Annotated in this window: 46 protein-coding genes, 1 tRNA gene and 1 pseudogene; 23 read left to right on the top strand and 25 right to left on the bottom strand. The window is 64.7% G+C overall.

Going from position 1 to position 52,218, the window contains the following annotated elements:
* Both ACTS1Z_RS03310 and ACTS1Z_RS03305 read left to right on the top strand, forming a co-directional pair.
* Positions 1 to 1,104 (top strand): serine hydrolase domain-containing protein (locus tag ACTS1Z_RS03310; RefSeq protein ID WP_442623008.1); only part of this gene is annotated, 1,104 nt, incomplete at its 5' end.
* A 64-nt stretch (positions 1,105 to 1,168) separates the two neighbouring features.
* Positions 1,169 to 1,795, top strand: a complete 627-nt coding sequence (locus tag ACTS1Z_RS03305; RefSeq protein WP_442623007.1) for a trimeric intracellular cation channel family protein — start codon at positions 1,169 to 1,171, stop codon at positions 1,793 to 1,795.
* Between the two features lie 48 nt (positions 1,796 to 1,843).
* Here ACTS1Z_RS03305 and ACTS1Z_RS03300 read toward each other — a convergent pair whose 3' ends face one another.
* The 4 genes from ACTS1Z_RS03300 to ACTS1Z_RS03285 form a co-directional block, all read right to left on the bottom strand.
* On the bottom strand, positions 1,844 to 3,250 hold the full coding sequence (locus ACTS1Z_RS03300; protein WP_442623006.1) for a sodium-dependent transporter: 1,407 nt from the start codon (positions 3,248 to 3,250) through the stop codon (positions 1,844 to 1,846).
* Between the two features lie 165 nt (positions 3,251 to 3,415).
* Positions 3,416 to 5,302, bottom strand: a complete 1,887-nt coding sequence (gene sppA, locus ACTS1Z_RS03295) for a signal peptide peptidase SppA (RefSeq protein ID WP_442623005.1) — start codon at positions 5,300 to 5,302, stop codon at positions 3,416 to 3,418.
* 104 nt (positions 5,303 to 5,406) lie between these two features.
* Positions 5,407 to 6,048 (bottom strand): NrsF family protein, encoded by a 642-nt coding sequence (locus ACTS1Z_RS03290; protein WP_442623004.1) that lies wholly within the window; start codon positions 6,046 to 6,048, stop codon positions 5,407 to 5,409.
* A gap of 6 nt (positions 6,049 to 6,054) precedes the next feature.
* Positions 6,055 to 6,546, bottom strand: coding sequence for a sigma-70 family RNA polymerase sigma factor (locus tag ACTS1Z_RS03285; RefSeq protein WP_442623003.1), 492 nt, complete (start codon positions 6,544 to 6,546; stop codon positions 6,055 to 6,057).
* A gap of 549 nt (positions 6,547 to 7,095) precedes the next feature.
* Here ACTS1Z_RS03285 and ACTS1Z_RS03280 point away from each other — a divergent pair.
* Entirely contained in the window at positions 7,096 to 7,383 is a 288-nt protein-coding gene (locus ACTS1Z_RS03280) for a co-chaperone GroES (RefSeq protein WP_442623002.1), read from the top strand.
* A gap of 52 nt (positions 7,384 to 7,435) precedes the next feature.
* Entirely contained in the window at positions 7,436 to 9,082 is a 1,647-nt protein-coding gene (gene groL, locus ACTS1Z_RS03275) for a chaperonin GroEL (protein WP_442623001.1), read from the top strand.
* Between the two features lie 126 nt (positions 9,083 to 9,208).
* Here groL and ACTS1Z_RS03270 read toward each other — a convergent pair whose 3' ends face one another.
* Positions 9,209 to 9,967 (bottom strand): SDR family NAD(P)-dependent oxidoreductase, encoded by a 759-nt coding sequence (locus tag ACTS1Z_RS03270; protein ID WP_442623000.1) that lies wholly within the window; start codon positions 9,965 to 9,967, stop codon positions 9,209 to 9,211.
* A gap of 107 nt (positions 9,968 to 10,074) precedes the next feature.
* Here ACTS1Z_RS03270 and ACTS1Z_RS03265 point away from each other — a divergent pair, with 107 nt between their 5' ends.
* On the top strand, positions 10,075 to 10,995 hold the full coding sequence (locus ACTS1Z_RS03265) for a LysR family transcriptional regulator (RefSeq protein ID WP_442623011.1): 921 nt from the start codon (positions 10,075 to 10,077) through the stop codon (positions 10,993 to 10,995).
* 42 nt (positions 10,996 to 11,037) lie between these two features.
* On the opposite strand, the gene ACTS1Z_RS03260 is transcribed toward ACTS1Z_RS03265, so the two are convergent.
* Positions 11,038 to 13,233, bottom strand: a complete 2,196-nt coding sequence (locus ACTS1Z_RS03260; RefSeq protein ID WP_442622999.1) for a DUF305 domain-containing protein — start codon at positions 13,231 to 13,233, stop codon at positions 11,038 to 11,040.
* 166 nt (positions 13,234 to 13,399) lie between these two features.
* On the opposite strand from ACTS1Z_RS03260, the gene ACTS1Z_RS03255 reads away from it, so the two are divergent.
* Positions 13,400 to 14,482: an MBL fold metallo-hydrolase gene (locus tag ACTS1Z_RS03255; protein ID WP_442622998.1), complete on the top strand. Its 1,083-nt coding sequence runs from the start codon at positions 13,400 to 13,402 to the stop codon at positions 14,480 to 14,482.
* A 31-nt stretch (positions 14,483 to 14,513) separates the two neighbouring features.
* On the opposite strand, the gene ACTS1Z_RS03250 is transcribed toward ACTS1Z_RS03255, so the two are convergent.
* On the bottom strand, positions 14,514 to 14,936 hold the full coding sequence (locus ACTS1Z_RS03250) for an MAPEG family protein (protein ID WP_442622997.1): 423 nt from the start codon (positions 14,934 to 14,936) through the stop codon (positions 14,514 to 14,516).
* Positions 14,937 to 15,066: 130 nt separating this feature from the next.
* On the opposite strand from ACTS1Z_RS03250, the gene ACTS1Z_RS03245 reads away from it, so the two are divergent.
* Positions 15,067 to 15,972 carry a LysR family transcriptional regulator gene (locus ACTS1Z_RS03245; RefSeq protein WP_442622996.1) on the top strand — a complete coding sequence of 302 codons (906 nt, stop codon included), beginning with the start codon at positions 15,067 to 15,069 and terminating at the stop codon, positions 15,970 to 15,972.
* An 11-nt stretch (positions 15,973 to 15,983) separates the two neighbouring features.
* On the opposite strand, the gene ACTS1Z_RS03240 is transcribed toward ACTS1Z_RS03245, so the two are convergent.
* From ACTS1Z_RS03240 to ACTS1Z_RS03230, 3 genes and pseudogenes are all read right to left on the bottom strand, one after another.
* On the bottom strand, positions 15,984 to 16,208 hold the full coding sequence (locus ACTS1Z_RS03240) for a hypothetical protein (protein ID WP_442622995.1): 225 nt from the start codon (positions 16,206 to 16,208) through the stop codon (positions 15,984 to 15,986).
* A 122-nt stretch (positions 16,209 to 16,330) separates the two neighbouring features.
* The gene (locus ACTS1Z_RS03235) at positions 16,331 to 16,600 is read right to left on the bottom strand and encodes a hypothetical protein (RefSeq protein ID WP_442622994.1); all 270 of its coding nucleotides are present in this window, start codon (positions 16,598 to 16,600) and stop codon (positions 16,331 to 16,333) included.
* 141 nt (positions 16,601 to 16,741) lie between these two features.
* Positions 16,742 to 17,473 (bottom strand): annotated as a pseudogene (locus ACTS1Z_RS03230) (MlaA family lipoprotein); the annotation flags it as partial.
* Positions 17,474 to 17,724: 251 nt separating this feature from the next.
* Here ACTS1Z_RS03230 and ACTS1Z_RS03225 point away from each other — a divergent pair.
* From ACTS1Z_RS03225 to ACTS1Z_RS03200, 6 genes are all read left to right on the top strand, one after another.
* Positions 17,725 to 19,497 carry an alpha/beta hydrolase family protein gene (locus tag ACTS1Z_RS03225; RefSeq protein ID WP_442622993.1) on the top strand — a complete coding sequence of 591 codons (1,773 nt, stop codon included), beginning with the start codon at positions 17,725 to 17,727 and terminating at the stop codon, positions 19,495 to 19,497.
* 97 nt (positions 19,498 to 19,594) lie between these two features.
* Positions 19,595 to 20,554, top strand: coding sequence for an ArsR/SmtB family transcription factor (locus ACTS1Z_RS03220; protein WP_442623010.1), 960 nt, complete (start codon positions 19,595 to 19,597; stop codon positions 20,552 to 20,554).
* A complete protein-coding gene (gene metF / locus ACTS1Z_RS03215) occupies positions 20,551 to 21,498 on the top strand; it encodes a methylenetetrahydrofolate reductase (protein ID WP_442622992.1) in 948 nt (315 codons plus the stop codon). Before ACTS1Z_RS03220 ends, metF begins: the two co-directional genes overlap by 4 nt.
* Positions 21,495 to 22,541, top strand: coding sequence for a homocysteine S-methyltransferase family protein (locus tag ACTS1Z_RS03210; RefSeq protein ID WP_442622991.1), 1,047 nt, complete (start codon positions 21,495 to 21,497; stop codon positions 22,539 to 22,541). The genes metF and ACTS1Z_RS03210 overlap by 4 nt, the downstream gene beginning before the upstream one ends.
* An 8-nt stretch (positions 22,542 to 22,549) precedes the next feature.
* Positions 22,550 to 25,174 carry a methionine synthase gene (metH, locus tag ACTS1Z_RS03205; protein WP_442622990.1) on the top strand — a complete coding sequence of 875 codons (2,625 nt, stop codon included), beginning with the start codon at positions 22,550 to 22,552 and terminating at the stop codon, positions 25,172 to 25,174.
* Positions 25,175 to 25,262: 88 nt separating this feature from the next.
* A complete protein-coding gene (locus tag ACTS1Z_RS03200) occupies positions 25,263 to 26,996 on the top strand; it encodes an arylsulfatase (protein WP_442622989.1) in 1,734 nt (577 codons plus the stop codon).
* Here the strand turns inward: ACTS1Z_RS03200 and ACTS1Z_RS03195 are convergent.
* Positions 26,993 to 28,645 (bottom strand): alkaline phosphatase family protein, encoded by a 1,653-nt coding sequence (locus tag ACTS1Z_RS03195; protein WP_442622988.1) that lies wholly within the window; start codon positions 28,643 to 28,645, stop codon positions 26,993 to 26,995. The genes ACTS1Z_RS03200 and ACTS1Z_RS03195 overlap by 4 nt on opposite strands.
* A gap of 68 nt (positions 28,646 to 28,713) precedes the next feature.
* Between ACTS1Z_RS03195 and ACTS1Z_RS03190 the strand changes: the two genes are divergently transcribed.
* The gene (locus ACTS1Z_RS03190) at positions 28,714 to 30,786 is read left to right on the top strand and encodes a protein-disulfide reductase DsbD family protein (protein ID WP_442622987.1); all 2,073 of its coding nucleotides are present in this window, start codon (positions 28,714 to 28,716) and stop codon (positions 30,784 to 30,786) included.
* Here the strand turns inward: ACTS1Z_RS03190 and ACTS1Z_RS03185 are convergent.
* Entirely contained in the window at positions 30,783 to 32,498 is a 1,716-nt protein-coding gene (locus ACTS1Z_RS03185) for an amidohydrolase (protein WP_442622986.1), read from the bottom strand. The genes ACTS1Z_RS03190 and ACTS1Z_RS03185 overlap by 4 nt on opposite strands.
* A 95-nt stretch (positions 32,499 to 32,593) precedes the next feature.
* A complete protein-coding gene (locus ACTS1Z_RS03180) occupies positions 32,594 to 33,460 on the bottom strand; it encodes an NAD(P)-dependent oxidoreductase (protein ID WP_442622985.1) in 867 nt (288 codons plus the stop codon).
* Between the two features lie 85 nt (positions 33,461 to 33,545).
* On the opposite strand from ACTS1Z_RS03180, the gene ACTS1Z_RS03175 reads away from it, so the two are divergent.
* Positions 33,546 to 34,787 (top strand): threonine ammonia-lyase, encoded by a 1,242-nt coding sequence (locus tag ACTS1Z_RS03175; RefSeq protein ID WP_442622984.1) that lies wholly within the window; start codon positions 33,546 to 33,548, stop codon positions 34,785 to 34,787.
* 164 nt (positions 34,788 to 34,951) lie between these two features.
* On the opposite strand, the gene ACTS1Z_RS03170 is transcribed toward ACTS1Z_RS03175, so the two are convergent.
* The gene (locus ACTS1Z_RS03170) at positions 34,952 to 35,692 is read right to left on the bottom strand and encodes a glycosyltransferase (protein WP_442622983.1); all 741 of its coding nucleotides are present in this window, start codon (positions 35,690 to 35,692) and stop codon (positions 34,952 to 34,954) included.
* Positions 35,689 to 36,273 (bottom strand): TIGR04282 family arsenosugar biosynthesis glycosyltransferase, encoded by a 585-nt coding sequence (locus tag ACTS1Z_RS03165; protein ID WP_442622982.1) that lies wholly within the window; start codon positions 36,271 to 36,273, stop codon positions 35,689 to 35,691. Before ACTS1Z_RS03165 ends, ACTS1Z_RS03170 begins: the two co-directional genes overlap by 4 nt.
* Positions 36,274 to 36,392: 119 nt before the next feature.
* On the opposite strand from ACTS1Z_RS03165, the gene ACTS1Z_RS03160 reads away from it, so the two are divergent.
* A complete protein-coding gene (locus tag ACTS1Z_RS03160) occupies positions 36,393 to 37,769 on the top strand; it encodes an L-serine ammonia-lyase (RefSeq protein ID WP_442622981.1) in 1,377 nt (458 codons plus the stop codon).
* On the opposite strand, the gene ACTS1Z_RS03155 is transcribed toward ACTS1Z_RS03160, so the two are convergent.
* From ACTS1Z_RS03155 to ACTS1Z_RS03140, 4 genes are all read right to left on the bottom strand, one after another.
* Positions 37,770 to 38,252, bottom strand: coding sequence for a TspO/MBR family protein (locus ACTS1Z_RS03155; protein ID WP_442622980.1), 483 nt, complete (start codon positions 38,250 to 38,252; stop codon positions 37,770 to 37,772).
* A gap of 48 nt (positions 38,253 to 38,300) precedes the next feature.
* Complete coding sequence (locus ACTS1Z_RS03150) at positions 38,301 to 39,962, bottom strand: AbgT family transporter (protein ID WP_442622979.1); 1,662 nt, start codon at positions 39,960 to 39,962, stop codon at positions 38,301 to 38,303.
* A gap of 126 nt (positions 39,963 to 40,088) precedes the next feature.
* Positions 40,089 to 40,163: transfer RNA gene (locus ACTS1Z_RS03145), tRNA-Glu, on the bottom strand.
* 62 nt (positions 40,164 to 40,225) lie between these two features.
* Entirely contained in the window at positions 40,226 to 40,609 is a 384-nt protein-coding gene (locus tag ACTS1Z_RS03140; RefSeq protein ID WP_442622978.1) for a VOC family protein, read from the bottom strand.
* 138 nt (positions 40,610 to 40,747) lie between these two features.
* Here ACTS1Z_RS03140 and ACTS1Z_RS03135 point away from each other — a divergent pair, with 138 nt between their 5' ends.
* From ACTS1Z_RS03135 to ACTS1Z_RS03125, 3 genes are read left to right on the top strand one after another with little or no spacing between them, the layout of a single operon-like run.
* Positions 40,748 to 41,284 (top strand): hypothetical protein, encoded by a 537-nt coding sequence (locus ACTS1Z_RS03135; RefSeq protein WP_442622977.1) that lies wholly within the window; start codon positions 40,748 to 40,750, stop codon positions 41,282 to 41,284.
* Positions 41,285 to 41,295: 11 nt separating this feature from the next.
* A complete protein-coding gene (locus ACTS1Z_RS03130) occupies positions 41,296 to 41,511 on the top strand; it encodes a helix-turn-helix domain-containing protein (RefSeq protein ID WP_442622976.1) in 216 nt (71 codons plus the stop codon).
* On the top strand, positions 41,498 to 41,695 hold the full coding sequence (locus ACTS1Z_RS03125; protein ID WP_442622975.1) for a hypothetical protein: 198 nt from the start codon (positions 41,498 to 41,500) through the stop codon (positions 41,693 to 41,695). Before ACTS1Z_RS03130 ends, ACTS1Z_RS03125 begins: the two co-directional genes overlap by 14 nt.
* A 7-nt stretch (positions 41,696 to 41,702) precedes the next feature.
* Here ACTS1Z_RS03125 and recJ read toward each other — a convergent pair whose 3' ends face one another.
* On the bottom strand, positions 41,703 to 43,466 hold the full coding sequence (gene recJ, locus ACTS1Z_RS03120; RefSeq protein WP_442623009.1) for a single-stranded-DNA-specific exonuclease RecJ: 1,764 nt from the start codon (positions 43,464 to 43,466) through the stop codon (positions 41,703 to 41,705).
* A gap of 116 nt (positions 43,467 to 43,582) precedes the next feature.
* On the opposite strand from recJ, the gene ACTS1Z_RS03115 reads away from it, so the two are divergent.
* The 3 genes from ACTS1Z_RS03115 to ACTS1Z_RS03105 are packed head-to-tail and all read left to right on the top strand — an operon-like array spanning position 43,583 to position 45,785.
* Positions 43,583 to 44,533, top strand: a complete 951-nt coding sequence (locus tag ACTS1Z_RS03115; protein WP_442622974.1) for an ABC transporter ATP-binding protein — start codon at positions 43,583 to 43,585, stop codon at positions 44,531 to 44,533.
* Complete coding sequence (locus ACTS1Z_RS03110; RefSeq protein ID WP_442622973.1) at positions 44,530 to 45,291, top strand: ABC transporter permease; 762 nt, start codon at positions 44,530 to 44,532, stop codon at positions 45,289 to 45,291. Before ACTS1Z_RS03115 ends, ACTS1Z_RS03110 begins: the two co-directional genes overlap by 4 nt.
* A 2-nt stretch (positions 45,292 to 45,293) precedes the next feature.
* Complete coding sequence (locus ACTS1Z_RS03105; RefSeq protein ID WP_442622972.1) at positions 45,294 to 45,785, top strand: flavodoxin family protein; 492 nt, start codon at positions 45,294 to 45,296, stop codon at positions 45,783 to 45,785.
* Positions 45,786 to 45,791: 6 nt separating this feature from the next.
* Here the strand turns inward: ACTS1Z_RS03105 and ACTS1Z_RS03100 are convergent, their stop codons facing one another.
* Positions 45,792 to 46,967, bottom strand: a complete 1,176-nt coding sequence (locus ACTS1Z_RS03100; protein WP_442622971.1) for a hypothetical protein — start codon at positions 46,965 to 46,967, stop codon at positions 45,792 to 45,794.
* A 168-nt stretch (positions 46,968 to 47,135) separates the two neighbouring features.
* Here ACTS1Z_RS03100 and ACTS1Z_RS03095 point away from each other — a divergent pair, with 168 nt between their 5' ends.
* Positions 47,136 to 48,236, top strand: coding sequence for a class I SAM-dependent methyltransferase (locus tag ACTS1Z_RS03095; RefSeq protein WP_442622970.1), 1,101 nt, complete (start codon positions 47,136 to 47,138; stop codon positions 48,234 to 48,236).
* Positions 48,237 to 48,323: 87 nt separating this feature from the next.
* On the opposite strand, the gene ACTS1Z_RS03090 is transcribed toward ACTS1Z_RS03095, so the two are convergent.
* The 4 genes from ACTS1Z_RS03090 to ACTS1Z_RS03075 all read right to left on the bottom strand — a co-directional run.
* Positions 48,324 to 49,667 (bottom strand): flavin monoamine oxidase family protein, encoded by a 1,344-nt coding sequence (locus tag ACTS1Z_RS03090; protein WP_442622969.1) that lies wholly within the window; start codon positions 49,665 to 49,667, stop codon positions 48,324 to 48,326.
* A gap of 13 nt (positions 49,668 to 49,680) precedes the next feature.
* Positions 49,681 to 50,658 carry a class II fructose-bisphosphatase gene (glpX, locus tag ACTS1Z_RS03085; RefSeq protein ID WP_442622968.1) on the bottom strand — a complete coding sequence of 326 codons (978 nt, stop codon included), beginning with the start codon at positions 50,656 to 50,658 and terminating at the stop codon, positions 49,681 to 49,683.
* A gap of 84 nt (positions 50,659 to 50,742) precedes the next feature.
* Positions 50,743 to 51,219: an asparaginase domain-containing protein gene (locus ACTS1Z_RS03080; protein WP_442622967.1), complete on the bottom strand. Its 477-nt coding sequence runs from the start codon at positions 51,217 to 51,219 to the stop codon at positions 50,743 to 50,745.
* A 15-nt stretch (positions 51,220 to 51,234) separates the two neighbouring features.
* The coding region (locus ACTS1Z_RS03075; protein ID WP_442622966.1) for a homoserine dehydrogenase at positions 51,235 to 52,218 on the bottom strand (984 nt) is incomplete at its 5' end.

The raw sequence follows: 52,218 nt of genomic DNA, 5'->3' as shown, positions 1-52,218 counted from the left end.
CAACCGTCGGCGGCGAACCCTGCGCCGTACGAACCTCCTGCGGCGCTCGCGCCGGCAATCGAAGCGATCGTCGCGCGGCCCAATGTCGCCGGGCTCGGCCTTGCGGTCATCGAGGACGGAGCGGTCGTCTGGACCGGATATTATGGCGAACAGGCGCCGGGCGTCCCGGTGAGCGAAGAAACGGTGTTCAACACGGCATCGGTGGCCAAAACGATGATCGCCGAAACCGTGCTGCGGCTGGTGGAGCAGGGCCGCATGTCGCTCGACGATCCGATCGCGGATCATTTTCGCCATCCCGATCTTGCCGACGACCCGCGCTATGACGAGCTGACTCCGCGCATCATCCTGTCGCATCAGACCGGGCTGCTCAACTGGCCCTATCTCTATGACGATGGCCGTCTCGCCTTTGTCAGCGATCCGGGCGCGGGCACCATAACCTATTCGGGCGCCGGCATACGTATCCTCGCGCTCTATCTCGAACGGCGTTTCGATACGCGCTATCCGGATCTTGTCCGCGAGGTACTGTTCACGCCGCTCGGCATCGAGGGGATGGATGTCGCGCGCCGCCCCTGGATGGAAGGGCGGACGATCGCGCCGCGCGACGGCGAAGGGCAGAGCTATCCGCCCTTTACCCGGCAGGCGAGCGGCGCGATGATCGAGCCCGGCGAATGGAGCGCGGCCGACAATCTATTCTCCACCGTGCCCGCCTACGCCCATTTCCTCACCCGGTTGATCGCGGGCGATAACGTCGGTCCCGATCTGACGGCGGAACGCAGGCGGCTGCATTCCGCGTCCGGCGATCCGGAACTCGGTTATGATTGCCTGATGCCGGAAGCCGAATGCCCCGATCCGCTCGGTTACGGGCTCGGCTGGACGCTGTTCGGCGAGCCCGGTCGCATGGTCCTCAACCATGGCGGCAATGATTTCGGCGAACATGCGCAGGTCTATTTTGCGCCGGAAACCGGGGACGGGCTCGTCCTGTTCATGTCCGGTGGCAATGCGTTCCGGCATGGCCTGGAAATATTGGAGATTATCGATCCGGACCTGCGGATGGCGCATCATTATCGCGCGCTCTTCGATCATCTGACCAGCCAGCAGGACTGACCTGCATTATCGTCCGTGCCGATCGGCGATGACGGCGGACGCACAAGCGGCTAAGGCCGCACGCATGACACCCATCGATTTTCCCATCGGTCCCGTGCTTTCGACGCTCGATCTCGCGGGTATCGGCCTGTTCGCGGCGACCGGCGCGGTGGCCGCGGCGCGGGCGAAACAGACGCTCGTGACCTTCGCCTTTTTTGCGCTGGCTACCGGTGTCGGCGGCGGCACGGTGCGGGATCTGCTGATCGGCGCGCCCGTCTTTTGGATAGAGGATACGCGCCCGCTCACCGCCTGCCTCGTCATCGCGCTCGTCATCTGGATCACGCCCGAGAGACTGTGGCGCGGCAGGGCGCTGGACTGGCTCGATGCGATCGGCATGGCCGCCTATGCCGTGTTCGGCGCGGCGAAGGCGTTGAGCTTCGGCGTCCCGCCGGTCGCGGCGGTAATGATGGGCATCTTCACCGCCTGTCTCGGCGGCATCATCCGCGACGTGCTCGCGGGCGAGCCATCGATCATATTGCGGCCAGAGCTGTATGTGACGGCGGCCGCGCTGGCCGCCGCGCTGTTCGTCGGGCTGAGCGCGGCGGGCGTAATGCTGCCTGTCGCGGCGGGGGTGTCGGCATTGGCAGGCTTTGCGCTCAGGGCGCTGGCGATCTGGAAAGGCCTGTCGCTGCCCGTGTATCGGGGCGGCTAGCGGGCCGGGGCGGAGCCTCGTCCGCTCGCCGGCCCGCACCATCATCCGTCAGACCAGGCCGTATACGAACACCGTCGCGATCCCGAGCGGCGCGACATAACGCAGCAGCCCACGCAGCACCGCATATCCGCGCGGCCCGATCCCGGCCAGTTCCGCCTGAACCGCGCGCTCCGGCAGCACATAACCGACATAGAGCGCGATCAGCAGGCCGCCCAGCGGCAGCAATATCGCGGACGTCGTAAAGTCCAGCAGGTCGAACAGATTGCGGTCCCACAAGCGCATATCGCCAGCGATGTTGAAGGAGAGCGCGCAGCCGATGCCGAGTAGCCAAATCGCGCCGCCCGATGCGACGGCCGCGCCCTTGCGCGTCAGCGGAGTCCGCTCCTCGATATATTCGACGACCGGCTCGAGCACCGAGATGGTCGAGGACAGTGCCGCCACGGCGAGGAACAGGAAGAAGAGGGTCGCGACGATCATGCCGCCCGGAATATCCGCAAAGGCGATCGGCAGTGTCACGAAGACCAGCCCGGGTCCGGCGGCCGGTTCCAGCCCGGCGGCGAACACGATCGGGAATATGGCGAGCCCGGCCATCAGCGCGACCAAGGTGTCGAGACCGGCGATCGCGACCGCCGACGAGCCGAGCGGCGCGTCCTTCTGCAGATGCGCGCCATAGGCCATCATGGCGGTCATGCCGATGCTCAGCGTGAAGAAGGCATGGCCGAGTGCGACGAGCACTGCGTCCCAGCTCAGGGCCGAAAAGTCGGGCGCGAACATGAAATGCGCGGCGCGGCCGAACTCGCCGCTAGCCATCGCCGCATAGATGACGAGGCCGGCCAGAATGGCGAATATGCCGGGCACCATCCAGCGGATCGCCTTTTCCAGGCCGCCGCGTACGCCAGACGCCACGATAAGGATCGTGATCGCCATCACGACGGTATGGCCGCCGACAAGCGCCGCCGGACTGGCCAGCAGCGTTTCGAACAGCGTGCCCATCGCCGCCCCGACGTCGTCGGCGCCACCGGCCGCGGACAGATCGCCGCCGACCGCATAGCCGAGATAGGCGAGCGCCCAGCCGGCGACCACGCTATAGAAGGAGAGGATGAGGAAGGCGCACAGGCCGCCCAGCCAGCCGATCACCTGCCAGTTGGGCGAATGGCCGTCGCGCTCCGCCATGATCCCGAAGCTGCGGATCGGGCTCGCGCCGCCCCGCCGCCCGGCGAGGATCTCGGCGGTCAGCACCGGCACGCCGATAAGCGCGATGCACAGAAGATAGACGAGGACGAACGCCCCGCCGCCATTCTCGCCGACGATGTAGGGGAACTTCCAGACATTGCCGAGGCCGACCGCCGAACCGACCGCGGCGAGGATGAAAGTCAGCCTCGACGACCATTGATTGCCGGAAGTGTCCGATGCCTGCGATGCGCCGATGCCGGGCGCCTTGATATTGGTTGCCATTGTCCGATCCTGATCGGGGTGCCGGAACTCCCGGCGCCCGTGTTCTCTGTCGATGAGGGTGAAAGCCGCTCATGGACGAGGATCGTGTGAACCAGCGTTGAAACTAGCGTTGAAATCGTATCCGCATCGGGCCGCGAGAAAAGGCGGGCGATGTATTGGTCGTGGCTAACCCCGCAGCCACTCCATCACCAGCGCGCGCAAGCCGGCATCTTCCGCGCCGCTCGCCCGCCCCGGCAGGACCTCCACCGGGCATTCGAGGCACCGGAGCTGCATCGCCGGGCCGTTCAGCAGGAGCTGCATCTCGGCCGTTACCGTCGCGATGATCGCGCGTGGATCGGGGGCGAGCATCGTCCAGATGTCGCGCGGGGCGTTGGCCTGTTCGGCATCGTCATCCTCGCGCGTCCAGTTACGGATGAATTCGGCGAACGGGTCGGGCGGCTGTTCGATCCACAGGATGCGGACATCGTCGGCCTCGACTTCGGCGCGGCTTGCGGCTTCGGCAATCGCCTCGTCCATCGTGCCGAACGCGTCGACCAGGCCGAGCTGGCGCGCCGTGCCGCCGGCCCAGACGCGGCCCTCGGCGATTTCGGCGACGCGCTCGACCGGCATCGACCGGTTTTCGCTGACGAGGCTCAGGAAGCGGCGGTAAATGTCTTCGGTGCCCGACTGAAAGAGCCGCGCGGCTTCGGGCGAGAGGCCGCCGAACAGATCGGGCTCGCCGGACAGCGGCGTCGTCGTCACGCCGTCCGCGCCGATATCGAGCTGGTCGAGCGTGCCTTCGAAGGTCGGGATGATACCGAACACGCCGATCGAACCGGTGATCGTGCCCGGCTCGGCCATGATGTGATCGCCGGCCATCGCGACCCAGTAACCGCCCGATGCGGCGAGATCGCCCATGGAGACGACGACCGGGATATCGCCCTCGGCCTCGGAGAAATCGAGGATGGCCCGCCGCATCCGCTCCGATGCAAGCGCCGAACCGCCCGGGGAATCGACGCGCACGACGAGCGCCGAGAAATCGTGGTTTTGCGACGCTTCGCGCAGCAGTTCGGCGATGGTCTCACCGCCGGCTGTGCCCGGGGGCGCTTCGCCGTCGACGATCGTGCCGGCGACGGTCACCACGCCGATATTGGTGCCGCCGCCGGTGCGCGGATTGGCCGCGATCCAGCTGGCGAGGCGGATGGCCTGGAAGCCCGTATCCGCGTCTTCGCCGGACACTTCCGCCACGCGGGCCTGCCAATCGACGCGCGTGCCGATTTCGTCGACCATACCGGCTTCGCGTGCGGCGGTCGCGAGGTCGTTGTTCGCGGCTTCGACCAGATCGGCCGGCGTTGCGATGATCGCGTCGAGATCCGCGCCTGGCCGGGCGCGCGCGACATCCTCGCGCCACGCTTCGAACAGGGCGTCGGCAAGCGCCTGATTGGCCTCGCGCGCTTCGGGCGATTGCTCGGATTCGCTGAAGGGTTCGACCGCGGATTTATACTCGCCGACGCGGAACACGTTCACATTCACGCCGAAGCGTTCGAGCATATCGCCATAGTAAAGGCGGGTGCCGCCCGGTCCCAGGACCAGCGCGCCGCCCATCGGATGGACCCAGATTTCGCTCGCATGCGCGGCCAGCGCATAGGCGTCGTCGCCATAGCCGGTCGCATAGGCGATCACCGGCTTGTCGGCGTCGCGGACGGTCTGGATCGCGTCTGCAACCCGGGCGATCGAGGTCTGGCCGCCGCCGAGAAAGCCGTCGAGATCGAGCGCGACGGCCGTCACGCGGTCGTCGGTCGCGGCGGTTTCGAGCGCCTGCACGATATCGCGGAGCCGGTGCTGGGTGACGGTTTCGGCGCCGGTCAGCGCATCGAACGGATTGATGTTTTCGGGCTGCTCGACGATCACGCCATCGAGATCGAGATGGAGCGCGCCCTCGCCGGGCACCGCCGGGTTGGGGCTGGATGTGAGCACGGCATAGAGAAGGCCGAAGAACAAGAGCAGCAGGAGCAGGACGAGCGCGTCCTTGATCCCCACCAAAACCTTCCAGGCACCGCGCAACAGCCGCATCACAAGCTCCTCGATCGTCAGATAGACGCTATTTAGGTGGGCGCGCGGCCAGAAACAAATGCGTATCTACGGACAGTATGCGCGCATCTGCAGGCGCAGCAGCGTTACCAGCGCACGAGACGGGGAATGACGAGGCGGCCGGCGACGGTCGTCGCGGCGATGGCGAGCGTGTACCACAGGCCGATATAGACGATATCGTTGTGCGGGCAGTGCATCGAATAGGCGAGCGCGCCGAGGCTGCCCGCGGCAAGACCCGTGACGGTCCCCGCGCGTTCGGGGGAGGTCGGTGCGCCGCGCTTGAGCCACCAGGTCAGCACGGCTCCGAGCACGAGGCCGATGCCGATCGAATAGGTCAGGCATTCGACGCCGTTCACCGGATGCAGCCGCTCGGCGATCGGCGTCTGGCCGACGAGCGCCGCGACCGCGGCCGCGATCGGGACGGTCAGCGCAGCGAGCGCCGCCCAGCGCCAGCCCGACCGGCTGGTGCCGACCGCGGGCCGGGCCATGCTCGTCGCCGCCGTCAAGCTGGCCGCGCCCAATACGACCAGGAGGCCGGTGCGGATCAGGAACATCGGATCGGTCGCCGTCGCGTCCAGAAAACGGTCGCGGAAACCGAGCGTCGAGACGACGAATACGGCGCTTACGGCGGTCAGCAGGACCACGCCGCCGATGACGCCGCCGGACTTGAGCGGCTTTACCGGCTCCAGCTCTTCGGCGAGGCTATCGAGATCAAAACCCTTCGACATTATTGCTCATTCTTCCTCGATCGCCGCGGCCATGCGTTTCATGCCGCGGTGAATATTGACTTTGACCAGCGATTCCGACTGGCCGGTTTTCTGCGAGGCTTCGGCGATGCTCAGCCCCTCTATCTTGACGAGTTTGATCGCGAGCGCCTGTTTCTCCGGGATCACGCCCAACAGCCGTTCGAGCCCGATCTTGGCCTCGACGGCCGGGTCGGAGGGATCGGCGGTCAGCTCTTCGTTCAGCTCGACTTCCTTCGCGCGATAGGCTTTGCGCAGATGGTCGATCCAGCGATAGCGCGCGATCGCGGCCAGCCAGGGCAGGAAGGCCCGGGCCGGATCCCAGGACGCGCGCTTGCGGTGGAGGGAGATCAGCGTGTCCTGCACGAGATCGTCCAGTACATGCGGCCCGATCTTGCGGGCATAATAGCGTTTGAGCCAGGTCTCGCACTCGCCGAGCAACGTGCGATAGGCCTTTTTGTCCCCCTTCTGGGCGAGCGCCATGAGGCGCGCCAAGGTCTCGTCGTCGGCAACCACGTCACTGGTTTAGCACGCAAATCCGCGCTGTGTAGCCCGGAATCGCCGGCGCCGCCGAAAAGGGCCAGAGCGAAAAGGGGTGGGGAGCCATCCGGCAGTGTGCGACCCGTGCAAGGCGGCCGCCGGATAGCTCCCCGGCCCTCGATCGCCCGCGCGCGCAGGGAGGCATCGTTTGCGCGCACGGTTCCCGGCTGCTCGCTCGGGGGCAACGTGCAAGCGGTTGGGAGTGATGCGATTCGAGGGGAAAACTGGCATTTCATCCTATCGGGACCCGGTTATTCACCTGCCGGTTCGCAGCTATTCGCGGGGCGGTTACACCGGACCGGCGGAAATTTTGCCGAATCCGCGAATTTTTCCTTGAAACGCGCGGCCAGAGGCCTAGATGAGCCTCTGTTAGCACTCACCTGTTGAGAGTGCTAAAAACTGTTTTCGCACGATTGGCGATTGGCCGGGCGTTCCGCGATGGAAAGGCCGTTCCGATCACCTTGGATTTGGGAATTGAGGAAAGGAATTACAATGGGATTTCGTCCGCTGCACGATCGCGTGCTCGTACGCCGCGTAGAGGCCGACACCAAGACGGCCGGTGGTATCATCATTCCGGATAGCGCTCAGGAAAAGCCGCAGGAAGGCGAAGTGGTCGCTGCCGGTGCAGGCCTGAAGGCCGATGACGGCAAGGTCACGCCGCTCGACGTAAAGAAAGGTGATCGCATCTTGTTTGGCAAATGGTCGGGTACTGAGGTCAAGCTCGACGGCGAAGATCTGATTATCATGAAGGAAAGCGATATTCTCGGCGTTGTCGCCTGAGGATCTCGCTCTTTTTCTTTCACGCACACGAAAAAAACAGAGGTAAGCTATCATGGCAGGTAAAGACGTAAAATTCGGCCGCGACGCGCGCGAGCGCATCATGAGCGGCGTCGACATTCTCGCCGATGCAGTCAAAGTCACGCTCGGCCCGAAAGGCCGCAATGTCGTGCTCGACAAGAGCTTCGGCGCCCCGCGCATCACCAAGGACGGCGTTACCGTCGCCAAGGACATCGAACTGAAGGACAAGTTCGAGAATATGGGTGCGCAGATGGTCAAGGAAGTGGCTTCCAAGACCAATGACATTGCCGGCGACGGCACGACAACCGCAACGGTTCTCGCTCAGGCGATCGTGCGCGAAGGCATGAAATCGGTTGCAGCTGGCATGAACCCGATGGACCTGAAGCGCGGCATCGATCTCGCCGTCGGCAAGGTCGTTGAGGACATCCAGAAGCGTTCCAAGAACGTGAAAAGCTCCGACGAAGTTGCCCAGGTCGGCGTGATTTCCGCCAATGGTGACAAGGAAGTCGGCGAGAAGATTGCCGAAGCCATGGATCGTGTCGGCAAGGAAGGCGTGATTACCGTGGAAGAGGCCAAGGGTCTCGAATTCGAGCTCGATGTCGTTGAAGGCATGCAGTTCGATCGCGGTTACCTCAGCCCGTACTTCGTCACCAACCCTGAAAAGATGAATGTCGAGCTGGAAAACCCGTACATCCTGATCCACGAGAAGAAGCTTTCGAACCTGCAGGACATGCTGCCGATCCTCGAAGCTGTGGTGCAGTCGGGTCGTCCGCTCCTCATCATTGCCGAGGACATCGAAGGCGAAGCGCTGGCGACGCTGGTCGTCAACAAGCTGCGCGGCGGCCTCAAGGTTGCCGCCGTTAAGGCGCCGGGCTTCGGCGATCGTCGCAAGGCGATGCTCGAAGACATTGCGATCCTGACCAAGGGCGAGATGATCTCCGAAGATCTCGGCATCAAGCTGGAATCGGTTACGCTCGGCATGCTCGGCGAAGCCAAGCGCGTCACCATCGACAAGGACAACACGACCATTGTCGATGGCGCTGGCCAGAAGAAGGCGATTGCCGGTCGCGTCGAAGCGATCCGTCAGCAGATCGAAACCACGACCAGCGACTATGACCGCGAGAAGCTGCAGGAGCGTCTTGCGAAGCTCGCCGGCGGCGTGGCTGTCATCAAGGTTGGCGGTGCGACCGAAGTCGAAGTGAAAGAGAAGAAGGATCGTGTCGATGATGCGCTCCACGCAACCCGCGCTGCTGTCGAAGAAGGCATTGTGCCGGGCGGCGGAACTGCGCTTCTCTACGCCACCAAGGCGCTCAAGGGTCTCGAAGGCGAGAATGCCGACCAGACCCGCGGTGTCGATATCGTCCGCAAGGCGCTTTACGCACCGGTGCGGCAGATTGCCGAGAACGCTGGCCATGACGGTGCGGTCGTTTCGGGCAAGCTGCTCGACGGCAACGACACGAAGCTCGGCTTCAACGCCCAGACCGATACGTACGAAGATCTGGTCAAGGCCGGCGTGATCGACCCGACCAAGGTCGTGCGTGCCGCGCTGCAGGACGCTGCGTCTGTCGCCGGTCTGCTCATCACCACCGAAGCGACGGTGGCCGAGCTTCCGGAAGACAAGAATGCGGCTGCGCCCGCGATGCCCGATATGGGCGGCATGGGCGGTGGCATGGGCTTCTAGAGCCTGTCCTGAGCCCGGCAAAGGGCCCAGGCGCTACCAACGCAAAAACAAGGCCCCGGCGGAGCGATCCGCCGGGGCTTTTTTGCGAGTCGGATAATCCTCGAGCGATACATTTACCCCCGGTCCTCAGAGACCCTGCCCGCCCGAGATTTCGATCCGCTCGCCGGACATCCAGCGCAGGTCTTGCGACAGGATCGCCGCGACAGCATCGCCGATTTCCTCCGGCAAGCCCGGGCGACCGAGCGCCGTCATGGACGACACGATCGCGTTGACCTCAGCGTTGTCGCGCACTGCGCCGCCTCCGAAATCGGTCTCGATCGCGCCGGGCGCGATAGTGTTGACCCGAATGCCACGTTCGCCCAATTCGTTGGCGGCATAGCGCCCGAGCACTTCGACGGCGCCTTTCATGGCTGCGTAGGCCCCGTATCCGGGAAGCGCGAACCGCGCGAGCCCGGAGGAGACGAACAGCACGCGGCTGTCTTCGTCCATCATGCCGATCGCCGCCTGCGTCAGGGCGAGCGGCGCGCGCACATGCAGCCGGTACATCGCATCGAGCGCATCCATCTCGGTTTCGGCGAGCGGCGCATGATGGGCCGCGCCTGCATTGTTGACCAACGCATCGATGCGCACGCTTCCGAGGTCGCTCAAAACGCCCCTTACCGTCTCGATGAAGGCGCCGGGATCCGTTTCCTCCGCATCATAAGGCAGCATGATCGCATGCCCGCCCGCCGCGCCGGCCTCTGCCGCGACTGCTTCCGCTTCTGCGGACGCGCTGCGATAGGTTCCGATCACGGTCCATCCGCGCCCTGCCAGGGCCAGGGTCATGGCCCGGCCGAGCCCGCGGCTCGCTCCGGTGATGAGTGCGATTTTCGTCTTGGTCGTCATGGTCAATCTCCTTTCCTCATGGGCCAGTCATGCTGGCGACGAGAAGGAGATGGCATGCCCGATAGAGTGGCAGTAGACACAAATTCTGCATATGCTAATTGCATTTTATGCATGAAGTTGATCAGATCGACCAGATGTTCACGCGTGTCGTGGAAGCGGGAAGTCTGCGCGCTGTCGCACTGGAGTTGGGAGTCGACCCATCCTCGGTGAGCAGAAAGATCTCGGCGCTCGAAGATCGCTTGCAGGTCAAGCTGCTCCGTCGTTCGACCAAGCGCAGCGAGCCGACCGAAGCGGGCGTTCGCTACTATGAGGGCGTTCGCCGCCTGCTCGACGAACGCGCCGCACTGGAGGCCGAAGTCGCGGGTTTGGTGGACGAGCCGCGCGGACGATTGCGCATCGGTGCTCCGGTCGATTTTGGTGCGCGCTTCGTCGCGCCGGTCGTTGCGCAATTCATGCGTGATGCGCCGGGCCTTGACGTGGAGCTGGTGCTTGGCAGCGGGTTCGATGACCTGACGGAAGCCGGCCTTGATGCCGTTGTCCGCATCGGGCGACTCTCCGATTCAAGTCTCATCGCCAAAAAGATCGGAATAGTGCCGCGCGTCGTCGTCGCATCGGCAGACTATGCCCGTGAATATCCGGTGCCGCGGTCCCCTGGGGATCTGTCAGCGCACCCCTTCGTCTTTTATCTTGGCGGGCAACGACGCGCTTCCATCAGTTTCTCCAAGGGACGTACACGCGTCGATGCCGAGGTGACAGGCCGCACAGCCGCAAATAGCGTTTCGGCGATCCGCCAACTGGTCCTCGGCGGCGCGGGTCTTCATTACGGCCCGCTATGGGCTTTCGACGAAGATATCGAAAGCGGTAAAATGGTCGCCGTGCTGCCCGACTGGGAATGCGTCGCCTATCCTTGCCATGTCCTTTGGCCTGCATCGGAATTTCTGCCGGTGAAGGTACGCGAATTTGCCGAAAGGTTCGCCAAGGCGGCTGCCGGAGAACGCTCGCTCCAGGACCAAGCCAAGACAGGCTGACGGCTGCCCTTAAGCCGGGCGCGCGCGTTCTTCCCTATAGGTCTAGCTCCCGCTGCGGCTCGCCTCCGCCTCCTCGATCGCGGCTTGCGGCCAGGTGACCTGCGTCTGGGTCTGCGGATTGAACAGGCCGCCCTCATAGACGGCCGCCTCCGCCGCGGCGATCTCGGCTGCCGAGAGATGTTCGCTCGGCTCCAGCGCAAACACATCGAGGCCGCGGACCATGTCGGTCGCGTAGATTCGGCCGTTATACCAATAGGCCGACCAATAGCCGCCGGTCAGGAGCTGGTCCGCATCGACCGGCCCGCGGTCGAAATAGGCGATCTCGAACGGGTTGGCGGGGTCGGTAAAATCGATCACCGATATGCCGCCCTGATACCAGGCCTGGACGAAGATATCGCGGCCCGGCACCGGAATGATCGAGCCGTTATGCGCGACGCAATTCTCGGTCTCACCCTGCGGGGCGGGCAGCTTGTAGGTGCCGCGATATTCCAGTTCCCCGTCGACGATCGCGTAAAAGGCGTTGGCGCCCCATGCGCGCGGGTCGGCGGCCTGGCAGCGCGGACGGCTGCCGCCGCCCCATTCGTCCGTGAAGAGGACCGTGGTGCCGTCATTGTTGAAGGTGGCCGAATGCCAATAGGCAAAGCCTTCATCGACCACCTCGTCGATCCGTTGCGGGTTCATGGGATCGGAAATGTCGAAGATGATCCCGTTACCCGAACAGGCTCCGGCGGCGATATTGAGCGCCGGGAACACCGTGATGTCGTGGCACTGGTCGGTCCGGCTCGTCTCCTGTGTATCATCGCCATGATCGCCGCCCTGCCACAGGCCGCCCAGGCGTCCCGTCTCCGGATCGGCGAAAACGGCCGGGCTTGAGACGATCCGCGCCGCGCCCGGATTGGCCAGCGGAATCTCGATCACGTCGATGCGGAACAGCGCCGTGCGGGCATCGCCGGGTACGTCGCCGATGCAGCCGGGCAGTTCTTCCTCGTCGCGCACCGAGGACGTGCCCGAATTATAGACGATCAGGCTCTCCTCCGTTTGCGCGACCAGCGAATGGGTGTGCGAGCCCCGGCAGGTCTGCACCTGCCCGACCTGACGCGGCCTGGCGATGTCGGAAATGTCGAAGATACGCAGCCCGCGAAAACGCTCGTCGCTGATCTGCGTGTTCACCCCCTGGCGCCCGCAATCGACGCGCGCGCGGGTATCCTGCACGCTCATCAGGAGGAGATTGCCGGCGATGGACACATCGCCCTGGCCACCGGGGCAGACGGTCGAACTCAGCAATTCGGGCACACCGTCTTCGCCGAGCCGATAGGCGTTGAACCCGTGATAATTGCCGACGATCATCAGATCGCCGGAAAAGGCGATGTCGGTGTTGACGAACGACAGCAAACTGCCGCGCTCGGCAAATTCCGGTTCCTCCTCTTCGGCCGGGTCCGCTTGGTCATTCTCCGCCTGATCGGCGCCTTCGGTCTCGTCCTCGGGAATCTCCGGCCGCAACCCAGCGGGATTCGCCGGATCGAAAAAGCCGTCGGGTTTGCGCAGAAAGGCGACATGGCGCAGGCCGCTGATCGCCTCGCCGGCATCGAACAATCCCGCCGAGAGCACCGCACGGGGATCCTCGGACAGGCTGGCGTGCAGCGCGTTCATGCGATCGATCTCGGCCTGCTGATCCGTCACGATGTCGGTCGTGAACCGATGCATGACAGGGTCGGCGGCGGTGCCGGGCAGTTCGAGCAACTCTTCGACCATGGTCAGCGCACCCTGGTGATGCAGGGTCATCAGTTCGAGGAACAGCCGGTCGAAACCGGTACCGCGCAGGGTTTCGAGCTGCGCCATCTGTTCGGGCGTCGCCATGCCGGCCATCCCCGCATGGTGCATATGGCCCATGCCCGCCATCTCCATCGGTTCGCCCCGTTCGCGCAGCCAGGTGCGCATGAAGCTGATTTCGTCCGCCTGTGATGCGTCGATGCGACCCGCCAGCGCGACGATCGCTTCGTTGTTGGTGCGATCCGCCACCAGCGCGGACATCTCGACCGCCTGACGGTGATGGACGATCATATTCTGCATGAAAGCCACGTCGGCCGGTGCGAAGTCGTTGCGCGCCAGCGTGCGCGCTTCCTCGGCCGTCAGCGTGCGGGAGGGTTCGCCGGGGGCTCCGGGTTGTACGATTGTCGGATCCTGTGCCCCGACGGCGGCGGTGCTGCAGAGCAATATCGCCAGAAGAGAGGCGCGCATGGTTCGCTCGATAATCACAACGATCTTCCTGTATCCGGATGGAAAGACCGAGAAACACACGCCAGGGCGGCGTCGTCAAGTGGTCGCGGCCGCGCGGCCGCTGGCGGACCCTTTTCTTGCACCCATGCTCTGATAGTCTGGTTTGCGGATTGCGGGGGGATCGACGGTGGCGAAGCGCGGAAAATGGTTTGCAGCGCTGCTGTTCGCTGCGGCCCTTGCCGCTGGCGGTATTTGGCTGTTTCAGGCGCAAATCGGTGCCTGGATGTTCGACCGGGGCGTCGCGGCCGCGCTGGAGCGGGACGAGATCGCCGCGTTACCCGAAGGTTTGCACGTCGCGATGTGCGGCACCGGCTCTCCGCTGCCCGACCCGAGCCGCGCCGGTCCCTGCACCGCGGTGATTGCCGGAGATCGGCTTTTCGTCGTCGATATCGGCGCGGGCGCGGTGCGCAATTTCGGCCCGATGGGCCTGCCGGTCGGCGATGTTGAGGGCGTCTTCCTCACCCATTTTCACTCCGATCATATCGACGGGCTGGGAGAGCTGCTGCTCCTGCGCTGGACGGGCGGGGGTCATACCGATCCGCTCCCGGTGATCGGGCCGACCGGCGTCGCACGAGTGCTGGACGGGCTTGCGGCCGCCTACACCATCGACAGCCGGCACCGTGTCGACCATCACGGCGAAACGGTTGTGCCGCCGTCGGGCAGCGGCGGCCAGCCGCGCGCGTTCGCGGTGCCGCAGCCCGGCGAGATGCGAACAGTCTATGACGAAGGCGGGCTGCGCGTGCAGGCGTTTCGCGTCGATCACGGCCCGGTGCGCCCGGCGGTCGGCTATCGGTTCGACTATGCGGGGCGTTCGGTCGTCATCAGCGGCGATACCGCGCGCGAAGAGACCGTCGCCGCGGCGTGCGGCGGATGCGATCTGATGGTCCATGAGGCGCTCAACGCCGGGATGGTCCGGACGATGGAGCGGGCCGTCGCGGCCTCGGGCGATGGGAGGCTCGCGCAGATACTCGAAGATATTCTCAACTATCACACGACCCCGGTCGAAGCCGAGGCGATTGCCGCGCAAGGCGAGGCGGGCATGCTCGTGCTGACCCATATCGTCCCCGCCGTTCCCAACCGGTTCGTCGAGGCGGCTTTCCTGGCCGGGACCGGCGATCGCTATTCGGGCGACATCGTCCTTGCGCGCGACGGCATGCTGTTCAGCCTGCCGGCCGATAGCGACAGGATCGACCGGGATATGCTGATGTAAGCTCCTGCCGTCCGATCGCTCTGGCTAAAGTTTAAGCCGTTCCGATCACGTACAGCAGATAGCCGGCGAGGAAGAGGCCCGCGGCGAAGGTGCCGAAGGCGCCGACGACCCGGGCTGCGACGAAAATCTTGTTGCCCTCTTCGCCATGGGAGCCGGTGAGCGAGCCGAAGGCGAAGGCGTGCGACAGCCGCGCCACGACAAAGGCACCGGCAACGATGGTCAGGACCTGGGCCGATCCGCCGACCAGCTCGGCAAGCGCCAGTACGACCAGAAAAAGCGCTGCATTCTCGGCGAGATTGCCGTGACGGCGAACCTTGCGCTCCAGATCCTTGTCGTCGCCCATGCCGACGCCCGTATTGGTCTGTACGCGATGCATGCCGACGAGGATCATGAGGATGAGCTGCAGGGCGAGGATGATGGCGGCGGTGGTGCCGGATATGACGGGGAGGGGCATAATCATCCTTTCGGGCCGAGATTGACGGGCAATCGCACGAGACTTACTGGTGTTATTTTACAACGTCGAAACGTAAAAATGCATCTTGTCGGTGCGAATATTAGCCAATGAGGCGAAGGGACGCAAATCTGTGGCGCGTATCGCGGATCCCGACTGGGAAGACATCAAGACCTTCAGGGCGGTGATGGCGGCGGGCACGGTGCGCAAGGCGGCGAGCGAACTCGGCGTCCATCACTCGACTGTCAGCCGGCGCATCGAAGCGCTCGAACGCTGCCTCAAGGTCCGGCTGTTCGACCGCCGGCCGGAGGGTTACGCGCCGACCCAGGCGGGCGAAGAGCTGGCAGGTATCGCCCGGGAGTTCGGCGATGCCGTCGATGGCATCATCCGCCGTATGGCGGGGCAGGACGATCTGCTGCCGGGCAAGCTGGCGGTGACGATGGTCGAGCCGCTGGCGACCGGCATTTTCGCGCCGCGCCTCGCCGAGTTCAACGATCGCTATCCAGGTCTCGAGCTCGATATCATCGTCAGCTATGCCGAGCTGGACGTCGCGCGGCGGGAAGCGGATGTCGCGATCCGGATGAGCAACGATCCGCCCGAGGCGCTGGTCGGCCGGCGCTTCTTCCCCTATTTCTCGACCGTCTATGCTTCGCCCGCCTATCTGGACGCGCACGATCTCGCCGCGGAACCGGAAAAGGCGCGCTGGCTCGGCTGGGGCGAGACGGACGACCGCTATCCTGAATGGACGCAGACGACCGAATTTTCGCGTGTGCCTGTATGGGGCACGTTCGATACGCCGGCGCTGCAGATCGCGGCCGCGCAGGCGGGGTTGGGGATCGCGATGCTGCCCTGCATGATGGGTGACGCCGCTGACGGGCTGGTCCGCGCGACCGAGCGCAAGCCGGTGCCCGGGCGCGACATCTGGGTGCTCACGCACAACGATCTGCGGCGCACGGCCCGGGTACGCGCGTTCATGGATTTCGCCGGGGAAGTGATCCGCGACAACAAGGCGCTGCTGACGGGCGAACGGCCGGGCTAGCGCGCCTGCCGCTATTCTTCCGTGTCCGGCGCGGCTTCCTCCGGAACGGGCTCGGCGCTCTGGATCGCCGCTTCATATTCGGCCTGGGCCGCATCGAGCGCGGCCGCGGCCTCGTCCAGTTCGCGTTCTTCGGCGCGGGTCAGCCCTTCGGCGTCCCCGTCCGCGGCCGAACAGGCGGAGAGGCCGATCATCGCCGCCCCGCATGCGCCCATGATCGCCATCGACACTCGTCTCATGGATCTTCCCCCCGGTTTGATCATGCGCACGGCCTATAGCCGCAGATCCGTTGCGTGCAAAAGAAAAGGCCGCGCTCCGATCCCGGGCGCGGCCTTCGCTTCGTATCGAATGCGGTTTCGCCTTACTGGGCGTCTTCGCCCTCGACTTCGGCTTCCATTTCGCTGGCCATTTCGTCCATTTCGGCCATCGCGTCGTCCGCGGCGGCATCGATGTCGGACGCCATTTCGTCGGCGGCCGCTTCCATGTCGGACGCCGCTTCGTCGGCAGCGGCTTCGACGTCGGCAGCGGTTTCTTCCGCGTCCGCTTCGGCAGCTTCCTGTTCGGCCGGCGTGCAGGCGGCGAGGCCAAGCGCAACGGCGAAGGCCAACGGCAATGCAAAAGTCTTCTTCATGGGTCTACTCTCCCAGTTGGTTACGTATTGAATGCGATTGTGACTGAGCCCCCGAGGGTTTCGCCCCCGAAACCGGTCGCGGATTTTTACCGTTCCTCGCCCGCTAAAGCAATATTGGGCGATAAAAACCCGGTTATACGCTTATTCCTGCGGTTCCGGGACCGGCTCTTCCATCTCCTCGAGCTCTTCCATCTCCTCGATCGCCGCTTCGAAGGCCGCGTCCTCGCTTTCGCTCAGATCGTCGCCGTCGCCCGCAAGGCCGGCCGTGTCGTAGTTCAGGATCGCGGCTTCGCGTTGCTGGAAGAAGGCGGCGCGCGAGGCCGCATAGGGGTCCGCGCTGCTGTCGAGAAAATCGTCGACGCCCGCATCGATAAGATCCGATCGCGTGCTGATGATGCCCATCCCGCGGATCGCCCATTGTTCGGTATTGGTGAGGTTGAGCGCGCGGTCGAAGAAGATGGTCACGGGGTTGACGACGAAATCGACGATCGTGCCGAACGTGTCGCGCTGGGTGGACGGCCCGAGGAACGGGTTCATCACATAGCCGCCATCGCCGACGCCCCACACCGCGAGGGTCTGCCCGAAATCCTCGTCCGCCGGTGCGATGCCGAGATCAGTCGCATGATCGGCGAGACCGCCGACCCCGATGGTCGAGTTGATGATGAACCGCCCCAGATTGCGGATCGCCCGGTCCGGCCGGCCCTGGAGCAGGTTGTTGATGAACGACCAGGGCTCGGTCAGATTGCGGAAGACGTTGGAGATGCCGCGCCGCGCGGGCTGGGGCGTAATAAAGCGATAGACTTCGGTGACCGGGCGGATCGCGACGGTGTCGATCCCCTGATTGACGGCCCACATATCGCGGTTGAAGCCTTCGTGCGGGTCGCGGTCGGCCTTGCGCTATGTGCGGCGGCGCTATGGCTCTGTCATCTAACGGTTTAGTCGCGCTTTCGCTGATCTTCGCTGCAGTTTCGCCCCTATCAGTTGCGATGGCGCAGGAGACTCAGTCAGCGGAAGCGGAAGTTGGTTCCGCGATTCCGGAGGAAATCCCAACCAGCGCATTCGGTGCCCGCTCGGAACTAAGCGGTGCGCAACTATCCCCCGATGGCAGCAAATTTGCCCTGGTCGTGACCCGGGATGACGCGACCTATATCAGCGTAATCGATTCCGACACGCACGAGCTTGCCGGGGGCCTGAATCTCGGCAGCACGGCGGACTTCAATTGGTTCCGCTGGGCCGGTAACGATCATATTCTCTTTTCAATGACGAGCAGCGATTTCTTCGGCTTTTTCAGCTATTCGCGGCTCTACGCGCTTAACGTCGAATCCGATGTCATGCACCCGCTTGTCGGCGAGGATATGGAGCCGGACGGGGACAACATCGTACATATTGATCCCCATGGCCGCTATGTCCTCGTCAGTTTCGCTACACGTTGGGGCCGGGCTCCGGCAGTATGGCGGTTTGACCTTAACGGCGAAGGACAGCCTGAGCCTGTGCTCATTCAGGAGGCGCAGCGTTCGATTGACCAATATATTGCCGACGATAGCGGCGATCTTCGCATTGCTTTGAGCGTCTCGCGTGGAGGCCAGGTTCGCATCCGCTATCGCAGCGACGGTACGGGGGAATTTGAAACCGTCGCCCGGGCGCGGCTTGACGATCCCGATGCGCTGGATCTGTGGGACTTTATGGGCTTGCGGGCGGGTAGCAACCAAGGCTTCTCGATCGGCGTTCCTGAGGACGGAGAACGCCGGGTTTTGATGGAGTTCGACTTCACCACCGGAGAGGCTGGCGAGATCGTCTTTCAATCGTCCGAGGAAGATGTCGCTACGGTCCTGTTCGATCGCCAGCGGAACCCGATCGCAATCGGCTATGAAGGCGAGACTTTCCGGCGCGAATGGCTCGATCCCGAAATCGAGCAATGGCACCGCCAACTGAGTGATGCGCTGCCGCGGAGCCGGGTATGGATTCTCGATATTTCCGACGATCGCAACCGCATGCTCGTGCTGCAGGAAGGCCCAGCCGATCCCGGGGCGCTTTATGTGTTTACGCCAAGCGAGAGGCGCCTCGATCTGTTTGCCGAGTATCGCCCGGGAGTGCCGCGTACATTATTGGCTGAGCCGCGTGCGGTCCGATACGATGCTCGCGACGGCACATCAATTCACGGCTATCTGACCCTGCCTGTCGGTCGCCCGGCTGAAGATTTGCCGCTGATCGTCCATCCGCATGGCGGCCCCTATGGTTTGCGCGACAGGGACGAATATAATGATATGGTCCAGCTTCTCGCCAATCGCGGCTATGCCGTGATCCAGCCCAATTTTCGCGGATCGGGCGGCTATGGTGAAAGCTTCGAGCTGCTCGGCCACGGACAGATTGGCCGCGCGATGCAAGACGATCTCGACGATGCCGTCTCGCATCTTGTCGAAGAAGGGATCGTCGATCCCGACCGCGTCTGCATCATCGGATCCAGCTATGGCGGGTTTGCGGCGGTTTGGGGTGCGATCCGCAATCCCGAAATTTATCGCTGCGCGGTCAGCTTTGCCGGTGTGATGCATTATGAGCGCCAGTTACAGCACGACCGCAACTTCCTGTTCCGCCGCAATCGCGGACGACATTGGGACCGGATCGATGGGGACCAGACCGATTTCGACCTGGATGACATTTCTCCCGCCGTGCAGGTCGCCCGGCTCACCCGTCCCGTGCTGCTGGTTCACGGCGAGGTCGATAACCGGGTTCCGTTCAGCCAGTATGAATTGATGGTCGACCGGGCGGATGATGCGGATATCGAGCTCGAGACCCTGACCTTCCCGGAATCAGGACATGGATTTAACAGCGCTGCCGATGAAACCGCCTATTATGATGCGGTGGTCGATTTCCTCGCGCGCCACAATCCGGCCGACTGACCAGCAATTCCCAGTTTCCCGCGCTGGGACCGGCATGTTCAAGGGGTTTTGAACATTAAATTTGACCACATATAAAGATATCTTTATGTCTTTATGGATGCGGGCTGAATTGGAAATCTTCCGGGCATTGGCCGACCCTACGCGGTTGCGGATCGTCGCATTGCTGCGCGCGATGGAATTGTCCGTGGGCGAACTGGCGCAGGTGCTCGGCCAGAGTCAACCGCGCGTCTCGCGTCATGTCAAAATCCTCGTCGATGCCGGGCTCGCCGAGCGGCGCAAGGAAGGCAGCTGGGTCTTTCTCGGGCTCGGCGATCCGGCGCGCGTGCGGCCGCTGCTCAGCGCTATCGACGGTTGGTCCGAAGAGGGCGAGGATCACTGGATGCGCGCCGATATCGCGCGGCTCGAAGCGGTGCGCGCCGATCGCCAGGCCGCAGCGCAAGCCTATTTCGCCGCCCATGCCGATGAATGGGACGCGATCCGCTCGCTCCATGTCGCCGAAAGCGAGGTCGAGGCCGCCATGACCCGCGCGCTCTCCAAGGACGAGATCGGCCGGCTTGTCGATATCGGCACGGGGACGGGCCGGATGCTCGAACTGTTCGCCGGCCGCGCCGAAAGCGCCATCGGGATCGACCGTAGCCCCGAAATGCTGCGGCTCGCGCGCGCCAAGCTTGCCGAGGCCGATCTCGACACGGTCGAAATCCGCCAGGGCGATATGTATGCGCTCGCGCTGCCCGGCGGCGGAGCCGATACGGTGATCCTGCACCAGGTGCTGCACTATGCGCAGCAGCCGGCGGCCGCGATCGCCGAGGCCGCGCGGTTGCTCGACGCGGACGGTCGACTGCTGATCGTCGATTTCGCCGCGCATGAACGCGAGGATCTGCGCAGCGAGGCCGCCCATGCGCGGCTCGGTTTTTCCGACGCGCAGATCGCCCGATGGTTTGCCGATGCGGGGATCGACGGCGGCCTGTTCGAGGAACTCGGGGGCGGCGAACTGACGGTGAAATTATGGCTGGGGCGGCGCAAGGCCGGCCGGCGGCTGAAAGTGGTGGCGGCATGATCCTGACGGTCGATCAATTGCACGAAGCGCGCCGCGCGACCGACGATCCGCTTTTCGCGGACCTGGCCGGCGACGCGCAGGTCTCGTTCGAATTCTTCCCGCCCAAGACGGAGAAGATGGAAAAGACGCTGTGGGAATCGGTGAAGATGCTGGAGCCGCTGGGCCCGCGCTTCGTTTCGGTCACCTATGGCGCGGGCGGTTCGACGCGCGAGCGCACCCATGCGACGGTCCGCCGGATCGTACAGGAGACGCCGATCCAGGCGGCCGCGCACCTGACCTGCGTCGATGCGAGCAAGGCCGAGATCGAGGAAGTCATCAGCGACTATTGGGACGCGGGCGTGCGCCATATCGTCGCGCTACGCGGCGATCCGCCGCGCAAGGGCGATACGTTCGAACCGTTCGAGCCGCATCCGGAGGGCTATAGGAGCGCGGCCGAACTGGTCGCCGGGATCAAGGCGTTCAAGCCGTTCGAAGTATCGGTCGCGGCGTATCCCGAAGTCCATCCGGAGGCCGATTGCCCGCAGGCCGATCTCGATAATCTGAAGCGCAAGCTGGATGCCGGGGCGAACCGCGCGATCACGCAATTCTTCTTCTCTGCGGAAAATTTCTTCCGCTTCCGCGACGAAGCGGCCGCTGCCGGGATCGATGCCGAGATCGTGCCCGGCATATTGCCTGTGTCCAACGTCGCGACGACGAAGCGGATCGCGGGGATGTGCGGCGCCTCGATCCCGCCCTGGATGGATCGGCTCTTCGACGGCCTCGACGAGCTGCCCGCCGCGCGGCAACTGATCGCCGCGACCGTCGCCGCCGAGCTGTGCCGCAAACTCTATGCGGGCGGCGTCCGCGAATTCCATTTCTACACGCTCAACCGGGCGGAGCTGAGCTATGCGATCTGCCATCTGCTCGGCATCCGGCCCGAAGCCGAGAAGGACGACGGCGCATGACCGATATTGCCGAGCGCATCCGCGAGATCGCGGCCGACCGCATTCTCGTATTCGACGGGGCCTGGGGCACGGCCATCCAGAATTACGGGCTCGACGAAGCCGGCTATCGCGGCGACCGCACGTTCGAGATGGACCAGAAGGGCAATAACGACCTGCTCTGCCTGACTCAGCCGGAGATTATCGAGGAGATCAGCGCCGCCTATCTGGAGGCAGGCGCCGATATCATCTCGACCAACACGTTCAGCGGCACGACGATCAGCCAGGCCGATTATGGCGACGAGGCGCTGGTGCATGAACTGAACGTTGCGGCCGCGAAGCTCGCCCGGCATGCGGCGGACACTATCGCGACCGAAGAGAAGCCGCGCTTTGTCGCGGGCTCGATCGGGCCGACGAACAAGACGCTGTCCATTTCGCCGGACGTCGAGGACCCCGGTTTCCGTGAGGTCGATTTCGACCAGATGAAGGCGGTCTATGCCGATCAGATCGACGGGCTGATCGAGGGCGGCGTGGACATGCTGCTCGTCGAGACGATCTTCGACACGCTCAATGCAAAGGCGGCGATCATGGCCGCGCAGGAATCGGGCGAGCGGCACGGCAGGACGCTACCGCTGATCCTCTCGATGACGATCACCGACATGTCGGGCCGCAACCTCTCCGGCCATTCGATCGAGGCTTTCTGGGCGTCGGTCCGCCATGCCGAGCCGCTCGCCGTGGGGCTCAACTGCTCGTTCGGCGCGGATCGTCTGCGCCCGCATATCCAGGCGATTTCCGAGATCGCGGACACGCTCGTGATCGGCTATCCCAATGCGGGCCTGCCCAACGAACTCGGCGAATATGACGAAGACGCCGCCCATACGCGCGACAAGATCAGCCAATGGGTCGATCAGGGATTGGTCAATATCGTCGGCGGTTGCTGCGGCACCACGCCCGACCATATCCGCGCCATCGCCGAAATGGTCGACGGCAAGCCGCCGCGCGCGATCCCCGAACGCATGACGCAGACCTTCCTCGCCGGTCTAGAACCGATGACGCTCGCCGCCTGAAAGCCGACATGACCGACAGATCCGCAACCTTCGTCAATATCGGCGAGCGCACGAACGTCACCGGCTCGGCCCGGTTCAAGAAGCTCATCCTCGCCGATGACTATGAGACGGCGGTCGAGGTCGCACGCCAGCAGGTGGAGAATGGCGCGCAGATCATCGATGTGAATATGGACGAAGGTCTGCTCGACGCCGAAAAGGCGATGACGACCTTCCTCAAGCTGATCGCCGCCGAGCCCGATATCGCGCGTGTGCCGATCATGATCGATTCCTCCAAATGGTCGGTCATAGAAGCGGGCCTCAAATGCGTGTCGGGCAAGCCGATCGTGAACTCGATCTCGATGAAGGAAGGCGAAGCGGAGTTTCTCGAACATGCCGCCAAATGCCGGGCCTATGGCGCGGCCGTCGTCGTCATGGCGTTCGACGAGACGGGGCAGGCGGATACGAAGGAGCGCAAGGTCGAAATCTGCCAGCGTGCCTATAAACTGCTCACGGAAAACGGTTTTCCGCCCGAGGATATCATTTTCGATCCCAATATCTTCGCCGTCGCGACCGGGATCGACGAGCATCGGCGCTATGGGCTCGACTTCATCGAGGCCGCGCGCGAAATCCGCGACACCTGCCCGGGCGTCCATATCTCGGGCGGGCTCTCCAACCTCTCCTTCAGCTTCCGCGGCAACGAACCCGTGCGCCGCGCGATGCACAGCGTGTTCCTCTATCATGCGATCCCTGCCGGTATGGATATGGGCATCGTCAATGCCGGCCAGCTCGACGTGTACGACCAGATCGATCCGGAACTGCGCGAGGCGTGCGAAAATGTGATCCTCGACCGGCATGACGATGCGACCGAGAATCTGATCGCGCTCGCCGAAAAATACCGCGGCACGGACAAGAGGGCCGAGAAAGAAGCCGAGGAATGGCGGAGCTGGGAGGTCGTCAAGCGGCTCGAATATGCGCTCGTCAAAGGCATCGACGCGCATGTCGTGGACGATACCGAGGAAGCGCGGCAAGCGATCTTCGAGCGTGGCGGCAAGCCGATCGAGGTGATCGAGGGGCCGCTGATGGACGGGATGAACGTCGTCGGCGATCTCTTCGGCAGCGGGAAAATGTTCCTGCCCCAGGTCGTGAAATCGGCGCGCGTGATGAAGAAGGCCGTCGCGCATCTCCTGCCCTTTATCGAGGCCGAAAAGGACGAGAATGCCAAGGGCAAAGGCACGATCATCATGGCGACCGTGAAGGGCGATGTGCACGATATCGGCAAGAATATCGTCGGCGTCGTCCTACAGTGCAACGGCTTCGAAGTCGTCGATCTCGGCGTGATGGTGCCGTGGAACGATATTCTCGATGCCGCGAACGAGAATGACGCCGATATGATCGGCCTGTCCGGCCTGATCACCCCCTCGCTCGACGAGATGGTGACGGTGGCCGAGGAGATGGACCGGGCGAATATGCAGGTGCCGTTGCTGATCGGCGGCGCGACGACGAGCCGCGTGCACACGGCGCTCCGCATCGAACCCGCCTATGCCGGGCCGACGATCCATGTGCTCGACGCAAGCCGCGCGGTCGGCGTCGCCTCGACGCTCGTGTCGCAGACCCAGCGCGACCCGTTCGTCGAGCAGGTCGCCAATGACTATGACGAGATCCGCACGGCGCGCGAGGGCAGGGGCGCGAGCAAGCTGGTTTCGCTGGAGGATGCGCGCGGCAATGCGTTTGAAACCGATCTGTCGTTGAAAGCACCGGCGCCCGCGAAGCCCGGATTGCATGTGTTCGACGACTGGCCGCTCGACGATCTTCGCGACTATATCGACTGGACGCCCTTCTTCCGCGCCTGGGAGCTTGCCGGTTCCTATCCGGCGATCCTCGACGACGAAGTGGTCGGCGAAAGCGCGCGCGATCTGTTCCGCGATGGGCAGGCGATGCTCGATACGATAATCGCGGAAGGCTGGCTCAAGCCGCGCGCAGTGGCAGGCTTGTGGGAATGCCGCCGCGACGGGGACGATATCGTCGTGATCGACGAGGGCCGCGAGCATCGACTGCCCATGCTGCGCCAACAGGTGCTCAAACGCTCGGGCCGCCCCAATATGTGCCTGGCCGATTTCATCGATCCGGCCGGCGACTGGATTGGCGGCTTCGCGGTCTGTGCCGGCCACGGCATCGACGCGCATATCGAACGCTTCAAGGCGGAGACCGACGATTATTCGGATATCCTGCTCAAGGCGCTCGCGGACCGGCTGGCCGAGGCCTTTGCCGAGCGGATGCATGCGCATGTCCGCAAGGAGCTATGGGGGTATGCGGCGGACGAGGATTTCACGAACGAAGAGCTGATCCGCGAAAAATATACGGGCATCCGCCCGGCGCCCGGCTATCCGGCATGCCCGGACCACAGTCTCAAACCGCTGTTGTTCGAGCTGCTCGGCGGCGGATCGGGGCATAACGGCCCGGCCGGGATCGAGCTGACCGAGAGCTTCGCCATGTGGCCGACCGCGGCCGTCTCGGGTTTCTATTTCGGCCATCCGCAGTCGCAATATTTCGGCGTCGCCAAGATCGGGCAGGATCAGCTCGAGGAATATGCGGAGCGCCGCGCCGTCGATCTCGATACGGCGACGCGCTGGCTGCGCCCCAACCTCGAAGTCTGAGCGTCGCGGCAGCAGCCGCGCTCAAATTGACAAGCCCGGATCGATCCCCGACACTTTTTCCATGGGGGGTAAAGGTCTGGCGCGCCTAATGGCGATTATCGCGATGCTGTTCGCGGCACCGGCGCATGCGCAACCTGCCGAACGGCCTGCACAGCGCCCCAATATCGTGCTGATCGTCGCCGACGATGTCGCCTTCACCGATCTCGGCGCCTATGGCAGCGAAATTCGCACGCCGAACATCGATGCGCTGGCCCGGCGCGGGACGATCTTCTCGAACTTCCATGCGACCCCGATGTGCGCGCCCTCGCGCGCCATGCTGATGACCGGGGTCAGCAGCCACCGCGCGGGCATCGGCAACCTGCCCGAAACGACGCCGGAAGAGCATCGCGGCGCGCCGGCCTATCGCGGGCTGCTGGCCGAAGGACTGCCGACCATCGCGACCCGGCTGCGCGCACGCGGCTATCGCACATATATGACCGGCAAATGGCATCTCGGCCATACGCGGGAGACGCTACCCAGCGCGCGCGGCTTCGATCGGACTTTCATCCTCGACTCCACCGGCGCGGACAATTGGGAGCACCGGCCCTATCTCCCCTATTATGATCGCGCCGAATGGTTCGCTGATGGCGAGCCCGTCGATACGCTGCCCGACGATTTCTATTCCTCCGAATTCCTCGTCGACCGGATGATCGATTTCGTCGGCACGGCGGAGGGCGACGACCCTTTCTTCGCCTATATCGGCTTTCTCGCGATCCATATCCCGGTCCAGGCGCCGCGCGAGTACACGATGCGCTATGCGGACATGTACCGCGACGGCTGGCGGGCGCATCGCGAGCGCCGCCATGCTGCCGCTATCGAAGCGGGCTTGATTCCCGTCAATGCGCCACTGGGCACGATCCATCCCGACCTGCGCGATTGGGACGATCTGAGCGCCGAGGAACAGGCCTGGTATGCGCGGGCGATGGCGGTAAACGCCGGGATGCTCGAAGCGATGGACGATCATCTCGGCCGGCTGATCGCGCATCTGCGCGAGATCGGCGAATATGAGAATACGATCTTCATCGTCACGTCCGACAATGGCCCGGAAGGGAACTCGCCGGGCGGCAATGCGATCATGCAGGCCTGGATGTGGATGGTCGGCTATTCGACCGATATCGACACGATGGGGGAGCGCGGGAGCTTCGGCTATATCGGCCCCGAATGGGCGAGCGCCAACGCGTCTCCGCACAGCCTGTTCAAATTTTACGCGAACGAGGGCGGCACGCGCGTGCCGCTGATCGTCGCGGGGCCAGGCGTGGCGGAGGGCGCGATGGCCGATCAGCTCAGCCTGATCAGCGATATCCCGGCGACGATCGCGGCGCTCGCCGATGCCGATGGCGGGGGGATGACGGGCCGTAGCCTGATGCCGGCACTGACGGGCGAGGAGTCGGCAATCTACGGACCCGATGACAGTTTCGGCATCGAGACGGCCGGGCGCATGGCGTTTTACCGGGGCCGCTACAAGATCGTGCGCAACGGCCCGCCTCTGGGCGACAATGTCTGGCGGCTCTACGATCTCGAGGCCGATCCCGGAGAAACGCGCGATCTGTCGGCAAGCGAGCCGGAGCTATTTGCCGAAATGCAGGCAGGCTATGCGCGCTGGGCGGAGGAGAATGGCGTGCTGGACATGCCCGAGGGCTACGACCCTATCCAGACATTAATGGAGCATAGCCGCGGCCCGCTGCTCCACCGCTACTGGTGGGTGCTCCTGCTGCTGGGCGGGATTATTCTGGCGCCGATCGGGCTGTTGATCTGGCGTCGCCGCAGTCGGCGCACCGCCTAGGGGCAATTGCTCTCGGCGACGCCCGGCATCAGGTCGAGGCACCGTCCGTCGATTTCCACGTCCGAAATATCGAGGCCGATCAGCGAGGCCAGCGTCGGCATGATATCGACTGTCATCACCCCCAGCGGCTGTTCGAACTGCTCGACGCCCGGCCACCAGAAGAGGATCGGCACGCGCCGGTCATAGTCCCAGACGCTGCCATGCGTCGCGACATAGGCGCCGGGAAAGGGCTGGGGGATCGGCGTAACGCGCGGCTGCAGCACCACGATGAAATCGCCCGAACGGTCGGGATGGAAATTGGCGCGGACGCGGTCGAGTACCGTCCAGTGCTCGGGCGGCGCATCGGTGACCGACTGCGCCATGATCTCGTCGCGCGCGAAGACGCGATAGACCTGCGGATGGGCGGAGATCAGTGCGATCGCCCGGTCGATGACTTCGGCGCGGCGGTCTTCGGGCACCGAACGGTCGACATAGAAATCGCCGAACGGGCTGTCGGCGCGCAGGACCGGCGCTTCGAGGCCGGTTTCCGCCGCGAGCCGCTCGTCGAGCGTGTCGAAGCCGGGCAGCAGGCGCGCGGCGCGCGGGGCCGCTTGCCCGGTCTGGCGCTCGGGCAGATCGAGCCCGCCATGGTCGGCGGTCAGCATCACGACGTAATCGATGTTCCGCGCATCGAGCCGGGCGAAGAAGTCGCCGAGCATCGTATCGAGCGCGCTGAGCTGCACGCACATCTCGACGCCATGGGTGCCATAGGCATGGCCGATATAATCGGTCGAAGAGAGGCCGATGGCGAGCAGGTCGGTGTGGCCGCGCTGGCCGAGTTCCAGTTCCGAAACGAGATCGGCGGCGAGCACGAGTGTCAGCAGATCGCCTTCGGGCGAAGCGAGAATCGCGCGGCCGTCGGTGGTTGGCTCGCGCGAAAACACATGCGTGCCGACCGTGTTTTCGCCGCCGATCGGGATCGCGCGATTATAGGCGGCGCAATGCTGCGGGACGGGCAGCGGCTCGCGGCTCGACACTGCCGCCTGCATCGCCGTCTCGTTGACCCGCATGAGCGCTTCGGGCGTCTCGCGGTCCGCGAAGGTCGTGAAGCCTGCGTCGCCGGGCCAGTACATATGATCGGCTTCGGCGCCGCCCAGCATCACGGCCGCCCGGTCCTTGCCCGCGACCGACACGACGCGGCTGGCATCGTTCACCTGTTGCAGCAAGTCGCCGAGCGTCGGGACGAGCAGGTGCGCGGTGGAGACCGTGTATTCGTCCGAAGACGATCCTTCGACATTCGGGTCTTCCGAGCAGTAGATGCGCGTGTCCGCGCGCGCGACGCTCATGTCGAACCAGCGATTGGCGACGACGCCCGCGCGCCCCGGATGCGCGCCGGTCAGGATCGTCGCATGGCCGGGGCAGGTTTCGGTCGCGGCATGCGCCTGATAGCCGGACGGGAAGACGACGCCGTCGAGCAGCCGCGCGAATCCGCCGTCGAAATGCTCCCGGTGCTGGGCGAAGATATCGGCGCTGAGCTGGTCTACCGCGATTGCGACGATCAGTTGCGGTGAACCCGATTCGCCGCTCCCGGGGCTCTCCCCGTCCTGCGCAAAGGCCGCGAAAGGCAGGGACAGGGCTGTAACCAGCGTGGCAATGCGAGCGAATTTCATCGGACGACCTCTTGATAGTGCATGGCACGTTTAGCGTTGCTATAGCGCGCTCGCGAAGGAGCAAACAGGTGCGATTTTCCGCTTTGCAGAGCATATACGGCCTTGTTGCCGCATTTTTCTGCCTGCTGCCCGCGGCCGCGCCTGCGCAGGTGCCGCGCGAGAACGCGATACAGGCCGATCTGCTGGCTGAAACCGATGCGCCCGCACCCGGCCAGATCTTCACCATCGCCATCCGCATGCGGCCCGACGAAGGCTGGCACGGCTATTGGCTGAATCCGGGCGAGGCGGGGCTCCCGAACCGCTTCGAATGGACCTTGCCCGAAGGCGTGAGCATCGGCGAACTGCGCTATCCGGTGCCCGAGCGGCTCTCGATTAGCGGCATCATGAATTACATCTATTATGGCGAATATGCGATGCTGGCCGAAGTGACGCTGGACGAGAGCGTTGCGCCGGGCACCGCGCTGCCGCTGCGCGCCGAGGGCCAGTGGCTGGCCTGCACCGACGAGATTTGTGTGCCCGAGGACGGACCGCTGGCGATCGATCTCGTTGCCGGTTCGGGCGGGGTGACCGATGCCGGCATGTTCGACGGCTATCGCGCGACCATGCCGCGGCCGCTGGGCAGCGAAGCGGTGTTCGAGCTGGCCGGCGACACGCTGCGCATCGGCATTCCCTTTCCGGCATCTGCGTCCGTCTCCGCACCCTATTTCTTCTCCGAGACCGACCGGGTTCTCGATTACAGCGCCGAACAGAGCATATCGCGCAACGGCGACATGCTGATCGTCGAGGTTGCGGCCGCAAGCGATGCCGGCGCGGCGGATCGGATCGCGGGATTGATCAAGATCGGCGAAAATGACGGCCTGATGCTCGCGGCCGTGCCCGGTGCCGTGCCGCCGGCTGGCGAGCCGATATCGGGCGAGCCCTCTGTCGCGTCGACCATGAGCGCCGATATCGGGACGGTCCTGCTGGCACTTGGCGGTGCGATCTTGGGCGGCCTGCTGCTCAATATCATGCCCTGCGTCTTCCCGATCCTTAGTCTCAAGGCGCTGAGTCTCGCCAAGGCGGGCGGGGAGGAGCGCGCTGTCCGGCGGGATGCGCTGGCCTATGCGGCCGGCGTCATCATCGTCTGCCTCGCGCTCGGCGCGGTGCTGCTCGGGCTGCGCGCGGGCGGCGCGGCGGCGGGCTGGGCGTTCCAGCTGCAAGACCCGCGCATGATCCTGTTCCTGTTCCTGCTGGTCACCGCGATCGCGCTCAATCTCGCCGGGCTGTTCGAAGTACCAGGCTTTGCGGGCGGCGGACGGTTTGCAGACAAGGGCGGCGCGACCGGTTCCTTCTTCACTGGCGCGCTCGCGGCTTTCGTGGCGACGCCCTGCACGGGTCCCTTCATGGCCGCCGCCTTGGGCGCGGCGTTGATCGTGCCGACCGCCGTCGCGCTGGCGATATTCGCGGGGTTGGGTCTCGGCCTCGCCCTGCCGTTCCTGGTCCTTGCCTATGTGCCTGCCTTGCGGGCGAAGCTGCCCAAGCCCGGCCCGTGGATGGAGCGGTTCCGCCATATCATGGCGGTGCCGATGTTCCTGACCGCGCTGGCGCTCGGCTGGATTCTCGGCCGTCAGACCGGCGTCGACGGGATGACACTGGGTATCGCGGCAGCGCTTGGCGTCGCGCTGATGCTCTGGTGGATCGGCCGGCGACAGGCGGCCGGCAAGCGGGCCTGGCTGCCCGTCATGCCCGCATTGGCCGTCACCCTCGCCGCGCTGGTTCTCATCCCGACATCGACGCCCGCAGAGGCCGGTGCCTATGAAGGCGGGGCGCTCGCCGCCGAGAGCTTCAGCGAGGACAGGCTGGCCGAACTGCGGTCCGAAGGCCGACCGGTCTTCGTCTATTTCACGGCCGACTGGTGCATCACCTGCAAGGCCAATGAGGCTGGCGCCATGAATCGCCAGGCCGTGGCCGATCATTTTGCGGCGGAGAATATCGCCGTACTCGTCGGCGACTGGACGAGCGGCGATCCCGTTATCGGCCGCTTTATCGAGAGCCATGGCCGCTCGGGCGTGCCGCTCTATCTCTTCTATAGTGCCGAAGGCGAGCCGGAGATCCTGCCGCAGATACTGACCGTCGGCATGCTGACGGAGTTATCGGCCTAGCGTCCGATATCCTCATCCTCGCTGATCATCGGGCCGACAGGCGCGTCCATGGGTGGCGCATCGGCCGCGCCGCGCACCCAGGTCCGCTCGCCGCCGATCCATGTCTCCGCGACTTGCGTGGCCCGGATTTCCGCGGGCGTCGCATCGAAAATATCGCGATCGAGGATCAGGAAGTCGGCAAAGAGGCCTTCGCCGAGCCGCCCGACATGGTCCTCGGCGAACCCGGCAAACGCGGCATCCGTCGTGAAGGCGGCGAAGGCCTGTTGCAGCGAGACGCGCTCATGCGCCTGCCATCCGCCAGGCGGCTGGCCGCTCGCATCCTCGCGGCTGATCGCGACGGCAAGGCCCGGAAAGGGGTTGGGGCTCTCGACCGGGAAATCGCTGCCGAACGCCAGCCGCGATCCGACGCGGAGCATCGAATTCCAGGCATAGGCGCCGGTCAGGCGATTGGGCCCGAGCCGCGCTTCGGCCATCAGCCGGTCGGACGTCTGGTGTACGGGTTGCATCGAGGCGATGATGCCGTGCCTGCCGAAGCGGGGCAGGTCGGCCGGGTCGACGACCTGCGCATGTTCGATCCGCCAGCGCCGGTCGTCGGTATAGCGCGTCGCCAGTTCCTCGACCGCGGCCAGCGCCTCGCGGTTCGCGCCGTCGCCGATCGCGTGGATTGCAGCCTGGAACCTGTCCAGTGAGAGCCGACTCAGCCGGTTGCGGAGCGCTATCCCGTCGATCAGCGCGAGTCCGGTTTCGCCCGGCGCGTCGGCATAGGGCGCGTTGAGCAGCGCGCCGCGCGAGCCGAGCGCGCCGTCGCCATAAATCTTCAAGCCCACCATGCGCAGCCGCCCGTCATAAAGCCAGGGCGTCTTCGCGTCCCCGGCAATGTCCAGCAGCGTCTCCAGCGCATTGGCGTAGGAGATCACGCGGATCTGCAGCCGGTCCCGGTCGCCGGCGCGGCGCAGCACATCCCAGTCGTCGGCGCTGGTGCCCATGTCGTGCATCGTGGTGATGCCGTAGCTGAGCAGCAGCTCCTGCGCCTCGCGCAGCGCCATGTCGCGCACCGGCGGTTCGGGTGTGGGTATTGCGTCCTCGACCAGCGCCATGGCGGCGTCGATAAAGACGCCGTTCGGCTGGCCGCCGTCGCGCTCGATCCGCCCGCCCGCGGGCGATTGCGACGATGCCGTGATACCCGCTTGTGCCATGGCCATGCTGTTCGCGACCCCGGCATGCCCGTCGACGCGTACCAGCCAGACCGGGCGATCGGCGACGGCGGCATCGAGATCGGCGGCGGTCGGGAAACGGCCAAGGCCCCAGCGTTCCTGGTTCCAGCCGCTCCCGACCACCCAGCGTAGCGTCGGGTTTTCGGCGCTGTACTGGGCCAGCCGCGCCATCGCCTCTTCGAGGCTCGTCGTATCGGAAAGGTCGAGCTGGATCGCGCTAAAGCCGAGCCCCATCAGGTGCCCATGCGCGTCGATCAGGCCGGGAATGACGGTGCGGCCCTGCGCGTCGTGCCGGAAATCGACTTCGCGCGGGCGGTCGTCGTTGCGGCGCAGGAGCTGCGTGACCCGCCCCGTGTCGACGTCGAACAGCAGGCCGGTGAAGCGGACCAAATTGCCGTCTTCGTCGAGCGTATAGCCATTGGCGTTGTCGATCAGCGCATCGGCCTGGGCCGGGGCGGGCAGGATGAGGGCGGCTAACGCCGCGAAAAAAGCCGCCATCCATCCCGTCAGCCCTGAGCTTGTCGAAGGGCGCTTGTCAGCCGGAGAAACGGGCTTCGACAGGCTCAGCCCTGACGGTATTGTGGCTCCGCTATTCACTCTTCCAGTCTCCTTACCAGCGAACTCGTATCCTGCCGCGCGCCGCCCATCGCCTGCACCTCGGCATAATAGTCATCGACGAGCTTCGCGAGTTCCAGCGTCGCGCCCTTCGCCTCACCCTCTTCGAGCGCAAGGCCCAGGTCCTTGCGCATCCAGTCGACGGCAAAGCCGAAATCGAATTCACCCTTGGCCATGGTCTTCCAGCGATTGTCCATCTGCCAGCTCTGCGCCGCGCCGCCCGAGATCGCGTCGAATACGCGGTCGAGATCGAGCTCCGAGCGTTTGGCGAGGTGGAGCGCTTCTGAAAGCCCCTGCAGCACGCCGGCGATCGCGAGCTGGTTGCACATCTTGGTCTGCTGGCCCGCGCCCGCCTCGCCGCAATGGACGATGCGCGCCGCATAGGCCTGCATGATCGGCTCGGCGAGCGTCATCGCACGGCGGCTGCCGCCGCACATGATCGCGAGCGCGCCGTTTTCGGCTCCGGCCTGACCGCCCGATACCGGCGCGTCGACGCAATGAATGCCCTGCGGCTCCCCGGTTTCCGCCAATTCCCGCGCGAGCTTCGCCGACACGGTCGTATGGTCGATCCACAGCGTGCCTTCGTGCATCGCGCCGAACGCGCCGTCCGGGCCGAGCGTCACCGCTTCGACATCGGCGTCCGCGCCGACACAGGCGATGACGGCATCGACGCCGTCGGCCGCTTTCGCCGGGCTGTCCGCGCTGCTGCCGCCATGTTTCGCGACCCAGTCGGCCGCCTTGGAGGCCGTGCGATTATATACCGTTACGTCGTGACCAGCCTTGAGCAGGTGCCCCGCCATCGGCGCGCCCATTACGCCAAGCCCCAGAAATGCGATCTTTGCCATGAGTTGCCGCCTGCCGTTCGTGCCGTAGCGCGACCCATAGGATGTGTTTGCGGTGGACGCCAGATAGGCTAGGGCGGGGCCCGTTATGGCTACCGCACCGGAAACCGGACCCGATTCGACCGTCACGCTGGAGAGCGTGCGCGCCGCGCATGAACGCATCGCGGACGCCATCGTGCGTACGCCGACCATGCTCAGCAAGACGCTGTCCGAGATGACCGGCGCCAATGTCTGGCTGAAGTTCGAGAACCTGCAATTCACGGCCGCGTTCAAGGAACGCGGTGCGCTCAACAAGCTGTTGCAACTGTCGGACGCCGAGCAGAAACGCGGCGTGATCGCAGCCTCGGCCGGCAATCATGCCCAAGGCGTCGCCTATCATGGCGCGCGGCTCGGCATCCCGGTCACGATCGTGATGCCGCAGCACACGCCCACGGTGAAAGTCCAGCAGACCGAAGGGCATGGTGCGACCGTCGTGCTCCATGGCGAGCGGTTCGACGATGCGCAGGCCCGGGCCTGCGAGATCGCCGAGGAACGCGGGCTCGTCTTCGTCCACCCCTTCGACGATGCCGATATCGCTGCGGGTCAGGGCACGATTGCGATCGAGATGCTCGAAGACGTGCCGGATATCGATCTGCTGTGCGTGCCGATCGGCGGCGGCGGTCTGATCGCCGGTGTCGGCGTCGCTGCCAAGGCGATGAAGCCGGATATCGAGCTGATCGGCGTCGAAGCGGAACTCTATCCGTCCACCTATTCGAAGATGCGCGGGCTGAAGCTGCCCTGCGAAGGCGATACGCTGGCCGAGGGCATCGCGGTCAAGGAGCCCGGCGGGCTCACGCTCGAAATCATCCGCGAAGTGGTCGACGATATCCTGCTCGTCGGGGAACGGGATCTCGAGCGCGCCGTGGCCCTGCTGCTGCAGATCGAGAAGACGGTAGTGGAAGGCGCCGGCGCGGCGGGCCTCGCGGCGATGCTCGATCATCCGGCCAAGTTCAAGGACAGGAATGTCGGCCTGATTCTGTGCGGCGGTAATATCGATACGCGGCTGCTCGCCAATGTCCTGCTGCGCGATCTCGCGCGGGATGGCCGGCTTGCGCGGCTGCGCATCCGGCTCAAGGACCGCCCCGGCGCGCTCTATCATGTCGCCAAGGTGTTCGACGAGCAGCAGGTCAACATCATCGAAGTCTATCACCAACGCGTCTTCACGACGCTGCCCGCCAAGGGCCTCATCACCGATATCGAATGCGAAACGCGCGACCGCGCGCATCTCGAACGGCTGATCGACGCCCTCGAACGCGACGGATACGAGGTATCGCCGGTGGAGTTGGCATGACAATCCTCCCTACCGCGTAGCGGTGGGGAGGGGGACCATTCGCAGAATGGTGGAGGGGCATTGCGATGCTGTTTCCGTTGCTCTTCGGGGCATTGTCGTGCTCCTGCCCCTCCACCGCGCAAGCGCGGTCCCCCTCCCCAAGCCTTCGGCTCAGGGAGGATTTTCTATCTGATATCGGGATACCAGCGGTCGAGGCCCGTCTTGCGCCCGAAGGCCCAGCTCATCCCGCATTTCATGTAGATCCAGTTGGCCTTGAGCGCGCCCCATTCGGCGATGCGCCGGTCGGACGTTTTCACGATCCGCGGAACGAGCTTCACGCTGCCGATCCGGCAGAGCCGGAGGCACAGATCGACATCCTCCATGATGTTCATGTCCGGATCGCACCCGCCGACGGCGAGAAAATCCGCGCGGCGGAAGAACATCGCATGGTCACCGAACAGCAGGCGCAGCCCGCGCACGAACAGATGCGGCCGCAGCAGGATCGGGCCGTAATAAGTCTTCGCCCAATTGTGAAAGCTCGTACCCCAGCGGGTTTTCGTGCCGGTGAGGAGGGGCGTGAAACCGCCCAGCGCGCGTTTCGGATTGGCGAGCGTGCGTTCGACGAGCGCGAGCGCATCGCTGGGTAATTCCGTGTCGGCATGAAGCACGCAGACCAGCGGCGCGCTGGCCTCTTCGACGCCGCGATTGACCTGAACGGCACGGCCTTTCCGACCATGTTCGATGACGTGGAAACCGGCTGCGCGCGCGATCTCGACCGACCGGTCCGCGCTGCCGCCGTCGACGGCGATCACCTCGGCCGGTTGCGGGTCGAGCGCGGCGATATTGGCGATGACGGCGGGCAGCGCGGTCCCCTCGTCGAGCATCGGGATCACGATGGCGACCTCGCTGCGTATGGGCTCGGTCACGCGGTCAGCCATGGCCAGCGGTCGAGGTCTTCGGGCCGGTCGCAATCGGCCAGCGTTTCGAGCAGGACGGGTTCGATACCCCGATCCGCGAGTCGCCTGAGCGTCTCCGGCAGCACGGCCTCAGTGCCCCAGTCCATGTCCGTGAACAGCCAGTCGTAACGCTTGGCGATACCGATCAGCCAATAACCGCCATCCTCTGCCGGGCCTATGACGACATCGTTGTCTGCGAGCGCCTCGGCCGCCTGTTCGAGATGGTGGACGGCCAGATCGGGACAATCGGCGCCGACAAAGATGACCGGCAGCGGGGCGATGGCCGCGCGCAACCGGTCGCCGAGGTCGCCATTGGCTTGCTCTTCATAGTGTGGATCATCGCCAAGCCAGTCTGCGAACTCGCTGCGATCCGCGCCGGTGAAACGGATTTCCATCGGGAGCCCGCTATCGCGCATCACGGCCACCGTGCGTTCGGCGAGCTTTCGGTGGATCGCCGCCGCCCCGGCTTCGCCCAGCGCTGGGATCAGGCGCGTCTTGGCCTTGCCCGGAACGGGGTAGCGGGTGAAGAGCACAAGGCGCGGTTGCGGCATGCCGCCCTCATAGCGGCTCGGCACGTGCCGCCAATAGCCATCCGCAGGAGCAGGATCGGGATGGCCGGGCCGTTCGCAACCGGCTAATGCGGCTCGGCAATATCGGGAACGCGCCAATCATGCTGTCTGTTCTGGACCTTTTTCGCATCGGTATCGGACCGTCGAGCTCGCACACTGTGGGGCCGATGCGGATCGGGCGACGCTTCGTGACCGGCCTGAAACGGCGCGGCCATCTCGAACAAACCGCAAAGATCACCGTTGAGCTGCAAGGGTCTCTGGCGCTGACTGGGGCGGGCCATGCGACGCCGAAGGCCGTGATTCTCGGACTGATGGGCCTGAAGCCCGAAACGCTCGATCCCGAGGCCGCCGACCCGGCGGTCGCTGCGGTACACCAAGAGAAGCGGCTGACGCTGTGCGAAGGCGTTATCATCGATTTCGATCCCGAGACCGATATCGTCTTCGCCTATGACGTGATTCCCGATCTGCATCCGAACGGCATGCGGCTCTCGGCCCGTGATCGCGATGGCGCGATACTGGCCGAGCGCACCTATTATTCGACCGGCGGTGGGTTCATCGCCTCGCGCCGTCAGCTCGAACGGCCCGCCAAAAACGATATCATCCGCGCCGGACAGCCCGTCCCGTACGCCTTCGGCTCCGCGCAGGATGTGCTCGACTGGTGCGAGCGCGAGGACATGGCGATTCACGAGCTGATCTACGCCAACGAAGATGCGCGCCGGCCGCGCGCAGCGACGGACCAGGCGCTCGACCGGATCGCGAAGGTCATGATGGCCTGCATCGATCGCGGGTTGAACCGCGAAGGCATGCTGCCCGGCGAACTTAAGGTCACACGACGTGCGCCGGGCCTCTGGGCGAAGCTCAGCGCATCGCCGCAATCGAACGAGCAGGAACAGCTGTTCGACTGGCTCAACGTTTATGCGATGGCCGTGAACGAGGAAAATGCGGCGGGCGGTCAGGTCGTCACCGCGCCGACGAACGGGGCGGCAGGCATCATCCCCGCCGTCATCCGCCATTATTGCGCGCGCGACGAGATGGATGCGGTCGCCGTCCGTAAATTCCTGCTAACGGCGGGCGGGATCGGGCTGCTCTACAAGCAGCGCGCGTCGATATCGGGCGCGGAAATGGGGTGTCAGGGCGAAGTCGGCGTCGCCTGTTCGATGGCGGCTGGCGGTCTGGCGGCGGTCTGGGGCGGCACGCCGACCCAAGTCGCGAGCGCGGCGGAAATCGGCATGGAGCACAATCTCGGCCTGACCTGCGATCCGGTGGGCGGGCTCGTCCAGATCCCCTGCATCGAGCGCAATGCGATCGGCGCGGTCAAGGCGGTGAACGCGGCGCGGCTGGCGCTGCACGCGCATGAGCGGATGCGGGTCAGCCTCGATCAGGTGATCGAAACGATGCGCCAGACCGGGCTCGATATGTCGTCCAAATACAAGGAAACGAGCCAGGGCGGGCTCGCCGTCAATGTCGTCGAATGCTGACTAGCTCTTGGCGTTTCGCGCGGAGAATGGCGCGTTGAGCCTGACGATCGTCCAGTTCAGCAGGATCGCGAAACTGACCCAGGCCAGATAGGGCGCGACCAGCCAGCTCGCCAAGGTCGAATAGGGCGCGAGGCCGACGATCAGCGAGAGTACCGACGCCCAGAGGAAAAAGGCCTCGATCAGCGACCAGTCTGGCCGCCGCGCCATGAAGAATAGCGGGCTCCAGAGCAGGTGCAGCAGGAAATTGATGCCAAACAGGAGCAGTATCAGCTGCCGGTCCGCCGCAGTTGTCGCCGCCTCCCAGGCGATGACGCCGGCCCAGCCCGCAAGGCCGAGGATGATCGTCCAGGCCGGGCCGAACAGCCAGTCGGGCGGATTCCAGCTCGGCTTCTTCAGGTTGCGATACCAAGGGCCGATTTTCGTCAGCGCCGCGCCGGCCGCCAGCAGGATGATGACGGCTGCGGCTGCTACTATGACGGTCATGCTCATCGACCGACCATAGCAGCTTTTCTCGCCGCATGGCCAAATCCGCTATTGGGCTGGCGCGACCGGCAGCTCGGTGAAGACCTCCGCGCCCGGACCGAGCGGTATGCCGAACGCGACCCAGCCGAATACGAGGATGATCCCCGCGATCATCATCCATACCGAATAGGGAAGCATCGTCGCGGCGAGACTGCCGAGCCCGAAATCGGGCACCCAGCGCTGGCAGAAGATCAGGATCAGCGGGAAATAGACCATCAGCGGCGTGATGATGTTGGTCGCGCTGTCGCCGACGCGATAAGCGGCCGTCGTCATTTCGGGGCTGATCCCGAGCAGCATGAGCATCGGCACGAGCACCGGCGCGACGAGCGCCCATTTGGCGCTGGCCGAGCCGACGAACAGGTTGAGCAGGCCGACGAAGATCACGATCAGCGCGAGGAGCAGCGGCGCGGGCAGGGCGAGCGCCTGCAGCCCGTCCGCGCCCTTCACCGCGAGGATCAGGCCCATGTTCGACCAGGCGAACATCGCGACGAAATGCGCGGCCGCAAAGGCGAGCACGAGATAATAAGCGAGATCGGCCATCGATTCCGACATCATCTTCACCAGATCGCGATGGTCGCCGATGGTGCCCGCTGCCCGGCCATAGGCCCAGCCGCAGGCGAGGAAGAGGATGAAGAAGGCGGCGACGAGCGAGCGGTAGAAAGGCGAGAGCTGCGCTTCGGCCGGCGCGCTCTCGTCGATCAGCGGCGTGCCCGGGCCGAGCGTGAAGAACAGCCAGAGGCCGATCACCGCGAGCGCGGCAAGCCCGGCATTGCGCAGACCCTTTTTCTGGTCGGGAGCGATCGGCGCATCGGGATCGGGCATCGCGTCGACATCGGGTTCGCCGCCGCCGAGCATGGCGGGATCGCCATCGGTCTGAGCAGTTGCGCCGCCGCCCGCGGCGACGGCCGCGCTGCCCTGCGGCGTATATGATCCGAGACGCGGCTCGATCATCCGGTCGGTGACGAACCAGATGACCGGCAGGAAGACGATCGTCATCACCATGATGAAATACCAGTTGCCCGCGATATTGGCTTCCCAGCCGGGAAACACGGTCTCGACCGCGGCCTGGGTGATACCGAAGAGCAGGGCATCGAGTTGTCCGGGCAACAGGTTTGCCGAAAAACCGCCGGACACCCCGGCAAAGGCGGCGGCGATACCCGCGATCGGATGTCGGCCCGCTGCGGCGTAGATGACGCCCGCAAGCGGAATCAGCACGACATAGGCGGCATCGGCGGCGAGGTTGCCCAGCATCGCGACAAGCGCGACGATCGGGGTGAGCAGGAAGGTCGGCGCGTTGCGCACGCCGGCGCGCATCGCCGTGCCGAACAGCCCTGAGCGTTCGGCGACGCCCGCGCCGAGCATAACGACGAGTACATAGCCGAGCGGGTGGAAATGGGTGAAGGTCGTCGGCATTTCGACCCAGAGCCGTTGGATATTGTTCGCCGATAGCAGGCTTTCGGCGGTGATGATCCGCGCCGCGCCCGTCGCCTCGTCGATCTCGGTCGGATGCGCGGCGGACCAGCTGGTGAGCGCGGCCAGTACGCTGAGCGCGATGAGGATGGCGATCAGGTAGAAGAAGATGAAAACGGGGTCGGGCAGCCGGTTTCCGGTCCGTTCGATCCAGGCCAATATGCCGCGGCGCTCTTCGTTTGCCGCTGTTCCGTCACTCATGATTTCCCACCCTTACGCACAACAAAGCGCGCCTTATCAGCGAGAAACGGGCCGAGTGCAATCGCCGTCGCGATTGGCGATGCCTATCGAAACGGGTCTACGCGATACTCTGATTAGGAAAAATGCTGGTGACCCCTACGGGAATCGAACCCGTGTTTCAGCCGTGAAAGGGCCGCGTCCTAACCGCTAGACGAAGGGGCCGTCCCAGCGGGAGCGCAAATAGGCGAGGGGGCGGGGCGGGTCAAGCATTGTGTTGCACCGCATCATCCCTTCGCGCTGTGGCAGACGGCCTGCAGCTTGTTGCCGTCCGGATCGCGGACATAGGCGCCGTAATAATTGGCGTGATAATGCGGGCGCAGGCCGGGCGGCCCTTCGTCCGATCCGCCATGCGCCAGGGCGGCGGCATGGAAGGCGTCAACGGTCGCGCGGTCCTTGACGAGATAGGCGATATGCACGCCGTTGCCGGGTGCGGCAGGCTCTCCGTTGAACGCCGGGCCGATAAAGGTCTTCTGGCCGGTCGCTTCCCCGAACGCGGCCCCGGCCTCGGTCTCCATGAAGAGCGGATGGCCGAGCACGTCCATGACGGCCAGCCAGAAGGGCTTGGCACGTTCCCAATTGTCGCAACCCAGCGTGATGTGACCGAACATGGCTGCCTCCCAGACTTGCCGAGCGACCATAGGTTCTGCGCGCGATTCGAGGCCAGCGAAGGATCACGAAAATACGGTTTGAAATTAAAAAATTAAAGTAATACTTTAATTTTAGTGTCGATGATGGAGTGATTCGCCGTGACCCAGTCCCCCGCCCAACGCCGATTTGCCGGCCTTCTCGCCCTTGCAACGCTGGCTGGTGCCGTGGCTTTGCCGGTACTGAGCGCGCTCGTCTGGCTGTTCTGGGACTATTTCGCGCCGGCGGCGTCCGCCAATCTCGGCGGCGCGTTCGATCTGTCGTCGCTCGGCACCGGCGCGCGCCTCGCCGGTTTCGCCGTGTCGATGGCCGGTGCGGCGATCTGGTCCTACGGCCTGTTGTCACTGCGCCGGACCTTCGTCGAGGCGGCGGCGGGGCGGCCCCTGTCGAAAGCCGCCGTGCACGGCTTTCGCCGCTTCGCCTGGGTCGCCTTCCTGATGGTTTTCGTCGGGATCGTGCAGAACGCGCTCTATGTGGTAATCTATTCGATCAGCGATCCCAACACGGACGGGCAACTCTCCATCCAGTTCGGTTCGAACGAGCTTGGCGCGCTGTTCATCGGGCTGCTGTTCGTTTTCGTCGCGCATGTCTTCGCGACCGGCCAGCAGGCCGTGGACGAGAATGCGGCCTTTCTCTGAGGGCGGCGCCGATGCGGATCGTCATCAACCTCGATGTGATGCTGGCGCGGCGCAAGATGCGGCTGAAGGAACTCGCCGCGCGTATCGATCTCACCGAGCAGGCGCTGTCGATGATCAAGACGAACAAGGTACGCGGCGTGCGGTTCGATACGCTGATGAAGATTTGCGATGTGCTCGACTGTCAGCCGGGCGATATTTTGGAGTTTGTGCGCGATGAAGCGGATTAGGGTTTTCGGGCTTTCGGCCCTTGCGGCACTTTGCTGTTCGGCCTGCGCGACGCTCGATCTACGGAGCGATGGCGAGCAATGGCGCGAGAGCCAGTGCCGCGCGAAATATGGCGCGCCGTGCGCCGAGCTGGACCGGCAGCGGATCGAACATGACCTGCGCGATGTCGTGGACGGAGTGGAATAGACGGACGTCAATCCGCCCAGGCGGCGTCCTCGAGATGCAGCTCGGCGGCGGGGCGCGGGCCCCAATCGTCGATCTTGGCCCGTCCGGCGACCCATAATTTGCGCGTCGTCCCTGCGCTCAGCATCGCCTGGCCGACTGGCGTATCGGCGGCGCGGAAGGCGATGGTCTTGAGGCTGCGTCCGTCCTCGCCCGCGACGATCGCGCGGACATGGTCGGTCCCGACGATATCGGCCTTGATGACCCGCACCGGGCCGGTCGCGATGCGCGGTGCGGGCCAGCCCATCCCATAGGGCCCGCCCTCTTCCAGCGCCTCGACGAGCGCGGGCGTCACGCCGCCGGGCGCGACGACGGCATCGAGCTGCAACGCCCGCTCGCCGCGCGCGCGCGTCACATCGTCGGCCATGCGGGCGTCCAGAAACTCGGCCAGCGCGTCGATCTTGTCTTCGGCCACCGTCAGCCCGGCTGCCATCGGATGGCCGCCGCCCGCCATCAGCAGGCCGGTGTCTTTCGCCGCCAGCACCGCGCTGCCGAGATCCGCGCCCGCGACCGAACGGCCCGATCCCTTGCCGATGCCGTCCGCGTCGAGCGCGATCACGATTGCCGGACGGTGCAGCTTTTCCTTCAGCCGGCTGGCGACGATACCGATCACGCCCGGGTGCCAGCCCTTGCCGGAGACGAGCGCAACCGAGCGATTGTCCTGCCCCTTGCCCAGTTCGAGCGCCTGCTCGGTGACGGCCGCTTCGATGGCGCGGCGTTCCTCGTTGAAATGTTCGAGTTCGGCGGCGATGGCTTTCGCCTCTTCGGGGTCCTCGGTCGTCAGCAGCCGGACGCCGAGGTCGGATTTCCCGACCCGCCCGCCCGCATTGATCCGCGGGCCGAGCCGGAAGCCGAGATCCGACGCGATCGGCGCCCGGTCCAGCCGCGAAGCTTCGAGCAGCGCATTGATCCCGATATTGCGCTGCGCCGCCATCACCTTGAGGCCCTGGGCTACAAAGGCCCGGTTGAGCCCGTGCAGCGCCGCGACATCGGCGACCGTACCCAAAGCCACGATATCGAGCAGTTCGATGAGCTTCGGTTCGGCGCGGCTGTCAAAATAGCCAGTGTCGCGCAGCCGCCGGACGATCGCCGCGCCGAGGAGAAAGGCGACACCGACAGCGGCCAGATGCCCATGCGCCGCGCCGTCTTCCTCGTCCAGCCGGTTCGGATTGACGAGGCTGTGGGCGACCGGCAGTTCGGCCGCGCATTTGTGATGGTCGACGACGATCACATCGACGCCGGCATCCTTCGCCTGTTGCAGCGCTTCGAACGCCTGCGCGCCGCAATCGACCGTCACGATCAGCGACGAGCCTTGTTCTGCCAGCTTCACCAGCGCCTCACCCGATGGGCCATAGCCCTCCATCAGCCGGTCCGGGATATAATAGCCGGCGTCCAGGCCGAGACCGCGGAGCAGGCGGATCAGCAGCGCGGCCGAGGTCGCCCCGTCGACATCGTAATCGCCGAAGATCGTGACCTTTTCCTGCGCGCGGATGGCCGCAACGATGCGCTCGGCGGCCTGGTCCATATCGCGGAAGATGGAAGGGTCCGGCATGAAGCTGCGGATCGTCGGCGTGCGATAGGCGTCGATCTCGTCCCGCGCGCAGCCGCGCGACAGCAGCAGGCCGGTCACGAGATCGTCGGGCTGGAAACTGCCGCTCAACCCGTCGATCACGCCGCCGCGCCAGTGCCAGGGCTGGCCGGAAACCGAATGGGCGATGTCGAGCGCGGGCGTCATGGCTCGTATGTAGCGGGCATGGCGGGTTCCCGCTATCGGCCCGTTGCGCATTGCTGTGGGCATAGATGCGCGCCTTGGCGCTTGAACCCGCGCGACGGCACGTGCAGAGAGCCGCGATGCAGCCGATCATCTCCATCTCCAATCTTTCCAAGACCTATGATGGCGGGGTGAAGGCGCTCGACGATGTCAGCCTGGAGATCCGCAAGGGCGAGATATTCGCGCTGCTCGGACCAAACGGGGCGGGCAAAACGACGCTGATCAGCGCGGTATGCGGCATCGTGACGCCGACATCGGGCACGATGATGGCAGGCGGGCACGATGTGCTCCGCGAGTACAAGAAGGCGCGCAAGATGATCGGGCTCGTGCCGCAGGAAATCAGCACCGATACGTTTGAGACGGTGTGGGCGACGGTCAATTTCAGCCGCGGCCTGTTCGGCAAGCCGCGCAACACGGCCTATATCGAGCAGCTCCTGAAAGACCTGTCGCTCTGGGACAAGCGCGATGCAAAAATCATGGAGTTGTCGGGCGGCATGAAGCGCCGCGTGATGATCGCCAAGGCGCTGAGCCATGAGCCCGAGATCCTGTTTCTCGACGAGCCAACGGCCGGCGTGGACGTCGAGCTCCGGCGCAATATGTGGAACCTCGTCCGCGGCCTGCGCGAACGCGGCGTGACGATCATCCTGACGACGCACTATATAGAGGAGGCCGAGGAGATGGCCGACCGGGTCGGCGTGATCCGCAAGGGCGAGATCATCGTCGTCGAGGAGACGGCTACGATCATGCGCAAGCTCGGCAAGCGGCAACTGACGCTGACGCTGTCGGAACCGATGGAGACGGTGCCCGGTGCGCTGGCCGAGTGGGAGCTGGAGCTGGCCGATGAGGGGCATCGGCTGATCTATACGTTCGACGCCAATGACGAGAGCACGGGCATCCCGTCGCTGCTCAAAAAGATGAGCGATCTCGGTATCGGCTTCGCCGATCTCGACACTTCGAAAAGCTCGCTCGAGGATATCTTCGTCGGTCTCGTCCATGAGGAACCCGCCACCGAAGCGGAGCCGGCGGCATGAATGTGCGCGGCGTCTGGGCGCTCTATGTCTTCGAAATGCGGCGCGCCTGGCGTACGCTGTGGCAGAGCATCGTCGCCCCGGTGATCACGACGATGCTCTATTTCGTCGTGTTCGGCAGTGCCATCGGATCGCGGATCGAGGACATCGGCGGCGTCGATTATGGCGCGTTCATCGTGCCGGGGCTGATGATGCTCTCGCTGCTCACGCAGAGCATCTCCAACGCATCCTTCGCGATCTACTTCCCCAAATTCACCGGCACTGTCTACGAGATGCTGTCCGCGCCCATGTCGCCGGTCGAGCTGGTGATGGGCTATGTCGGCGCGGCCGCGACCAAGTCGATTATCCTCGGACTGATCATCCTCGCGACGGCGACCTTCTTTGTCGACGTGCGGATCGAGCATCCGCTCGCGATGATCGCCTTTCTCGTGCTCACCGCCGTCACCTTCAGTCTGTTCGGTTTCATCATCGGCATCTGGGCGGACGGGTTCGAACAGCTTTCCTTCATCCCGATGCTGATCGTGACGCCGCTCACCTTTCTCGGCGGCGCTTTCTATTCGATCAACATGCTGCCGGAGCTGTGGCGGACGATCAGCCTGTTCAACCCGGTCGTCTATCTGGTGAGCGGCTTCCGCTGGAGCTTCTATGGCGAAGGCGATGTCAGCATCGGGCTGAGCCTCGGGATCACCGGTGTCTTCCTGCTGCTTTGCTTGGGTACGGTGATCTGGATCTTCCGCACCGGCTATCGGCTCAAGGAGTAACGATGGCCCGCCTGCTGATCGTCTATCACAGCATGACCGGCGGGACGCGGCAGATGGCCGAGGCAGCGGCGCGGGCCGCGCGCGAGGCGGACGGCGCGGAGGTGATCGTGATGGAAGCGCAGGATGCCGAGCCCGAAGACCTGCTCGCCGCCGACGGCTATCTGTTCGCAACGCCCGAAAACCTCGCCGCCATCGCCGGCGTGATGAAGGCCTTTTTCGACCGGTGCTACTATCCGGTGCTCGGCAAGCTCGAGGGACGTCCCTATGCCGCCATGATCTGCGCGGGCTCTGACGGCGAAAATGCGCGGGCGCAGCTCGAGCGGATCGCGACCGGCTGGCGGCTGAAGAAAGTCGCCGACACGCCGATCATCTGCACCCATGCACAGACCAAGCAAGAGATACTGGCGGAGAAGACGATCCCCGAAGACGATCTCGATCGATGCCGCGAGATCGGCGCGGCGCTGGCGGCCGGGCTGGAACTCGGCGTGTTCTGACGGCCCTTATTCGGTCAGCACGCCGAGATAGGTCGTATTGACGGCGGCCGGTATCCGCACCTCGCCGCGTTCGGCCAGCGCGTCCGTGACGCGAGAATAATAGAGGTGATACCACCAGATGAAATATTCCTCGAAACTCACGCCATGCGCGGCGTACGGGGATCGCTCGTAATGGGCGCGCAATTCCGGCAGGTGCGCGCGCAGCAGGGCGGCCAGCTCCGGGCGAAACGCACTGGCCATGTCTGACAGTGCGTCATAGGTCGCCATACCGAAAACCGGAATCAGAACGCGGTTCTCCCCGTCGATGAGGCCGAATTCGCGGAGCAGGACGATCTCTCCAGCAGCCGCTTGGTGGGCCGGATCGCGATGCAGCGCGTGCAGCGTCTCGGCGAGCCGCTGGCGCACGGCCGCGGGCGAGACATCGGCATCGCTGCCGAGCCTGGCGGCGAGCGTTTCGGCATCGGGAAGGGTGATGATATTCGGGGGGCCTGAATAGCGGCGATTGCCGTACAGACCGACCGCGAGCCCGTCGAGAAGAGTGAAGTGGTTCCCGTAAATGCCGAAAGCTTCTTCCTCGGGCCCGCTTTTTTCCATCAGGGCTAGATAATAATTGCCCCCGCCGCGGCCCGGCCGTTCCGCGCCCAGGATATCCGCTTCGATGCCGTTGATCTGCCAGTTGTCGAGCAGGACGTTGCTGAGGATCAGCAGCGACGATTCTGCGAACGGCACGTGACCGAATCCCGCCAGCTCCGCATAGCTGGCGCGAACCTCTGGCAGATGGGCGACGATCAACGCGACGCTCTCGTCGATGAGCGCGGGCGATACCGGCATCGCGTCCGGCGTTTCGGCGAGCGTCATGACGGGAAAGCCGAGCGCGAAACTGCCGTCCGGTCGCTCGGTGAGCAAGCCTTCCTCGACAAGGGCGGCGGCGCGCGCCGCGATATCCGCGGGATCATGCGGGCCGGTGGCGGTCAGGTCAGCCGGCGTGCCGCCGGATCGGACGGCGAGCACGATGTCGCGGGTCAGGTCGTCCAGGCTGACGCCGGGCCGGTTCGCGCCCGCCGAGATTTGCTTGAATTCGAAATTCTCCGGGGAAAGCTCGGCAGAAGCCGCGGTGGACAGAAAAATCCCGCACAGGAAAGCGATGAACGGTCTGACGATTGTCGCAATGCTATCAGCCATAGTGAATTAATACGATAATACACTAGATCGGTCAACGGCGGTGAGCCGTGAAAAGGATATCGTCCGCGACGAGACGGTAATGCCACTTTCAACGGCGGTTCCAACGCTCGCTCCAACGATCGGCTGACATTAGGACCCTCATTGACCCGCTGATGAGGAGTATTCGATATGTGCAATTCCATGACGCTGGCGCAGGATCTTCCGGCGCAGCCTGACCTGACGCCTGCGCAGCAGGCCTTTTCCGAAGAGCTGCTCGCCACGATCAACCATGCGGCCGCCGCACTGATGATTTCGGTCGGCTACCGGACGGGCCTGTTCGACGCGATGCAGGATGGCCGTGCAGTGACGAGCGCAGAGCTCGCCGCCAAGGCCGGGCTCGACGAGCGCTATGTCCGGGAATGGCTGGGCGCGATGACGACGGCGCGGATCGTGCAGACCGACCGATCGAGCGAGCGCTTCACATTGCCGGCCGATCACGGGGCGTTTCTTGGAAAGGAGGCGACGATCGAGAACATGGCGGGGATGTTCCAGTTCATCGCCGTGCTCGGCGGCGTCGAAGACAAGATCGTCGACTGTTTCCGCAACGGCGGCGGCGTTCCCTACGAGGCATATGACCGCTTTCACGAGTGCATGGCCGAAGATAGCGACGGCACGGTCGTCGCAGCGCTCGAAGACGCCATCCTGCCGCTGGCGCCGGGACTGGTTGAACGGCTCGAGGCCGGAATCGACGTCGCCGATATCGGGTGCGGCGCCGGGCGCGCGCTCAATCATATGGCCGCCCTTTTCCCGAACAGTCGCTTCACCGGTTTCGACCTGTGCGAGGAAACGGTGGTCCGGGCCTTGGCGGAAGCCGAAGCGCAGGGCCTCGATAATGTGCATTTCGAGAAGAAGGACGCGACCCTGCTGGAGGGCGAAGGGCTCTTCGACCTGATCTGCACGTTCGACGCCGTGCACGATCAGGCGCATCCGGCTGTCGTCCTGTCCCATATCCGCCGCCTGCTCCGTGAGGACGGCGTGTATCTCGTCCAGGAAGTCGACGCGCAGACTGCGGTAGCGGACAATCTCGACAATCCGCTGGGCACCTTCACCTACACGATCTCCTGCATGCATTGCATGACCGTCTCGCTCGCACAGGGCGGCGTCGGTCTCGGCGCGGCCTGGGGCGAACAGCTCGCCACCGCGATGCTCAAGGATGCGGGTTTCGGCAGCATCGAAACCCATCGCCTGCCGCACGACATCATGAACATGTTCTTCGTCTGCCGCCCCTGAACCCGGCGCAGGCCGCGAAAAGCCCCGGGGAATTTGCGACCGTCCCCGGGGCTTTTCCAACGCCGGTCAGTCGTCCCGCCTGAAGCGTCAGCGTGCGAAAGAGCGGATCGCCTCCAGCGCCGCGCGCTCGCCGGTTTTCATCGCGCCATGCACGGTCGCGCTTTCGCCGTCGGAATGGGCGGCTTCGCCGGCGAAGAAAAGTCTGTCAGCGACTGGTTCGGCGAGCGTTTCGCGGGCATCCCCCATGCCGACGGTCGGATAGGAATAGCCGCCGCGAACGTACGGCTCGGTGGTCCAGTCCTGCACGATCGTCTCGCCGGTAAACGTTTCCGAGGCGCGGCTGCCGAAGATGCGGTCGAGATCGTCGATGACAGCGGCGATCGAACCCTCGCGGCCCATATCGCTCATCGCCTGGGCGCGCTCGCCCGTCGTGAACACGCCGATGGTCGGGCGATCGCTGCTCTTGCCGATCCGGGCGTCGTAATAGAGATTGCCGATTGCGCCGCCGATCACTTCTTGCGATCCAAAAAAGTCCGCGGTGAAGGCCAGGAACATCTTGTGGCCGGCCTCCATCCCGATCTTGCCGATCGCCTCGATTTTGGGCGCGGGCAGGGCGGGTTCGAAGGCGATAATGCCCGATTTGAGGATGTTGACGGACGATGTGATGATCGCCCGGTCGAACCGATGCTCTGCGCCGGCGATTGTCAGCGTGACGCCCGTCTCGTCATAGGCGATCTTTTCGACTGGCGCGTCCGTTTCGATGCGATCCGCGATCGGCGCCGCGACCAGCTTCTCGACCAGGTCGAAATAGGTCCAGTCGCGCACTTTGTAGTCGTCGTCGCCCGATCGGCTCCGGCTTTCTTCGCGGATCGCGGCATAGACCGACATGCGGTCCGCCGATCCCCCGCTATCGTTGGCGAGCGCCGGCAGCAGCGGCATCTGCTCCTCCGGCAAACCTTCGGCAACGGCCCACTCGGTGAGCGTCAGGTCCTTGTCCGGTCCGCGGCATTTCATGGCCTTGGCGTAGAGCGACCGGAACGCCTTCGGCATATCGCGCTCGTCGGATAGCCGGTTATCGAACCAGAGCGCGAGTTCGCTCTCGTCTTCCAGGATCTCGGCCCCGGCTTTCTTCGCCAATTTGTAGGTCAGCGTCCGATGTCCATGGATCCATTCGGCGCCGAGATCGACCGGCATGTGGGGCAGCGCCGTGCTCTTGCCGAGCCTGCCGCCGATCCGGTTCGAGGCTTCGAATATCGTGCAATCGACATTGCGGTCATGCAGCGTCTTGCCCGCATAGAGACCGGCAGCCCCCGCGCCGATTATCGCGACGCGCGCGCCTTCGGGCATCGTATTGGCAGCATCGGAACCGTAACCGCGCGACAGGCCGAACTCCGAAAGCCAGCGGGAGAGGCGGAACCGGGTCTGGGCCATGTCTGCGTACTAGCTATCCTTTGTAATGTTCGCCCTTCACCCAGCGGACGGTGCCCGATGAGGCGCGCATGACGACGCTTTCGGTGGTCATGCAGCCCTTGCGCAGCCGCTTCACGCCGTCGAGCATCGAACCGTCGGTAACGCCGGTTGCAGCGAAGATCACATCGCCCTTGGCGAGCTCCTTGAGGCTGTAGATCCGGTCGAATTCTTCATCGGGTATGCCCCATTTGCGGGCGCGCGCCTTTTCGTCGTCATTGCGGAAGACGAGCCGGCCCTGGAATTGGCCGCCTACGCAGCGCAGCGCCGCCGCGGCGAGCACGCCCTCGGGTGCGCCGCCCTGGCCCATATAGACGTCGATCGTCGTGTCCTCGTCGGTCGTCGCGATTACCCCGGCGACATCGCCGTCGGGAATAAGCTGCACGCCGCAACCGATTTCGCGCAGCTCCGCGATCAGCGCTTCGTGACGCGGGCGATCGAGGACGCAGGCGATGATCTCGTTCGGTTTCACGCCCTTCGCCTTGGCGATGCGCTCGATATTCCAGGTGACGCCCTTCGACAGGTCGATCGTGTCCTTGGGATAGCCGGGGCCGATGGCGAGCTTGTCCATATAGGTGTCGGGCGCATTGAGCAGGCAGCCCTTTTCGGCAATCGCCAGCACGGCGAGCGCGTTGGGGCCCGCCTTCGCCGTGATCGTCGTGCCTTCGAGCGGATCGAGCGCGATATCGACCTTGGGCGCGCCCTTGGACGCCTTGCCGACCTTTTCGCCGATATAGAGCATCGGCGCTTCGTCGCGCTCGCCTTCGCCGATCACCACCGTGCCGTCGAAATCGAGCCCGTTGAACGCTTCCCGCATCGCCTCGACCGCCGCGGCATCGGCCGCCTTTTCGTTGCCGCGCCCGATCAGTCCCGATGCGGCGATCGCGGCGGCTTCGGTCACGCGGACCATTTCGAGAACGAGTACGCGGTCCAGTACCTCGCTGGCTTTCGGCATTATCCGGTCATCCTTTGTTACTTTTCGCGCGCGATAGGCCAGAGCCATGACATTGTCGAGAATCGGGCAAGCCGATTGCGAGCCTCAGTCGACGAACCGCCCCCCGGCCCGATCCTTCCGCGCGGTCGCGGGATCGAAAATCCGCCCGTTCATCGCGACATAGACGCCCGGCGGCAGGGACTGCGCGGCCGCCAGCGCGAACCCGATATTGAATTCGGCATCGCTATGCTTGAGCGTTGCGGGTTGCAGCGCGCCCGTCAGTACGATCGTCTTCCCGTCGATGCCGTCGAGCGTGCGGGCGGTCTCGACCATCGTATCGGTACCATGTGTGATCAGGATGCGTTGTGCATCGCTGCTTTCGACCGCCTGGCGGATCGCCGCGCGGTCCTCGTCCGTCATGTCGAGGCTGTCCTTGCGCAGCAACTGCGTGACGCGATGCTCGCACTGGACGTTGTTCTGCCGGAGCATGTCGGCGACGGCCGTGGGGCCGACCTGATATTCCGACAGCGCGTCGAAATAGACTTTGTCGATCGTCCCGCCGGTCGTGAAAATGTCGATCATGGCGCCAATGGAGTCCTACAGATCGAGAATATGCATGAGCATCGGCTCGCCCGCGAGGCTTTGCGCGCCGCGCAGCCGGTCCAGCGCATCGGTGACGCAGCGTTCCGGCCCTTCATGCGTGACCATAATGAGGCTGACGACATCGTCGCTATCTTCGCTGGGGTCGGAGCCGCCCCGCTGGATCATGCTTTCGATCGAGACATTTGCGTCGCGCATCGCGGCCGTAATCTCCGCCAATACGCCGGGCCGGTCATGCACGGCGAAGCGCAGATAGGCCCGGCCGCGCCGATCGCCGGCATCCATCGGCCCGGTTTCGCTGAGCCGGGCGAACGGCATGGCGAAGGCCGGCCCATATTCGCCGCGCGCCACGTCGATCAGGTCGGCGACCACGGCGCTCGCGGTCGGTCCTTCGCCCGCGCCCGCGCCTTCGAAGAATAGCCGCCCGACGAAATTGCCCTGGGCCACCACCGCGTTGAGCGAGCCGGTAACATGAGCGAGCGGATGAGTGCGCGGCACGAGGCAGCAATGGACGCGCTGGAACAGCTTGCCGCCGCTCGTCTCCGCCGTCCCGACCAGCCGCACCTTGAAACCCAGCGCCCTGGCCTCGACGATATCTTCGGCGATCACCTCGCGGATGCCGCTTATCGCGACCGAATCGAAGTCCAGCTCCGTACCGAAGGCGAGGCTCGCCAATATGGCGAGCTTGTGCGCGGCATCCACGCCGTCGATGTCGAAGGTCGGATCGGCCTCGGCATAGCCGAGCGCCTGCGCATCGGCGAGCACTTCGGCGAAGTCACTGCCTTTCGCCTCCATCTCGGTCAGGATGTAATTGCAGGTGCCGTTGAGGATGCCATAGACCGAAGTGATGGCGTTCGCCGCCGCGCCTTCGCGCAGACCCTTGATGACCGGAATGCCCCCGGCGACCGCCGCCTCGTATTTCAGCGCCACCTTCGCCTTTTCCGCAATCGCCGCCAGTTCGAGTCCGTGATGGGCGATCAT

It is taken from the genome of Parasphingopyxis sp. (genome assembly GCF_052168295.1).
GTDB lineage: Bacteria > Pseudomonadota > Alphaproteobacteria > Sphingomonadales > Sphingomonadaceae > Parasphingopyxis.
The sequence above is the reverse complement of the archived record's forward strand: the minus strand, read 5'-3'. Positions and strand labels throughout refer to the sequence as shown.

Bases quoted from the DNA above. Each gene is read 5' to 3' on its own strand.
- ACTS1Z_RS03305 (WP_442623007.1), top strand. From the start codon at position 1,169: ATGACACCCATCGATTTTCCCATCGGTCCCGTGCTTTCGACGCTCGAT.
- ACTS1Z_RS03300 (WP_442623006.1), bottom strand. From the start codon at position 3,250: ATGGCAACCAATATCAAGGCGCCCGGCATCGGCGCATCGCAGGCATCG.
- sppA (WP_442623005.1), bottom strand. From the start codon at position 5,302: ATGCGGCTGTTGCGCGGTGCCTGGAAGGTTTTGGTGGGGATCAAGGAC.
- ACTS1Z_RS03290 (WP_442623004.1), bottom strand. From the start codon at position 6,048: ATGTCGAAGGGTTTTGATCTCGATAGCCTCGCCGAAGAGCTGGAGCCG.
- ACTS1Z_RS03285 (WP_442623003.1), bottom strand. From the start codon at position 6,546: ATGGCGCTCGCCCAGAAGGGGGACAAAAAGGCCTATCGCACGTTGCTC.
- ACTS1Z_RS03280 (WP_442623002.1), top strand. From the start codon at position 7,096: ATGGGATTTCGTCCGCTGCACGATCGCGTGCTCGTACGCCGCGTAGAG.
- groL (WP_442623001.1), top strand. From the start codon at position 7,436: ATGGCAGGTAAAGACGTAAAATTCGGCCGCGACGCGCGCGAGCGCATC.
- ACTS1Z_RS03270 (WP_442623000.1), bottom strand. From the start codon at position 9,967: ATGACGACCAAGACGAAAATCGCACTCATCACCGGAGCGAGCCGCGGG.
- ACTS1Z_RS03265 (WP_442623011.1), top strand. From the start codon at position 10,075: ATGCATGAAGTTGATCAGATCGACCAGATGTTCACGCGTGTCGTGGAA.
- ACTS1Z_RS03260 (WP_442622999.1), bottom strand. From the start codon at position 13,233: ATGCGCGCCTCTCTTCTGGCGATATTGCTCTGCAGCACCGCCGCCGTC.
- ACTS1Z_RS03250 (WP_442622997.1), bottom strand. From the start codon at position 14,936: ATGCCCCTCCCCGTCATATCCGGCACCACCGCCGCCATCATCCTCGCC.
- ACTS1Z_RS03240 (WP_442622995.1), bottom strand. From the start codon at position 16,208: ATGAGACGAGTGTCGATGGCGATCATGGGCGCATGCGGGGCGGCGATG.
- ACTS1Z_RS03235 (WP_442622994.1), bottom strand. From the start codon at position 16,600: ATGAAGAAGACTTTTGCATTGCCGTTGGCCTTCGCCGTTGCGCTTGGC.
- ACTS1Z_RS03220 (WP_442623010.1), top strand. From the start codon at position 19,595: ATGCGGGCTGAATTGGAAATCTTCCGGGCATTGGCCGACCCTACGCGG.
- metF (WP_442622992.1), top strand. From the start codon at position 20,551: ATGATCCTGACGGTCGATCAATTGCACGAAGCGCGCCGCGCGACCGAC.
- ACTS1Z_RS03210 (WP_442622991.1), top strand. From the start codon at position 21,495: ATGACCGATATTGCCGAGCGCATCCGCGAGATCGCGGCCGACCGCATT.
- metH (WP_442622990.1), top strand. From the start codon at position 22,550: ATGACCGACAGATCCGCAACCTTCGTCAATATCGGCGAGCGCACGAAC.
- ACTS1Z_RS03200 (WP_442622989.1), top strand. From the start codon at position 25,263: ATGGCGATTATCGCGATGCTGTTCGCGGCACCGGCGCATGCGCAACCT.
- ACTS1Z_RS03195 (WP_442622988.1), bottom strand. From the start codon at position 28,645: ATGAAATTCGCTCGCATTGCCACGCTGGTTACAGCCCTGTCCCTGCCT.
- ACTS1Z_RS03185 (WP_442622986.1), bottom strand. From the start codon at position 32,498: ATGGCGGCTTTTTTCGCGGCGTTAGCCGCCCTCATCCTGCCCGCCCCG.
- ACTS1Z_RS03180 (WP_442622985.1), bottom strand. From the start codon at position 33,460: ATGGCAAAGATCGCATTTCTGGGGCTTGGCGTAATGGGCGCGCCGATG.
- ACTS1Z_RS03175 (WP_442622984.1), top strand. From the start codon at position 33,546: ATGGCTACCGCACCGGAAACCGGACCCGATTCGACCGTCACGCTGGAG.
- ACTS1Z_RS03165 (WP_442622982.1), bottom strand. From the start codon at position 36,273: ATGCCGCAACCGCGCCTTGTGCTCTTCACCCGCTACCCCGTTCCGGGC.
- ACTS1Z_RS03160 (WP_442622981.1), top strand. From the start codon at position 36,393: ATGCTGTCTGTTCTGGACCTTTTTCGCATCGGTATCGGACCGTCGAGC.
- ACTS1Z_RS03155 (WP_442622980.1), bottom strand. From the start codon at position 38,252: ATGACCGTCATAGTAGCAGCCGCAGCCGTCATCATCCTGCTGGCGGCC.
- ACTS1Z_RS03150 (WP_442622979.1), bottom strand. From the start codon at position 39,962: ATGAGTGACGGAACAGCGGCAAACGAAGAGCGCCGCGGCATATTGGCC.
- ACTS1Z_RS03140 (WP_442622978.1), bottom strand. From the start codon at position 40,609: ATGTTCGGTCACATCACGCTGGGTTGCGACAATTGGGAACGTGCCAAG.
- ACTS1Z_RS03130 (WP_442622976.1), top strand. From the start codon at position 41,296: ATGCGGATCGTCATCAACCTCGATGTGATGCTGGCGCGGCGCAAGATG.
- ACTS1Z_RS03125 (WP_442622975.1), top strand. From the start codon at position 41,498: ATGAAGCGGATTAGGGTTTTCGGGCTTTCGGCCCTTGCGGCACTTTGC.
- recJ (WP_442623009.1), bottom strand. From the start codon at position 43,466: ATGACGCCCGCGCTCGACATCGCCCATTCGGTTTCCGGCCAGCCCTGG.
- ACTS1Z_RS03115 (WP_442622974.1), top strand. From the start codon at position 43,583: ATGCAGCCGATCATCTCCATCTCCAATCTTTCCAAGACCTATGATGGC.
- ACTS1Z_RS03110 (WP_442622973.1), top strand. From the start codon at position 44,530: ATGAATGTGCGCGGCGTCTGGGCGCTCTATGTCTTCGAAATGCGGCGC.
- ACTS1Z_RS03105 (WP_442622972.1), top strand. From the start codon at position 45,294: ATGGCCCGCCTGCTGATCGTCTATCACAGCATGACCGGCGGGACGCGG.
- ACTS1Z_RS03100 (WP_442622971.1), bottom strand. From the start codon at position 46,967: ATGGCTGATAGCATTGCGACAATCGTCAGACCGTTCATCGCTTTCCTG.
- ACTS1Z_RS03095 (WP_442622970.1), top strand. From the start codon at position 47,136: ATGTGCAATTCCATGACGCTGGCGCAGGATCTTCCGGCGCAGCCTGAC.
- ACTS1Z_RS03090 (WP_442622969.1), bottom strand. From the start codon at position 49,667: ATGGCCCAGACCCGGTTCCGCCTCTCCCGCTGGCTTTCGGAGTTCGGC.
- glpX (WP_442622968.1), bottom strand. From the start codon at position 50,658: ATGCCGAAAGCCAGCGAGGTACTGGACCGCGTACTCGTTCTCGAAATG.
- ACTS1Z_RS03080 (WP_442622967.1), bottom strand. From the start codon at position 51,219: ATGATCGACATTTTCACGACCGGCGGGACGATCGACAAAGTCTATTTC.